The sequence below is a fragment of the Saccharopolyspora sp. NPDC003752 genome, from assembly GCF_053605825.1.
The window spans coordinates 1-57,671 of sequence record NZ_JBSGJZ010000038.1; the positions used below are offsets into that span (position 1 = coordinate 1).

The 57,671-nt window shown below is 71.4% G+C and carries 48 protein-coding genes (1 of these 48 running past the window's edge); 19 read left to right on the forward strand and 29 right to left on the reverse strand.

Annotated features, from left to right (window positions below; translation table 11 throughout):
- Window positions 1–267: 267 nt before the first annotated feature.
- On the reverse strand, window positions 268–675 hold the full coding sequence (locus ACWEV3_RS34220; protein ID WP_452617858.1) for an HAD-IA family hydrolase: 408 nt from the start codon (window positions 673–675) through the stop codon (window positions 268–270).
- A gap of 114 nt (window positions 676–789) precedes the next feature.
- Here ACWEV3_RS34220 and ACWEV3_RS34225 point away from each other — a divergent pair, with 114 nt between their 5' ends.
- Entirely contained in the window at window positions 790–1,146 is a 357-nt protein-coding gene (locus tag ACWEV3_RS34225; protein ID WP_452617859.1) for an Rv3235 family protein, read from the forward strand.
- On the opposite strand, the gene secA is transcribed toward ACWEV3_RS34225, so the two are convergent.
- From secA to ACWEV3_RS34260, 7 genes are all read right to left on the reverse strand, one after another.
- Window positions 1,147–4,023 (reverse strand): preprotein translocase subunit SecA, encoded by a 2,877-nt coding sequence (gene secA, locus ACWEV3_RS34230; protein WP_452617860.1) that lies wholly within the window; start codon window positions 4,021–4,023, stop codon window positions 1,147–1,149.
- A gap of 188 nt (window positions 4,024–4,211) precedes the next feature.
- Window positions 4,212–4,886, reverse strand: coding sequence for a ribosome hibernation-promoting factor, HPF/YfiA family (hpf, locus tag ACWEV3_RS34235; RefSeq protein ID WP_452617861.1), 675 nt, complete (start codon window positions 4,884–4,886; stop codon window positions 4,212–4,214).
- Window positions 4,887–5,306: 420 nt separating this feature from the next.
- Window positions 5,307–5,993: a ComF family protein gene (locus tag ACWEV3_RS34240; protein ID WP_452617862.1), complete on the reverse strand. Its 687-nt coding sequence runs from the start codon at window positions 5,991–5,993 to the stop codon at window positions 5,307–5,309.
- Window positions 5,994–6,051: 58 nt separating this feature from the next.
- The gene (locus tag ACWEV3_RS34245; RefSeq protein WP_452617863.1) at window positions 6,052–7,767 is read right to left on the reverse strand and encodes an LpqB family beta-propeller domain-containing protein; all 1,716 of its coding nucleotides are present in this window, start codon (window positions 7,765–7,767) and stop codon (window positions 6,052–6,054) included.
- Entirely contained in the window at window positions 7,764–9,485 is a 1,722-nt protein-coding gene (gene mtrB, locus ACWEV3_RS34250) for an MtrAB system histidine kinase MtrB (RefSeq protein WP_452617864.1), read from the reverse strand. The genes ACWEV3_RS34245 and mtrB overlap by 4 nt, the downstream gene beginning before the upstream one ends.
- 304 nt (window positions 9,486–9,789) lie before the next feature.
- Entirely contained in the window at window positions 9,790–10,467 is a 678-nt protein-coding gene (mtrA, locus tag ACWEV3_RS34255) for an MtrAB system response regulator MtrA (RefSeq protein WP_093160527.1), read from the reverse strand.
- A 248-nt stretch (window positions 10,468–10,715) separates the two neighbouring features.
- Window positions 10,716–11,363 (reverse strand): dTMP kinase, encoded by a 648-nt coding sequence (locus ACWEV3_RS34260; RefSeq protein ID WP_452617865.1) that lies wholly within the window; start codon window positions 11,361–11,363, stop codon window positions 10,716–10,718.
- 109 nt (window positions 11,364–11,472) lie between these two features.
- Between ACWEV3_RS34260 and ACWEV3_RS34265 the strand changes: the two genes are divergently transcribed.
- The gene (locus ACWEV3_RS34265) at window positions 11,473–11,946 is read left to right on the forward strand and encodes an OsmC family protein (protein ID WP_452617866.1); all 474 of its coding nucleotides are present in this window, start codon (window positions 11,473–11,475) and stop codon (window positions 11,944–11,946) included.
- A gap of 106 nt (window positions 11,947–12,052) precedes the next feature.
- Here ACWEV3_RS34265 and ahcY read toward each other — a convergent pair whose 3' ends face one another.
- Window positions 12,053–13,516 carry an adenosylhomocysteinase gene (ahcY, locus tag ACWEV3_RS34270; protein ID WP_452617867.1) on the reverse strand — a complete coding sequence of 488 codons (1,464 nt, stop codon included), beginning with the start codon at window positions 13,514–13,516 and terminating at the stop codon, window positions 12,053–12,055.
- A 407-nt stretch (window positions 13,517–13,923) separates the two neighbouring features.
- On the opposite strand from ahcY, the gene ACWEV3_RS34275 reads away from it, so the two are divergent.
- Entirely contained in the window at window positions 13,924–16,596 is a 2,673-nt protein-coding gene (locus ACWEV3_RS34275; protein ID WP_452617868.1) for a hypothetical protein, read from the forward strand.
- Window positions 16,597–16,980: 384 nt separating this feature from the next.
- Here ACWEV3_RS34275 and ACWEV3_RS34280 read toward each other — a convergent pair whose 3' ends face one another.
- The 7 genes from ACWEV3_RS34280 to ACWEV3_RS34310 form a co-directional block, all read right to left on the reverse strand.
- Window positions 16,981–18,519 (reverse strand): amino acid permease, encoded by a 1,539-nt coding sequence (locus ACWEV3_RS34280; protein WP_452617869.1) that lies wholly within the window; start codon window positions 18,517–18,519, stop codon window positions 16,981–16,983.
- 260 nt (window positions 18,520–18,779) lie between these two features.
- Window positions 18,780–19,703 (reverse strand): cation diffusion facilitator family transporter, encoded by a 924-nt coding sequence (locus tag ACWEV3_RS34285; RefSeq protein WP_452617870.1) that lies wholly within the window; start codon window positions 19,701–19,703, stop codon window positions 18,780–18,782.
- A gap of 109 nt (window positions 19,704–19,812) precedes the next feature.
- On the reverse strand, window positions 19,813–21,057 hold the full coding sequence (gene manA / locus ACWEV3_RS34290) for a mannose-6-phosphate isomerase, class I (RefSeq protein WP_452617872.1): 1,245 nt from the start codon (window positions 21,055–21,057) through the stop codon (window positions 19,813–19,815).
- A gap of 106 nt (window positions 21,058–21,163) precedes the next feature.
- Complete coding sequence (locus tag ACWEV3_RS34295; protein WP_452617873.1) at window positions 21,164–22,243, reverse strand: hypothetical protein; 1,080 nt, start codon at window positions 22,241–22,243, stop codon at window positions 21,164–21,166.
- A 5-nt stretch (window positions 22,244–22,248) separates the two neighbouring features.
- On the reverse strand, window positions 22,249–22,464 hold the full coding sequence (locus tag ACWEV3_RS34300) for a Trm112 family protein (protein WP_093267122.1): 216 nt from the start codon (window positions 22,462–22,464) through the stop codon (window positions 22,249–22,251).
- A 70-nt stretch (window positions 22,465–22,534) separates the two neighbouring features.
- Window positions 22,535–23,884, reverse strand: coding sequence for a phosphomannomutase/phosphoglucomutase (locus tag ACWEV3_RS34305; protein ID WP_452617874.1), 1,350 nt, complete (start codon window positions 23,882–23,884; stop codon window positions 22,535–22,537).
- A gap of 103 nt (window positions 23,885–23,987) precedes the next feature.
- Window positions 23,988–24,350, reverse strand: a complete 363-nt coding sequence (locus tag ACWEV3_RS34310; protein ID WP_452617875.1) for a DUF3499 domain-containing protein — start codon at window positions 24,348–24,350, stop codon at window positions 23,988–23,990.
- Between the two features lie 262 nt (window positions 24,351–24,612).
- Here ACWEV3_RS34310 and ACWEV3_RS34315 point away from each other — a divergent pair, with 262 nt between their 5' ends.
- Window positions 24,613–25,086 carry a metallopeptidase family protein gene (locus ACWEV3_RS34315; RefSeq protein WP_177226553.1) on the forward strand — a complete coding sequence of 158 codons (474 nt, stop codon included), beginning with the start codon at window positions 24,613–24,615 and terminating at the stop codon, window positions 25,084–25,086.
- A gap of 215 nt (window positions 25,087–25,301) precedes the next feature.
- Here ACWEV3_RS34315 and pdxR read toward each other — a convergent pair whose 3' ends face one another.
- Window positions 25,302–26,720, reverse strand: a complete 1,419-nt coding sequence (pdxR, locus tag ACWEV3_RS34320; RefSeq protein WP_452617876.1) for a MocR-like pyridoxine biosynthesis transcription factor PdxR — start codon at window positions 26,718–26,720, stop codon at window positions 25,302–25,304.
- 47 nt (window positions 26,721–26,767) lie between these two features.
- Here pdxR and ACWEV3_RS34325 point away from each other — a divergent pair, with 47 nt between their 5' ends.
- On the forward strand, window positions 26,768–27,238 hold the full coding sequence (locus ACWEV3_RS34325; protein WP_452617877.1) for a carboxymuconolactone decarboxylase family protein: 471 nt from the start codon (window positions 26,768–26,770) through the stop codon (window positions 27,236–27,238).
- A gap of 69 nt (window positions 27,239–27,307) precedes the next feature.
- Here the strand turns inward: ACWEV3_RS34325 and ACWEV3_RS34330 are convergent, their stop codons facing one another.
- Window positions 27,308–30,379: a glycosyltransferase gene (locus ACWEV3_RS34330; protein WP_452617878.1), complete on the reverse strand. Its 3,072-nt coding sequence runs from the start codon at window positions 30,377–30,379 to the stop codon at window positions 27,308–27,310.
- A gap of 109 nt (window positions 30,380–30,488) precedes the next feature.
- Window positions 30,489–30,719 carry a WhiB family transcriptional regulator gene (locus ACWEV3_RS34335; protein WP_165968123.1) on the reverse strand — a complete coding sequence of 77 codons (231 nt, stop codon included), beginning with the start codon at window positions 30,717–30,719 and terminating at the stop codon, window positions 30,489–30,491.
- Window positions 30,720–31,286: 567 nt separating this feature from the next.
- On the opposite strand from ACWEV3_RS34335, the gene ACWEV3_RS34340 reads away from it, so the two are divergent.
- The 4 genes from ACWEV3_RS34340 to ACWEV3_RS34355 all read left to right on the forward strand — a co-directional run bounded on the left by ACWEV3_RS34340 (window position 31,287) and on the right by ACWEV3_RS34355 (window position 34,993).
- Window positions 31,287–32,045 (forward strand): site-2 protease family protein, encoded by a 759-nt coding sequence (locus ACWEV3_RS34340; RefSeq protein WP_452617879.1) that lies wholly within the window; start codon window positions 31,287–31,289, stop codon window positions 32,043–32,045.
- A 70-nt stretch (window positions 32,046–32,115) separates the two neighbouring features.
- The gene (gene cofD / locus ACWEV3_RS34345) at window positions 32,116–33,108 is read left to right on the forward strand and encodes a 2-phospho-L-lactate transferase (protein WP_452617880.1); all 993 of its coding nucleotides are present in this window, start codon (window positions 32,116–32,118) and stop codon (window positions 33,106–33,108) included.
- Window positions 33,105–34,448, forward strand: a complete 1,344-nt coding sequence (locus ACWEV3_RS34350; RefSeq protein WP_452617881.1) for a coenzyme F420-0:L-glutamate ligase — start codon at window positions 33,105–33,107, stop codon at window positions 34,446–34,448. The genes cofD and ACWEV3_RS34350 overlap by 4 nt, the downstream gene beginning before the upstream one ends.
- Window positions 34,445–34,993, forward strand: coding sequence for an NUDIX hydrolase (locus tag ACWEV3_RS34355; protein WP_452617882.1), 549 nt, complete (start codon window positions 34,445–34,447; stop codon window positions 34,991–34,993). Before ACWEV3_RS34350 ends, ACWEV3_RS34355 begins: the two co-directional genes overlap by 4 nt.
- Here the strand turns inward: ACWEV3_RS34355 and ACWEV3_RS34360 are convergent, their stop codons facing one another.
- From ACWEV3_RS34360 to ACWEV3_RS34375, 4 genes are read right to left on the reverse strand one after another with little or no spacing between them, the layout of a single operon-like run.
- A complete protein-coding gene (locus ACWEV3_RS34360; protein ID WP_452617883.1) occupies window positions 34,994–35,392 on the reverse strand; it encodes a type II toxin-antitoxin system VapC family toxin in 399 nt (132 codons plus the stop codon).
- Entirely contained in the window at window positions 35,389–35,646 is a 258-nt protein-coding gene (locus tag ACWEV3_RS34365; RefSeq protein ID WP_452617884.1) for a FitA-like ribbon-helix-helix domain-containing protein, read from the reverse strand. Before ACWEV3_RS34365 ends, ACWEV3_RS34360 begins: the two co-directional genes overlap by 4 nt.
- 40 nt (window positions 35,647–35,686) lie before the next feature.
- Entirely contained in the window at window positions 35,687–36,598 is a 912-nt protein-coding gene (locus ACWEV3_RS34370; RefSeq protein ID WP_452617885.1) for a DNA-3-methyladenine glycosylase family protein, read from the reverse strand.
- A gap of 22 nt (window positions 36,599–36,620) precedes the next feature.
- Window positions 36,621–37,718 (reverse strand): sugar phosphate nucleotidyltransferase, encoded by a 1,098-nt coding sequence (locus tag ACWEV3_RS34375; protein WP_452617886.1) that lies wholly within the window; start codon window positions 37,716–37,718, stop codon window positions 36,621–36,623.
- Between the two features lie 171 nt (window positions 37,719–37,889).
- Between ACWEV3_RS34375 and ACWEV3_RS34380 the strand changes: the two genes are divergently transcribed.
- Window positions 37,890–38,237 (forward strand): hypothetical protein, encoded by a 348-nt coding sequence (locus ACWEV3_RS34380; RefSeq protein WP_358580968.1) that lies wholly within the window; start codon window positions 37,890–37,892, stop codon window positions 38,235–38,237.
- Window positions 38,238–38,287: 50 nt separating this feature from the next.
- Here the strand turns inward: ACWEV3_RS34380 and ACWEV3_RS34385 are convergent, their stop codons facing one another.
- From ACWEV3_RS34385 to ACWEV3_RS34395, 3 genes are all read right to left on the reverse strand, one after another.
- A complete protein-coding gene (locus tag ACWEV3_RS34385) occupies window positions 38,288–39,148 on the reverse strand; it encodes a glycosyltransferase family 2 protein (protein ID WP_452617887.1) in 861 nt (286 codons plus the stop codon).
- A gap of 156 nt (window positions 39,149–39,304) precedes the next feature.
- Window positions 39,305–40,435, reverse strand: a complete 1,131-nt coding sequence (locus tag ACWEV3_RS34390; protein ID WP_452617921.1) for a glycosyltransferase family 4 protein — start codon at window positions 40,433–40,435, stop codon at window positions 39,305–39,307.
- Window positions 40,436–40,538: 103 nt separating this feature from the next.
- Entirely contained in the window at window positions 40,539–41,660 is a 1,122-nt protein-coding gene (locus ACWEV3_RS34395) for a glycosyltransferase family 4 protein (protein WP_452617888.1), read from the reverse strand.
- A gap of 220 nt (window positions 41,661–41,880) precedes the next feature.
- Here ACWEV3_RS34395 and ACWEV3_RS34400 point away from each other — a divergent pair, with 220 nt between their 5' ends.
- From ACWEV3_RS34400 to ACWEV3_RS34415, 4 genes are all read left to right on the forward strand, one after another.
- Complete coding sequence (locus ACWEV3_RS34400) at window positions 41,881–42,828, forward strand: glycosyltransferase family 2 protein (protein WP_452617890.1); 948 nt, start codon at window positions 41,881–41,883, stop codon at window positions 42,826–42,828.
- 287 nt (window positions 42,829–43,115) lie between these two features.
- Window positions 43,116–45,623, forward strand: a complete 2,508-nt coding sequence (locus ACWEV3_RS34405) for a glycosyltransferase (protein ID WP_452617891.1) — start codon at window positions 43,116–43,118, stop codon at window positions 45,621–45,623.
- Entirely contained in the window at window positions 45,613–46,662 is a 1,050-nt protein-coding gene (locus ACWEV3_RS34410; RefSeq protein ID WP_452617892.1) for a glycosyltransferase family 4 protein, read from the forward strand. Before ACWEV3_RS34405 ends, ACWEV3_RS34410 begins: the two co-directional genes overlap by 11 nt.
- 224 nt (window positions 46,663–46,886) lie before the next feature.
- Complete coding sequence (locus ACWEV3_RS34415) at window positions 46,887–47,456, forward strand: hypothetical protein (RefSeq protein WP_452617893.1); 570 nt, start codon at window positions 46,887–46,889, stop codon at window positions 47,454–47,456.
- A 171-nt stretch (window positions 47,457–47,627) separates the two neighbouring features.
- Here the strand turns inward: ACWEV3_RS34415 and rfbD are convergent, their stop codons facing one another.
- Both rfbD and rfbB read right to left on the reverse strand, forming a co-directional pair.
- Window positions 47,628–48,545 (reverse strand): dTDP-4-dehydrorhamnose reductase, encoded by a 918-nt coding sequence (gene rfbD / locus ACWEV3_RS34420; protein ID WP_452617894.1) that lies wholly within the window; start codon window positions 48,543–48,545, stop codon window positions 47,628–47,630.
- Window positions 48,542–49,531 (reverse strand): dTDP-glucose 4,6-dehydratase, encoded by a 990-nt coding sequence (gene rfbB / locus ACWEV3_RS34425; RefSeq protein WP_452617895.1) that lies wholly within the window; start codon window positions 49,529–49,531, stop codon window positions 48,542–48,544. Before rfbB ends, rfbD begins: the two co-directional genes overlap by 4 nt.
- A gap of 536 nt (window positions 49,532–50,067) precedes the next feature.
- On the opposite strand from rfbB, the gene ACWEV3_RS34430 reads away from it, so the two are divergent.
- The 5 genes from ACWEV3_RS34430 to ACWEV3_RS34450 all read left to right on the forward strand — a co-directional run bounded on the left by ACWEV3_RS34430 (window position 50,068) and on the right by ACWEV3_RS34450 (window position 57,431).
- Window positions 50,068–51,504, forward strand: coding sequence for an LCP family protein (locus ACWEV3_RS34430; RefSeq protein ID WP_452617896.1), 1,437 nt, complete (start codon window positions 50,068–50,070; stop codon window positions 51,502–51,504).
- Window positions 51,505–51,624: 120 nt separating this feature from the next.
- Window positions 51,625–52,806, forward strand: a complete 1,182-nt coding sequence (locus tag ACWEV3_RS34435) for an LCP family protein (RefSeq protein ID WP_452617897.1) — start codon at window positions 51,625–51,627, stop codon at window positions 52,804–52,806.
- A 194-nt stretch (window positions 52,807–53,000) separates the two neighbouring features.
- A complete protein-coding gene (locus ACWEV3_RS34440) occupies window positions 53,001–53,978 on the forward strand; it encodes an SDR family NAD(P)-dependent oxidoreductase (protein WP_452617898.1) in 978 nt (325 codons plus the stop codon).
- 29 nt (window positions 53,979–54,007) lie between these two features.
- A complete protein-coding gene (locus tag ACWEV3_RS34445; protein ID WP_452617899.1) occupies window positions 54,008–56,590 on the forward strand; it encodes an AAA family ATPase in 2,583 nt (860 codons plus the stop codon).
- 130 nt (window positions 56,591–56,720) lie between these two features.
- Entirely contained in the window at window positions 56,721–57,431 is a 711-nt protein-coding gene (locus tag ACWEV3_RS34450) for a TIGR03089 family protein (protein WP_452617900.1), read from the forward strand.
- 133 nt (window positions 57,432–57,564) lie between these two features.
- On the opposite strand, the gene ACWEV3_RS34455 is transcribed toward ACWEV3_RS34450, so the two are convergent.
- Window positions 57,565–57,671, reverse strand: the 3' portion of a protein-coding gene (locus tag ACWEV3_RS34455; RefSeq protein ID WP_452617901.1) for a DoxX family protein. It continues 319 nt past the right edge of the window; only the last 107 of its 426 coding nucleotides appear in the window; its start codon lies off the right edge, out of view — the gene reads right to left on this strand; the stop codon is at window positions 57,565–57,567.

Below are 57,671 nucleotides of genomic sequence, written 5' to 3' on the forward strand. Positions count from 1 at the left end.
AACCAAAACAGTCCGCTGTTGAGTTCTCAAAGAACACACCCACACCATCACCCAACCCCTAAACCAGGGATCGAAGCTCCGGGGAGCATTTCCTCTTCACTACCTTTTCGGCTCGCCCACTCTACCACCCGAAGGCAGGAGCTTGGTTCGCGACCCGTGTCAGGCTCGGCCCGGTTTTCCCGGCCCGTGTCGCTCTGACTTGGATAAAGTTACACACCCCCGAAACACCCCCTGCAACCACCCCCCCTTAAACATCAAAACACCAGGTCAAGAGCTGTTTTCGAGGCCGAAGAGGGTGGCCAGCTCGGTGACCGTCGAATCGACGTCGCGGTGGTGGACTCCGACCATGCCCGCCTCGACCGCGCCGGCCACGTTCCGGCGGAGGTCGTCGACGAAGACGCACTGCCGCGGTTCCAGCCCCAGCCGGCGCGCGGTCAGCCGGTAGATCTCGACGCTCGGCTTGGCGACGCCGACCGCCCCGGACAGCACGACGGTGTCGAACAGCTCGGCCAGGCCCGGGTCGGCGAGGCCGTTGGCGTTGGACACCAGGGCGGTTCCGATCCCGGCCCGGCGGATGCGCCGCGCGACGTCCAGCAGCGGCGGTACGCCGGACGGCTCGTCGCCCGGATCGTCGAGCACCCCGGCGTAGTCCAGCAGCAGTCCCTTCAGATCCACGAGCCGCACGGTAGCTCACACGATCGGGGCGTTCCGGGTCCGAAGGTGACCGGATCCGGACCGCAAGTTCCTCAGTTAAGCGGGAGTCCAGTCCGCCGACCGCCTGGAGACGCCATGACCGCAGTGCTGTCGATCGAAACGACGCCGGCCGAGGCGGTGGCGGACAGCAGCGCCTCCGCCATCGCGGGGTTCATCGGCGAGCAGGTCTTCGACGTGCTCGCCGGGCGCCGGGCCTTGCACGAGGTGCGCGAGCACCTCGTGCCACAAGTGGCCGGGCTGCTGCTCACCACCCGGCTGCACGCAGCACAAAGCCCGGACTACCGGCTGCGATCCGTCCACGCCTGCCTGGTCACCGACTGCGCGGTGGAGGCCTGCATGATCGTCGGGACGCGCTACCGGGTCCGGGCCCTGGTGCTGCGCCTGGAACAGGACAACGCGCACTGGGTGTGCACGCTGCTGTCCCTGGTCTGATCAGCGCTTCTTGTTCTTCTTCGCGTCAGCTCGAGCGGCGGCCCGGCGCTCGCGGCGGGTGCCGCTGCGCGACTCCGGCCCCTGGTCGCCGTCGCTGCTGGTCTCCACGTCACCGGTCTCGTTCGGCCCGGAGTAGCTCAGGCCCCGCTGCGTCGGCGAGTCGAGTCCCTTGCCGCGCAACGCGGACGGGACCTGCTCGCCGTCTGCCGCGGTGGGCAGCTGGCTCAACGCGGGGCCGGCGGATGCCGGCCGGGCGCGCTTGGGCCGCGGTTGCGGCGCGGGCTGGGCCGTCGGCTGCGGGGTCTGGGGCACGTCCGGCGTGCCGCTGCCGACCTGGCTCACCGACACCGGCATGGCCGGCGCTTCCGGCTCGGGCTGCGGCTCGGCCGCCTCGACCTGGACGTTGAACAGGAATCCGACGGACTCCTCCTTGAGCGCCTCCAGCATCGCCCCGAACATGTCGAAGCCCTCGCGGCGGTACTCGATCAGCGGGTCGCGCTGCGCCATTGCCCGCAGCCCGATGCCCTCCTTGAGGTAGTCCATCTCGTAGAGGTGCTCGCGCCACTTGCGGTCCAGGACGCTGAGCACCACGCGGCGCTCCAGCTCCCGCATCGCGCCCTGGCCGACCTTGCCGTCGACCTCGGCCTCGCGCTTGGCGTACGCGGCGCGCGCGTCCTCCAGGATGAGCTCCAGCAGGCGCTCCTTGGACAGGTCCTCCTCGTCGTCGACGAGGGCTTCCCAGCTGATCGACATCGGGTAGAGGGTCTTCAGCGCGGTCCAGAGCTTCTCGAAGTCCCAGTCCTCGGCGTAACCCTCGGCGGTCTCCGCGTCGACGTAGGCCGTCACCACATCCGTGAGCATGTGCATGACCTGCTCGTGCAGGTCTTCGCCGGCCAGCACGCGGTGCCGCTCGTCGTAGATGACGGTCCGCTGCTGGTTCATGACCTCGTCGTACTTGAGGACGTTCTTGCGGATCTCCATGTTCTGCTGCTCGACCTGGGTCTGCGCGCTGCGGATGGCGCGGCTGACCATCTTGTGCTCGATCGGCACGTCGTCGGGCACCTTGAGCCGGGTCATCACGGTCTCGACCATCGCGGCGTTGAAGCGCCGCATCAGCTCGTCGCCCAGCGAGAGGTAGAACCGGGACTCGCCCGGGTCGCCCTGGCGGCCGGAGCGGCCGCGCAGCTGGTTGTCGATGCGGCGGGACTCGTGGCGCTCGGTGCCCAGCACGTAGAGTCCGCCGACCTCGCGGATCTCCTCGCCCTCGGCCTTGGCCTGCGCCGTGATCTTCTCGACGACCGCGGGCCACTCGGCCTCGTACTGCTCGCGGTTCTCCACCGGGTCCAGGCCGCGGCTGCGCAGTTCGGCGTCGGCGAGGTGGTCGATGTTGCCGCCGAGCACGATGTCGGTACCGCGACCGGCCATGTTGGTGGCGACCGTGACCGCGCCCTTGCGACCCGCCTCGGCGATGATCGCGGCCTCCCGCGCGTGGTTCTTCGCGTTCAGCACGTTGTGCGGGATGCCCTTTTTGGTGAGCAGCTTCGACAGGTACTCGGAGCGCTCCACGCTGGTCGTGCCGACCAGGACCGGCTGGCCGCGCTGGTACCGCTCTTCGATGTCCTCGGCGACCGCCTCGAACTTCGCCGGCTCGGTCTTGTACACCAGGTCGGGCTGGTCGGCGCGGGCCATCGGCTTGTTCGTCGGGATCGGCACCACACCGAGCTTGTAGGTGGTGTGGAACTCGGCCGCCTCGGTCTCGGCGGTACCGGTCATGCCGGCCAGCTTGTCGTAGAGGCGGAAGTAGTTCTGCAGCGTGATCGTGGCCAGCGTCTGGTTCTCGGCCTTGATCTCGACGCCTTCCTTGGCCTCGATCGCCTGGTGCATGCCCTCGTTGTAGCGGCGCCCGGCCAGGATGCGGCCGGTGAACTCGTCGACGATCAGCACCTCGCCGTCGCGGACGATGTAGTCCTTGTCGCGCTTGTAGAGCTCCTTGGCCTTCAGCGCGTTGTTGAGGTAGCCGACCAGCGGGGTGTTGGCCGCCTCGTAGAGGTTTTCGATGCCGAGCTGGTCCTCGATGAGGGTGACGCCGTCTTCGGTGACGCCGACGGTGCGCTTGCGCTCGTCCACCTCGTAGTGCTGGTCGCGCTTGAGCATCGGCGCGAGCCTGGCGAACTCCTGGTACCAGCGGGAGGACTGGTCGGCGGGGCCGGAGATGATCAGCGGCGTCCGGGCTTCGTCGATCAGGATGGAGTCGACCTCGTCGACGACGGCGAAGTAGTGCCCGCGCTGCACGCAGTCGGAGAGGCTCCAGGCCATGTTGTCGCGCAGGTAGTCGAAGCCGAATTCGTTGTTCGTGCCGTAGGTGATGTCCGCGGCGTAGGCCTTGCGCCGCTGCTCCGGCGTCATGTCGGCCAGGATCGCGCCGACCTCCAGGCCCAGGAAGCGGTGCACGCGGCCCATCCACTCGGCGTCGCGGCGGGCCAGGTAGTCGTTGGTCGTGACGACGTGCACGCCCTTGCCGGTGATCGCGTTGAGGTAGGCGGGCAGCACGCAGGTCAGGGTCTTGCCCTCACCGGTCTTCATCTCGGAGATGTTGCCGAGGTGCAGCGACGCACCACCCATCAGCTGCACGTCGAAGTGCCGCTGGCCCAGGGTGCGCTTGGCGCCCTCGCGGGCCACCGCGAACGCTTCGGGCAGCAGTTCGTCGAGGGACTCGCCGTCGGAGTGGCGGCGTTTGAACTCGTCGGTCTTGCCCCGCAGCTCGGCGTCGGACAGCGCGACGATGTCCTTTTCAAGCTCGTTGATGTGCGCCGCGATGTTGCGCAGACGCTTGAGCATCTTGCCCTCGCCGGCGCGGAGCAGTCGGGACAGGACCATCCGGTCGACCTCACTAGCTGATCGTGACGCGTCCGTCACGGACGCTTTGCGGTCATCGTATTAGAGCTGGTAGTGGGGACCCGCCATCCGGTGCAGGTCCGGGTGGCGGACCCCCACACGCGACTGTCCCCCGCGAACCACGGTACGCGGGGGACAGCCGTTCGGGTCGGCGTTGGCGCAGACTCGCCCTATAGCGCGTCAGCCAACCTGATCACTCCGTAGTCGAATCCCTTCCTCCGGTAGACCACGCTGGGCCTACCGCTGTCCGCATCGGAGAAGAGGTAGAAGTCGTGTCCGACCAGTTCCATCTCGTAGAGGGCCTGGTCAACCGTCATCGGCTCGGCCGGGTGGTCCTTCTCGCGGACGACGCGGCCTGGTTCGTCGTACCCGTTTTCCGCGGCCATCCGCTGGCCCGGGACCTGGGCGGCGTACTCGTCGACCTCCAGCGGCGCTTCCAGTAGCGCGGTCCGGCCTTCGGCCACGGCCTGGCCCATCGCGACGGGCCGGTCCGCCATCGCTGCGGTCGCCTGTGCCACGGATGTCGGGTTGTGCTGCCCGTAGTGCACCTTTCTACGGTCGTGCATGCGCCGGAGCCTGCTCTCCAGCTTGGTCGTGGCGGCATCGAGTGCGGCGTAGAAATCGCCTGCGCAAGCCTCGGCCCGCACGGGCGAGCCCTTGCCCATCAGCGTGATCTCGACTCGCTGGCAATTCTTGGCCTGACGGGGATTGCGCTCGTGGAACAGTTCCACGTCCGCCCGGATTGCCTTCTTGTTGTACCGCTCAAGCCGGGTCAACTTCGCATTGACGTGCTCCCGGTAGTGCGCGGGAACTTCGACGTTGCGACCCTTGACGACGATATCCATTCACGACCTCCGTTCCTTGCGTGCCGTAGGCGAGGTGTGCACGGCGGCGCCGGCTAGAAGGCGATCAGCTCACTTCCGGCGCCAGGGACATGGGGTTTCGCTCCTTCCCTCCCGCCTGGGTTGGCTGGATTGAGTGGCACGTTAGCTCGGTTTACCGATTTGTGACACCCCCCTTGTCGGGCGAAGTCAAGCGGCCACCGAGAGTGATTGCTGCCACCGTTCGAAGCAGGCCGCGGGCGCGGGCGTGCCCCACCCCAGGCGCCCCATCGGCCTCGTTTTTCACCCGATCGGGGGCTACGTGCCGTAGCTCCGCGCCGGGCCGCCGGAGGGCCGGGTCCTGCCTGCTCATAACTGGAAAACGAGTGGACGGCAGGTGAAGTTCCCGCGTCTGTTCGGGTAATGGCAATCCACCCGAATGCTTCAGGCGGCCGTCGCGGTCAGGCCGAGCACCGCGGCGACCTCGATGCCTGCGGTTCCGAGGACGGCCAAGCAGCTCGCGACCGTCGCGCCGGTGGTGATGACGTCGTCGATCAGCGCGACTTGCGCCGCCTGCGGCGGAAAACGACTCGTCCGGACGAGCACTCGGCCGGACAGGTTGCGCACTCGTTCGGCCGCATCCAGCCCGGCCGAATCCGCCGCGCCGCGCGCGGTCACCAGGCAGTCCGCGACGGCCGCCGGATGACCCGCGTCGGTCAGCCCGGCCGCGGCGCGGTGCGCGATGCGGGACATGTGCGCGCCGCCCCTTCGGCGGGAGGCGATCGTCCGGGACGGCGCCGGCACCAGGTACCAGGCCGGATCGAGCCGGTGCTCGGCGGTGATCGCACGCAGGCCGATCGCGATGTGGCGGGCCAGCGGCTCGGCGAGATGGCGGCGGCCGGACTCCTTGTAGGCGAGCACCGCTCGCCGGGCGGCGCCCCGGTACCGGCCGAGCGCGTACACCGGCGGGACGGCTTCGAGCAGCGGACGCTCGACTAGGCGGAGCCCGCCGAGCTCGCGCGCGCAGTCCCGGCACCACGCCACACCCGCCGCGTCGCAGCCCGCGCAGCGCAGCGGCAGCATCAGGTCGACCAAGCCGGAAAGCCCCGCACCGAACCAGGAAACGCGCACCGGCCGATGGTGCCGCAGATCGGCGCCCCGACTCACCGACGCGTGTCGGGTTCGGCGGTCAGCCCGGGAAGAACGGGATCGAGCCGCCGCCGATCGAGCCCTGGACCAGGGACCAGACGTCGTCGGTCTCCCGGGACTCCCAGATCCCGCTGCGGTCGCTGACGACCACCCGGCCGCGGTTGGCGACCGTGACCGCCTTCAACGGCTGGCCGAGGTTCGCCGCGGTGAACGGGACCCACTGGAACCCGTCGACCGTCACCTCGAAGACCGGCGTGATGTTGCTGTCGCTGATCGCCACCAGCGAGTCGTCCTTCAGCCAATCGACCCCGGTGATCCGAACCCCCGGCGCAGGCAGCGTGATCGGCCGCTGCAGCACCACCTGACCGTCCTGATCGGACACTCCGGCGACCACGAGGCGGCCGCCGACCACCGCCGCCACCCGGGTTCCGTCGCGGGACAACCGCAGATCGCTGATCGGTCCGTCGGCGGTCAGCTGCCCGGCGTCGACCTGGCGCGACACCCAGCTGTTCCCGGTATCCAGCGCGCGGACCACGTTGCGACCGTCCACCACGGTCCACACCTCGGACCTCCCGCGCCAGGTGGGTTTGCTCATGTCGGCGCCCCGCACCGGGAGTTCGGGCAGCGGCGCGCCGTAGCGGCCAACCCGCAGCTCGACGCCGACGCCACCGGCGACGCGCGTGACCGCCGCGAGATGGCTGCCGTCGAGCGACTGGCCCGCCCGGAGCACGTCGTACTCGCCCGATCCGGCCGGGCCCTGGATCGGCTGCGCGGTGTCGAGGGTGAGCAGCCGCTCGTCCACCACCACCAATCCCGGCAGGTCCGGGCGGGCGGTGTTGTTGGTCTCGTAGGAGCCGAGGTCGGTCGGCCGCAGGTCCTTCCCGTCCGGCAGCAGCGGCGCGCCCTCCACCTTCAGCCGGACCCGCGCGTTGTTGACGCTCTGCAAGGTGAACACCACCTGCGCGGCGATCAGCTGGCGGTCCTCCCGCGGGAGGGCGCCGAGATCGCTGAGGTTCACCTCCAGCGCGCCGTCCCCGGGGTCGGCCGGGTTGGTCTTCGGGTGCACGCCGGGCGGGATGGCGGTGCGCATGGCCGACTCCAGCCCCGCGGACGGGCCGCTGGTCAGCAGGTCGATGACCTGCCTGGGCAGGGTGCTCGCCGGTTGCGACACCACGTACCGCACGTCCGGGACGATGCCGGTCGAATCGTGGTCCAGGAAGTAGATCGGGACGGCCTGGTAGACGGTGCTGAACGAGCCCTTGCTGGCGACGATCTCGGGCAGCGGCGTCGCGATGCGCCACTCCCCGTCCGCCTGCAGCTCCACCCGCACCTGGGCCTGGTACTCGCCGACTTCGGGGACGAAGGACGAGTCCGGCAGCAGCCGCCCCACCTTGTCGGCCTGCACGGTGACCATCTGCACGCCATCGGGTAGCGGAGTGGGCTGCGTCGCCGGGATCGTGTCGACGTTGTCCACGATGAGCAGGCCCGGCGCCGGAGTCCAGCTCCGGCGTGCGGCCGGGGTGAGGTGCTGTCGCGCGGACTCGTGGTTGCTCTCCGGGGCGGCGGACGCGTTGACGAAACTCCGCACCAGTGCGAGCGGGTCGGCGCCGTCCGGCGGCGGGGGCACGGGCGCGGTCGCGTTGCTCTCGTCGACCGCCCGGATCGCCCTCGGATCCGAACTCTCCGGGATCGATGCGCACGCCGACACCGACAGCAGCACCACCAGCAGCACCACCACCCGACGCACGCCCATCATTCGTCCTCCCAGGAGTGTTCGGACAACCGAGCCGGCCCGCGGTCGCGGAAGTCCGGATCGCCGGCCTCGCCGTCCGTCGGCGGGTCGACGCTGGCCGCTAGCAGCGCTTCCGGTGCCGCGATCCGGCGGATGCCCGGCATCGGCAGCGGGCTGGTGTCGAACGCCTCGCCCGGCCGCCGGGGCAGGGTGAGGCGGAAGCACGAGCCCTCGCCGGGTTCGCCCCACGCGTCCAGCCCACCGCCGTGCAACCGGGCGTCCTCAAGGCTGATCGACAGCCCGAGGCCGGTGCCGCCGGTGCGCCGGTTCCTGGACGGGTCGGCCCGCCAGAACCGGGTGAACACCAGCTCGGCCTCGCCCGAGCGCAGGCCGACGCCGTAGTCCCGGACGGTCACCGCGACTGCCTGCTCGTTGCCGCCGAAGCGGATCTCGACCGGCCCGCCCTCGGCGTGGTCGATGGCGTTGGCCACCAGGTTCCGCATGATCCGCTCCACCCGGCGGGCGTCGGCGACGATGGAGAGCTCGCCCCCGGACGGGGCGATCAGCCGCAGCTCCACACCGCTCGTGTCGGCGATGGGGCGCAGCGCCTCCACGGAGCGGTCCACGATCTCGGTGAGGTCCAGCTGCTCGGCCGCCAGATCGGCGACGCCGGCATCGAGCCGGGAGATCTCCAGCAGGTCTGCCAGCAGCAGCTCGAACCGGTCGAGCTCGTCGACGAGCAGCTCGGTCGACCGGGACAGGCCGGGCGGGAACTGCTCCCGGGAGGCGTGCAGCACGTCGGCGGCCATCCGCACGGTGGTCAGCGGGGTGCGCAGCTCGTGGGAGACGTCCGAGGTGAACCGGCGCTGCAGCTGGCCGAACTCCTCCAGCTGCGTGATCTGCTGCTTGAGGCTGTCGGCCATCTCGTTGAACGACTCCGCCAGCCGGGCCACGTCGTCCTCGCCGATCACCCGCATCCGCTTGTCCAGGTCGCCTTCGGCCAGCTGCTCGGCGATCTGCGCGGCCTGCCGCACCGGGCGCACCACCTGGCGCGTCACCAGGTTCGTGATGGCGCCCACCATCACCAGCAGCACCAGCCCGCCGAGCAGGAGGGTCTGCTGCAGGACTTCGAGGGTGTTCTGCTCGGCGGTCAGCGGGAACAGCAGGTAGACCTGGAGCTGCCGGGTCGCGGTGCTCACCGGCGTCCCCACCGCCAGCATCGTGACGGAGGTGCCCTTCTCCCGATGTGCGGTGGTGATCTTGGTGGCCAGCTGGCCGCGTTCGACGAACTGGCGCAGGTCGGACGGCACGTCGTCGATCGGGCCGGCGGCCGGCTGCTGCGACCGTTCGCCCGGCGCGCGCCCGTCGACCAGCACCGGCTCGAACGCGCCGGCCACCGTCTCGGTGGTGGACTGCCCGGAGGACGTCGTCGTCAGCCTGTTCAGCGCGGCCTGCAGCTGTTCGGTGACGTTGTCCGCGTTCGGGTCGACCGCGGTCAGCTCGCGCTCCAGGATCGGCAAGCTGACCTCGACCTGCGATATCGCGGCGGTTTCCTTCGTGGACAGCAGCTGCGACGTGATCTGCCACTGCAGCATCATGCCCAGCGCGAAGACCACGGCCATCGACAGCGCGAGGGTGCTGACCACGACGCGCAGCTGCATCGACCGCCGCCACAGCGCTTCGAAGCGGCGCCAGCGGCTGCGGACCTCCTCGCGGACACGACTGATCAGCCGCTGAACCAAGCGGCCTCGACGCGTCCACACCCTCACGGCAACCGTCCCCCGGGCCACTCCGCCACTACGACCCGGCTAGCAACTGTGTCAAAGGCTCGGCCGACCGCCCACACCGGTGCCCCGACCGGTGCGCAGTTCCGGATCATCGCGCCCACCGGCAGTCCGGTGCCGGCGGCGCGGTCATTTCCTCTTGTTCCACACCCGCAACTCGCGCCGCGCGCAGGCGAGAATCGCGATCCCGGGCCGGATCCGAAGTTCCGGACCGGACGAATGGGCGCCCGCTCGCGAGCGGGCGCCCATTTCGGTCAGGACATCACGGGGGGCCGGCCTTGTAACCGACGCCGCGGACCGTCAGCACCACCTCGGGGCGCTCCGGGTCGCGCTCCACCTTGGAGCGCAGGCGCTGGACGTGCACGTTGACCAGGCGGGTGTCGGCGGCGTGCCGGTAGCCCCACACCTGCTCCAGCAGGACCTCGCGGGTGAACACCTGGCGGGGCTTGCGGGCCAGCGCCACCAGCAGGTCGAACTCCAGCGGCGTCAACGCGATCGGCTGGCCGTCGCGGGTCACCTCGTGGCCGGGCACGTCGATGGTCACGTCGCCGATGGTGAGCACCTCGGCCGGCTCGGCGTCGGTCCGGCGCAGCCGGGCCCGCAGCCGGGCGACCAGCTCTTTCGGCTTGAACGGCTTGACCACGTAGTCGTCGGCACCGGACTCCAGGCCCAGCACCACGTCGACCGTGTCGCTCTTGGCGGTCAGCATCACGATCGGCACGACGGACTCGGTGCGGATGGCCTTGCAGACGTCGATGCCGTTCATCCCGGGCAGCATCAGGTCCAGCAGGACCAGGTCCGGCTTGAGCTCGCGCAAGGCAGGCAGCGCCTTGGTGCCGTCGCTGACGACGGCCGTCTCGAAGCCCTCACCTCGGAGCACGATGGTCAGCATTTCGGCCAGGGCCGGATCGTCGTCCACCACGAGCACGCGTGCCTTCATGGCCAACATGGTTGCACTTGTCGCCCCGCCGCCGTGCATCCACCCGCTGATCGTCGCCGCAGGTCGCGACGGGACAACCGAATCGGCCCAGCGAATACCGCCGAATGGAGCATCCATTCCAGTGGTTTCGCGCACCGATCCGGTTCGACGCCGCGTGCCGATCGACTCACGTTGCGTAGCAACGGCTTGGGCCGCCTGGGCGAGTGTGCACTTCGGACAGTGCGGGTGTTCGCCGCGCGGCCGAACGCTTACCGCGCGAGGACGTGCTGGTCGACGAGCGCGCCGAAGTCCACGTGGTTCACGCCGTCCACCACGACCCACGGCGACCACCAGTCCTCCGCCGCGAGCTGCTCGTAGACCTTGCCGCAACGCTGCTGCAGCGGGGCATCGGACTCGAAGTTGTCCCGCTGGCGGTCCACTTCGGTCCGCTCCCGGTGCTCGGCACGGGCGGCCGCCACCTCCGACGGCACCTGCAGCAGGATCTGCAGATCCGGCTTCGGCAGCGCGAAGCGCGTCACCTCCAACTCGCGGACCCAGGCGACGAAGTCGCCGTGGCTGTCCTGGTGGAGCCGGGCGGCGCCGTAGGCGGCGTTCGAGGCGACGTAGCGGTCGAGGAGGACGACGTCGTACGCGCGGAGGTCCGCGCGCAGCGCGTCCGCCGCGGCGCGGCGGTCGAGCGCGTAGAGGACGGCCATGCCGTGGACGGAGTCGCCGAGGTCGCCGTGGCGACCGCGGAGCGCTTCCGCGACGAGCTCGGCGTGGACGTCGTCGGCGTAGCGCGGGAACGCCGAGCGGGCCACGGAGTGGCCGCGGGCGGTCAGTTCCGCCGCGATGCCGTTGGCGAGCGTGCGCTTGCCCGCGCCGTCCAGTCCCTCGATGACGATTAGTCGACCCACGCCGTCGACGGTAGTCCAGCCGCCACACCCCCCTCCGGACACCCTCATCCGATCGGCCCGGCGCGTGAATTCGCTTTCGCAGCAACCCGTTCTGCTGTATACAATCGGTATGCCAAAGACTCACTCGTACCGTGCGACCGTGACCTGGACCGGCAACACCGGCAGCGGCACCGCTTCGTACCGCGACTACAGCCGTGAGCACGTCGTGGACATCGATGGCAAGCCGCAGCTGACCGCATCGGCCGATCCCGCCTTCCGCGGCGACCCCGGCCTCCACAACCCGGAAGACCTCCTGGTCACGTCGCTGTCCGAGTGCCACATGCTGTGGTATCTCGGGCTGTGCAGCACCTCCGGCATCGTCGTCACCGCGTACCGCGACGACGCGAGCGGCACCATGGTGGAAGACCCCGCCACCGGCGGGCACTTCACCGAGGTCGTGCTCCGCCCGCAGGTGACGATCACCGACCCGGCCATGCTGCCGACCGCCGAGAAGCTGCACGAAGAGGCGCACCGCAAGTGCTACATCGCCAACTCGGTCAACTTCCCGGTCCGCCACGAACCGGAGATCCACATCGCGCAGTGACGAGCCGGCCGGCGTCGGCGCAGGACCACGGGCAGGGCGGGCCGCGGGTCGGCGATCCGCGGCCCGCCCGGACACCTGAGGTTCCGCCGCCCGGGCACGCAGGGCTTCAGTACCGGTAGTGGTCCGGCTTGTAGGGACCCTCCACGTCGACGTCGATGTACTCGGCCTGCTCCTTGGAGAGCTTCGTCAGCTCGCCGCCGAGGGCCGCCACGTGGATGCGGGCGACCTTCTCGTCGAGGATCTTGGGCAACCGGTAGACCTCGTTGTCGTACTCCTCGTGCTTGGTGAACAGCTCGATCTGGGCGATCGTCTGGTTGGCGAACGACGCCGACATCACGAAGCTCGGATGCCCGGTGGCGTTGCCCAGGTTCAGCAGGCGCCCCTCGGACAGCACGATGATCGACCGGCCGTTGTCGAACACCCACTCATCGACCTGCGGCTTGATCCGCACCCGGCGCGCATCAGCGGCGCGGCGCAGGCCGGCCATGTCGATCTCGTCGTCGAAGTGGCCGACGTTGCCGAGGATCACCTGGTGCTTCATCCGCCGCATGTGGTCGACGGTGACGATGTCCTTGTTCCCCGTCGTGGTGATCACGATGTCGGCCTGGTCGATGACGCTCTCCAACCGGGCCACCTGGTACCCGTCCAGCATCGCCTGCAGCGCGTTGATCGGATCGATTTCGGTGATGATCACGCGGGCGCGCTGGCCTCGCAGCGACTCCGCCGCGCCCTTGCCGACGTCGCCGTAGCCGCACACCACCGCGACCTTGCCGCCCACGAGCACATCGGTGCCCCGGTTGATGCCGTCGATCAGCGAGTGCCGGATGCCGTACTTGTTGTCGAACTTCGACTTGGTCACCGAGTCGTTGACGTTGATCGCCGGGAACAGCAGCTCGCCGCGCGCGGCGAGCCGGTACAGGCGGTTGACGCCGGTCGTGGTCTCCTCGGTGACGCCCCGGACGCCCGCCGCCGCGCGGGTCCACTTGGTGGGGTCGGCGGCCAGCGACGCGCGCAACGAGTCCAAGAGCACCTTGAGCTCTTCCGGGTCGTCGTCCGCCGGATTCGGCACCACCCCGGCCGCCTCGCACCGCGCACCTTCGTGGACCAGCAGGGTCGCGTCGCCGCCGTCGTCCAGGATCATGTTCGGCCCCTGGTCGCCGGGCCAGGTCAGCATCCGCTCGGTGCACCACCAGTACTCCGCCGGGGTCTCGCCCTTCCACGCGAACACGGGGACGCCCCCAGGTTCATCCGGAGTCCCGTGCGGGCCGACCACCACAGCGGCGGCCGCCGCGTCGTCGGTGGAGAAGATGTTGCAGGAGGCCCAGCGCACCTCGGCACCCAGCGACATCAGGGTCTCGATCAGCACGGCGGTCTGCACCGTCATGTGCAGGGAACCCGAGATGCGCGCGCCCTTCAGCGGATGCACCTCGGCGTACTCCCGGCGCAGCGCCATCAGGCCGGGCATCTCGTGCTCGGCCAACCGGATCTGGTTCCGGCCGTCGGCGGCCGGCGCCAGATCCGCGACGGCGAATTCGACACCGCCGCGGGTCTGCAGCTTCTCGACACTCATCCTTCGCCCCCTCGGGAAGATGCGTGCTGGTCAGGGCACGGGTTCGGCAGCCGACCCCGCACCGAGACTACCGTCGGTATTCGATCGATCACTCGTGGCGATAACATCTGGCCGGTGTCGCGCTAGCGCCGCTCCGCGCCGGCCCAGCGCGGCCCAGCCGCTGGTCCGCGCTGCACTCCGGCTTCGCCGCTCGCCGACCACGCTGGCCGCGGTCGCCGTGCTTCGCAGATCCCCGTCGGCCACGAGAGGCACCACTGCCGGAAAAGCACCGGGAAACCTGCGAGGAATGCGGGACATGGGGCGCCCCGGACGATCACAATCGGAGGGGCAGAGCTCGCCAGATGTCGATCAGCAGTGGAGAATCGCCACCGGCGTTTCGACGATCAACAACCGCACGGGAGGATCCAGTGCAGATACCCGGGCCCGACACCCGCGTCGTCGAGCTGCGGGTACACGGCATCCTCGGCACCACCGGCGACGAGCTGACCGATTCGGTCGCCTCGGTGGACGTCGCCGGCGACGGCATCGGACGCATCATGCGCCCGGCCGACCGACTTCGCCGACCGGTTCCCGGACCGATGCTGTCGGCCGGGGACCGCTCGGTGCCCCGCATCGTCGAAGGCTACGTCTGGGGCGGCATGACCTCCGGCGGCCTGGCCAAGGCCACCTGGGCCCTGCTGTTCCCGTTCGCGCTGGCCAACATGGCGCACTGGATGCTGCCGCCGGCCCGGACCGGCAACCCGATCAGCACCGCGCTCTCGTCCGTGCTGCGCGCGCTGCTCCGGATTTCGGCCCTGCTGCTGACGATGCTGCTCGTCGCGCAGCTGACCGTGGTCACCCTGGACCTGGTCGCCGCGCAATGCCTCCGACCTGGCGTGCAGTGCATGGACTTCGTCCCGGGCGCCATCCGGAGCATTGACATCCTGCGTGCCTCGGCCGCTCTGCTGCCCGTTGCTCTCGTGATCCTCCTCATGCATTGCCTGTCCACTGTGTCCTGGCAGGTCTCGGCGCCGAAGACCGACAAACCGCAGCACTCGTCGCGGGCACCGATGCTGCCCGGCGCGAACGTCGTCGCGGACCCGGACACGCCGGTGCTGCGCACCCTGCACGTCATCGCGGCACTGTCCACTGTGGCGCTTCTCGCGCTCGGCGGACCGTTCGCGATCAGCGCCGATCCGCGCTGGCTGATCGCTGCGGCATTGCTCGTCTTCTCCCTGGTGGGAACCGTCGTGCTCGACGACCCGGCCGGAATGCGCCCCGACGGCAAGGAAAAGGCGCTGCGGATCACGCTCGGCCGCACTCCGCGTCGCGCGCTGATGACCGTTGCCGCGTTACTGCTGTGCACGGTCGCCCTCTTCCCCGGGCAGCTGACCGGCCCGCTGCCGGGCTCGGGCGACACGATCGACGCGATCACCGGTGCATTGGTGATCACATGCCTCGCGGTGGCCGTCCTGCTCGCGCCAGCCGCACTGCTCGCCCGCCCCGGCTGGAAGACCTGCCCGCCCCGGCTCCGCCCCTGGATCGGCGGCTGGATGACCGCCCCCGTGCTGATGCTCGCCTGCATGCTCGGCAACGGGTTCGGCGCGGGACTCGGCCTGAGCGTGGCCCGGGCGCTGGGCGCCTCGCAGGAGCCAGGCGACCCGGTGCTCATGCTGCCCACCGCCTACGACGACGTGACGATCTTCTGGGGCACGACGGCTGTGCTGCTGCTCGCCGCCGGGATCATCGGCACCCCGTGGATGCTGCTGAAGCGGTGGCGTGCTGGACGCCGCGATGGCGACGGCGCGGACAGCTCCGTGGGCACCGACGACTCGATTCCCGACGAGGTCGCCTTGCTGCACGCCGGGCGGCCCGCGGACCAGCGCGCCGCAGCCAACGCCTGGAAGTGGGCGGACCTGCAGCGCCGCTACTCACATCTCGTCCTCCTCGTGATCGCTGGGGTGCTGGCCGTCAGCACCGCGTTGACCCTGATGGCTCGGGTCGCCGAACTGCCCGGCTTCACCTGGCTGATCGGGGTCGGGGTCGCCGCGCTCGCGACGCTCGCCGTAGGTCTGCTTCGGATGGTGTACCTGGCCGCCACCAAGCGGGACACCGCCCGCTACCTCGGCGTGCTCTGCGACCTGGCGCTGTTCTGGCCTCGCGAAGCGCACCCCGTGGTGCCGCCGTGCTACGCGCTGAAGGTGATCCCCGAGCTCGCCGCCCGCGCCACCGAGCACCTCGCCGACCCGAACACGCGCGTCGTCCTCGTCGGGCACAGCCAGGGCAGCCTGCTCGCCGCCGTCGCGACCGCCCGGCTGCTGGAATCCCTCCCGGAGGCCGACCGCGAACGGGTCGGCCTGGTCACCGCGGGCTCCCAGCTCCAGTGGGCCTACCCGCGGGCGTTCCCCGGCGTGGTGCCCCACGCTTCGCTGCGCGACCTGGTCGGCGCGCTCGGCGGCCGCTGGCGCTCGCTGTGCCGCGGCACCGATCCGATCGGCGGCGCCGTAACGACCTGGAACCGGCAGGTCTACGACGGCATGCTGATCGGGGTCGGGCTGCGCGCCGACGGCACCGAGGGTCCGCTGCCCGCCGCCACCCGCGGCCCCACCGGCGCCCTGGTGCTCGGCGGCGACCACTGGCTCCCCGACCCGCAGCGCGGCCCGTTCTCGTGCCGGCGCTGGGTGCCCGGCGTGCTCGGGCACACCGACTACAGCGGCGACCCGGAGTGGGACCGCGCCGTCGCGATGGCCGCGGGCCTGGAGTCCCCGGTTCGCGGCGCCGCGCTCCCGTTGCAGCCGCAGACCCCGACCCCGGCTCAGGTCCCGGCCACGGCGAGCGCGCCGAAGACGCCTCACCTGACGGCGCAGGGCGGCGACGGCGGATCCCTCACCGAGACCATCGAGGGGCTGACCCGCCCGAAGACCGACGCCGACGAGCCCGAAACCGCCCAGAACGACGAGCCGGAGCGGATCACGGCGGCGCCGCGACAGCAGGATTCGAAGCCCCGGCCGGAGCCTTCGGTGCTTCCGGAGATCACCGAGCCCCGCGGGCGCAGCGCCCCGTGGGAGCGCGGCATGGCGCTGCGCGCTTCTGAGCGCTGAGCAACGGCACGTGACCACCCGCCCGGCAGCCCTGCGGCGTACCAAAGCGGCATGGCGTGCTCCACGCGTGCGCCAAGCGAGGACCTCCGGCGCGGCGGAGGCGCTCCGGAAGATCGCGCCTCGCCGACGAGGCTGGCGGGCACGAACGCCGTAGGCAAGGGCCCGCCCTCGATCCTCGCATTCCTGCCTCCGCGAGCCCTGCTGCTGCGGCATCCGGAGTGATGGCTGTTCCTGATTTGAGCTGTTCTCCGTGTCATGCCTCCATGATCCGGAGCCGGACGGCGGAGATCATCACTCAGCCAGGTGAACATTTGTTCGAATCGCAGGCGAAAAAGCGGCGCCGCCCTCCGAGGGCGGCGCCGCTTCGATCGGTCAGCCAGTCGGCTAGTCCTTGGAGCCCCCGTCCTGGGGCACCGCACCGCCTGCGGCCACCTCACCGGCCTGGCGCTGGGCCAGCCGCGAGTGCTTGCGGCCGTACAGGAAGTAGATCACGACACCGGCGACCATCCAGACCACGAACCGGACCCAGGTCAGGGCGGTCAGGTTCAGCATCAGCCAGAAGCAGGCCAGGATCGCCAGGATCGGCACCAGCGGCACCAGCGGGGCCCGGAAGCCGCGCGGCAGATCGGGCCGGGTCCTGCGGAGCACGATCACGCCGAGCGAGACGAGCACGAAGGCGAACAGCGTGCCGACGTTGACCATCTCTTCCAGCTTGTCCGCCGGGAAGAAACCGGACGCGACGACCACGACCGCGCCGACCAGGATGGTGGCCCGGACCGGGGTGCCGTGCTTCGGGTCGGTCTTGGCCAGGCCGCGCGGCACCAGGCCGTCGCGGGACATCGCGAACAGCACGCGGGTCTGCCCCAGCAACAGCACCATGACGACCGTGGTCAGGCCGGCCAGGGCGCCGACCGAGATGATCGCCGCCGCCCAGTTCACGCCGTGCTGGGCGAAGGCCGTGGCCAGCGTGGAACGGCTGCCGTCCTCGGCGGTCGCGAGGTCGGTGTAGGGCACCATGCCGGTGACGACCAGCGCGACCGCGACGTAGAGCACGGTGACGATCGCGAGGCTGCCGAGGATGCCGCGGGGCGCCATCTTCTGCGGGTTCTTGGTCTCCTCCGCCGTGGTGGCCACGATGTCGAAGCCGATGAAGGCGAAGAACACCAGCGATGCCGCGGCCAGCAGGCCGAAGACGCCGTACGTGCTGGTCTCACCGCCGAGGATCAGCGACAGCAGCGACTGCTCCAGCTTCGGGCCTTCCTCGGCGGCGGTCTGCGCCGGCGGGATGAACGGGCTGTAGTTGGCCGCGTTCACGTAGGCCAGGCCGACCACGATGACCAGCAGCACCACGGCCACCTTGATCAGCGTGATCACCAGGCTGACGCGGGCCGACAGCTTCGTGCCGAGGGCCAGCAGGGTGCACAGCACCACCGTGAGCAGCACGGCACCCCAGTCGAACTGCAGCGGGCCCAGCGGCAGGACCGTGGGCACCTCCAGGCCGATCAGCTTGAGCACCTGCTCCAGGTAGATCGACCAGCCCTTGGCCACCGCGGCCGCCGCGACGGCGAACTCCAGGATCAGGTCCCAGCCGATGATCCAGGCGATGAACTCGCCGAACGTCGCGTACGAGTAGGTGTACGCGCTGCCCGCGACCGGAACGGTGGAGGCGAACTCGGCGTAGCACAGCGCCGCCAGCCCGCAGGCGATCGCGGCGAGCACGAACGCCAGCGACACCGAGGGGCCGGTGACGTCACCGGCGGTTCGCGCGGCGAGCGTGAAGATGCCCGCACCGATGACCACGGAAACCCCGAAGACGATCAGGTCCCAGGTTCCGAGGTTCTTTCGCAGCTTGGTGTCCGGTTCGTCGGTATCCAAGATGGATTGTTCGACCGATTTGGTTCGCCACAGCCCAGTGCCTGGCACTGTCGCCTCCCTCATTGAGCCCAAATGGTGGGTCCGCACCCTAACGCGGCAGTATCTCGATCGAAACCAGCTGACTTGAGCCCGCCACCCGTTTCGTTAACTCCTTGTAATGCAAACACGCCCTGGTCTTACCCCCGGAAGCAGGATGTCTGCCCGTTTCACCTACGTACGGTGATCGATCGGGAACCCCTCGACGTCACACAGGCACATGATGTCGGGGATCCCGGTCCGGGGCAGCACCTGGCTCGTCGACGCGGCGGTCACGCGGTCGCGGCGCGGCCCCGCTCCAGGTCCGGTTCGAGGTAGATCAGCCGGGCCGCGGGCACCTTCGCCCGGACCCGCGCCTCGGCGCCGTCGATCTCGGCCGCCACCTCGGCCACCGACAGCGACGGGGCGAGACCGATCTTGGCGGCGATCAGCAGCTCCTCCGGGCCGAGGTACTGGGTCCGGATGTGGATCACCTTCTCCACCCGCTCGGCCTCCAGCTGGCCCACGATCTCGTCGAGCACGTCGCGGGTCGCGCCCTCGCCGATGAGCAGGCTCTTGGTCTCGACGATCAGCACGATCGCGATCGCCCCCAGCAGCACGCCGATGCACGCGGTACCGATTCCGTCCCAGACCGGGTCGCCGGTCAGCGCGGTGAGGCCGACGCCGCCGAGCGCGAGCACCAGGCCGATCAGCGCGCCGAAGTCCTCCAGCAGCACCACCGGCAGCTCCGGGGTCTTGGCCTGCCGGATGAACTGCCACCAGGTCAGCTCGCCCTTGATCGCCTTCGATTCCCGGATCGCGGTGATGAAGCTGAAGGTCTCCAGGCCGATCGCGATCAGCAGGATGACCACCGCCACCCACGCCGAGTGCAGCGGCTCGGGGTGCTGGATCTTGTGGATGCCCTCGTAGAGCGCGAACACCGAACCCAGGCTGAACAGCAGCAGCGCGACGACGAACGAGTAGAAGTAGCGGTCCCGGCCGTACCCGAAGGGGTGTTCCGGGGTGGGCTTGCGCTGCGAGGTCTTCTGCCCGAGCAGCAGCAGTCCCTGGTTCGAGGTGTCGGCGACCGAGTGCACCGCTTCCGCCAGCATCGACGAGGAACCGGTGAACAGGAACCCGCCGAACTTGGCCACGGCGATGCCCGCGTTCGCGGCCAGCGCGGCCAGGATGGCCTTGGTTCCGCCTCCTGCTGACACGATGTATCTCCCGATTCGGTGTGCGGGGAGGCCGGTGCCCGGCCCGATGACGGGAGAAATCTACCCGCTGGCCCCGCGCCGGGGGATCAGGTCCGCGGAACCGGCGACCTCAGAACACGCCCGCGGCGGCGCGGAAGACCTGCGCGCTGCCGTCGGCGTCGAGCTCGACCGGGTGCACCTCCACCGCCGGGTCGGATGCCGCCAGCCACACCGAGTGGCCGCGTTCCAGCACCAGCTCGCGCGGCAGCGACCCGTTGCCGTTGGTCAGCCGGACGCGTCCCCTGGTGCACAGGAGTATCTGCGGCCCGGGCGAGTCCAGCCGGACCGCGCCGCCCTCGGCCGGCGTCCAGTCCAGCCTGGACAGTTCGAACTCGTCGGCCGGCGTCCGGTAGGCGGTCAGGTTGGCGTCCAGCGACTCGCCCTTGAGCACCCGCATGTCGCCGCAGGCGAAGTCGAGGACCCGCAGCAGCTCGGGCACGTCGACGTGCTTGGGCGTCAGGCCGCAGCGCAGGATGTTGTCGGAGTTGGCCAGGATCTCGATGCCGGTGCCGTGCAGGTAGGCGTGCAGGTTCCCGGCGGGCAGGAAGATCGCTTCGCCGGGCTGGAGCACGATCCGGTTCAGCAGCAGGCTGGCCAGCACTCCGGCGTCGTTCGGGTACGCCTCGCCGAGTTCGAGCACCGTCCGGCACTCCAGCCCGAACTCGCCGTGCTCCCGCACGTGGGCCACGCAGGCTTCCAGCAGGTCCGGCAGCACCTCGCGCAGGTAGTGCTCGGGGAGCGTGATCCAGGTGGTGAACAGGGCGCGCAGGCCGTCGGCATCGGGTTGCGCGGCCAGCAGTTCGCGGTGGGCGCGCAGGCTCGGGACGGCGAGCTCGTCGAGCAGGCGCACGGTCCGCTGCGCGTCGCGGAACCCGGCCAGCGCGTGGAACTCGGTCAGCGCGCAGATCAGCTCGGGCTTCGCGGTGGGGTCTGGGTAGTTGCGGTTGGGGGCGTTGCGGGCGATACCCGCTCGCTCCTCCTGCTGGAAGCCCTCTGCCGCCTGCGCCGCGGACGGATGCGCCTGCAGGCTCAGCGGCTCGTCGGCCGCCAGCACCTTGAGCAGGAACGGCAACCGGCCACCCCAGCGGTCCACGCACGCCGGGCCGAGGTGGTGCGCCGGATCGCTGTCCAGCAGGGACAGCAGCGACACCTCTTCCCCGCCGGACCGGACCACCCGCGACGGGTCACCCGGGTGGGCGCCCATCCACAGCTCGGCTTCGGGGTGCGGCGTGGGAACGGGCCGACCGAGCAGATCAGCAATAGCGGTACGCGAGCCCCACGCATAGGGGCGCACCGCGTTCCGCAGTAGCTCCACAGTCGATTCTCGCTTCCTCGTCCTAGCGTCTGCTCGTGCCCGACGCCCAGCACAGCACACCGCGCCGGACCGGCGGGCGGCATCGGGGCATCCCCTGAACTTTCCCTCAGTGAACCGCCATCGCCGGCCAGCCGGGCCCGTTCAAGGTTCCGGCGGCCAGCCCCAGGTACACGGCGGCCAGGTCGAACCGGGCGGCCAGTGCCGCGGACCGCAGCACGGCGTCGTCGCCCACCGACTCGCCGGGCGTGACCAGGTCCGCGCTGGGCAGGTCCCGCGTCGCGGCTCGTTCGAATGCCTCCCCCCGCGCGTCGTACCGCGCGCTGACCAGGAACACGCGCAGCAGCGCGCCCGGGTTGTCCTCGGGGTCGGCGAACAGATCCGCCTCGGAGCCGACCGCGGCGGCGGCGCGGTGCAGCGCCCGCTCGGTGGCCGCCTGCGGGTAGTCGGCGACGCCGCAGGCCACGCCTGCGTGGCAGCCGAGCGCGAACGCGCCGTGCGCCGCCACTGCCGTCGACACCGGGTCGAGGCCCCAGAGCAGCGGGGCGCGGTCGGCGAGCCGCAGGGCCAGCGACTTCGCGGGGTTGACCAGGGATTCGTGGCTCGGGTGCGCGCGTTCGGCTTCCCGGTCCAGCACGCCGGCCAGGCTCTCGGCGTCGAAGTGGAGCAGGCCGAGGGCGCCGAGCATGCTGAGCCCGGCCGCGAAGACGTGTGCGAACGACAGCGCCGGTGGCACCGGTATGCGCGGCGGGAGCAGCTTGGCGCGGCCTGCACCGGCGGCCGCGACCGGGCCGTCGGCCGGGGCGGCGAGCACGACCGACGCACCGCGACGGCAGGCCACCGAGACCGACTCGGCCAGCGCCGCGTCGCCGACGTCGTCGGTGTGCGCGAAGACGACGTCCAGCGCGCCGACCCACGCCGGGACCGATTCGGCGATCACCAGCGGGACCGGGCATCGCGGCCCGGCCAGGGCCGCCAGCAGGCTGCAGACGCCCGGGCCGACGCCGGGGCGCGCCAGCAGCACCACGGCGCGCGGGCGCCCGTCGGCGAGCTCGGCCAGGTCCGCTTCGCTCGCCCTCTCCACCGCGGCCCGGACCTGCGCCCCGGAGAGCGCGGCGAGCCGCAGCAGGCCGCCGGAATCCACATCGGCCAGCCTGGCCGGGTCGTCGAAGAGACTGTCGTCCAGCACGAACGTCACCCCTCCCCGGCCGCGCCAGGGGCCGGCCCCCCGACCGCCTCGTCCAGCAGGAGCACCGGAATTCCGTCCCGGACCGGGAAACCACGGCCGCAGGAGGTGCAGGTCAGGTAGTCGGCCTGCGCGTCATCGCCGAGCCCCGGCCGCAACGGCGCGTGCTCCGGGCACGGGCATGCCAGGATCTCCAACAGCTGTGGTTGCAGGTCAACGGCCACTTTTCCTCCCAAACTCACCCGCGCCGACCTCGCGGGCACGCACTCCTGCCATCGCGGCGACGCCGGGTCGTCATCCTCGGACGACTGCCAGCACCTCATCGCGCAGCGCGGCCATCGCGTCAGTGTCCCTTGCCTCCACGTTGAGCCGGAGCAGCGGTTCGGTGTTGGACGGGCGAATGTTGAACCAGGAGCCGTCCGCCAGCTCCACGGTAAGCCCGTCGAGCTCGTCCACACGAGCGCCATTGCGGTCACCGAAGGCCTCGGCCACGGCGCGCATCCGGTCCTGCTGGTCGTCGACCGTGGAGTTGATCTCGCCGGAGGCGGCGTACCGCGAGTAGTCGGTCATCAGCTCCGAAAGCGGCTGGTCCTGGCCGCCGAGCGCGGCGAGCACGTGCAGCGCGGCGAGCATGCCGGAGTCGGCGCGCCAGAAGTCGCGGAAGTAGTAGTGCGCGGAGTGCTCGCCGCCGAAGATCGCCCCGGTCTCGGCCATCGTCTGCTTGATGAACGAATGCCCGACGCGGGTGCGCACCGGCTTGCCGCCGTGCCCGGCGACGATCTCGGGCACGGCCTTGGAGGTGATCAGGTTGTGGATGATCGTCCCGCCGGGCTCCTTGGCCAGCTCGCGCACCGCGACCAGCGCGGTGATCGCGCTCGGCGAGACCGGTTCGGCGCGCTCGTCGACCACGAAGCAGCGGTCGGCGTCGCCGTCGAAGGCCAGCCCGGCGTCGGCTCCGACCTCGCGGACCTTGGCCTGCAGGTCGACCAGGTTCGCCGAGTCGAGCGGGTTGGCCTCGTGGTTGGGGAAGGTGCCGTCCAGCTCGAAGTACATCGGCACCAGCTCGATCGGCAGGCCGTCGAAGACGGTCGGCACCGTGTGCCCGCCCATCCCGTTGCCGGCGTCGACCACGACCTTCAGCGGGCGGATGCCTCTGATGTCGACCAGTTCGCGCAGGAAGGCGGCGTATTCGTCGACGAGGTCGCGATGGGTGGTGGCGCCCTTGGCGCCCAGGAACTCCGGCACGCCGTGCGCGACCAGCTCCTGGATCTCGGACAGGCCGCTGTCCTGGCCGACCGGGGCGGCCCCGGCGCGGCACAACTTGATGCCGTTGTAGCGGGCCGGGTTGTGGCTGGCGGTGAACATCGCGCCGGGCAGGTCGAGCCGCCCCGAGGCGAAGTACAGCATGTCGGTGCTGGCCAGCCCAATGTTGATCACATCGACACCCTGGCCGGTGACGCCTTCGGCGAACGCCGCGGCCAGTCCCGGCGAGGATTCCCGCATGTCGTGTCCGATGACCACCGCCGGACCACCCACGAGCCGGGTGAAGGCGGCGCCGATCTCCCGCACCACGTCGGCGTCCAGGCCGTCACCGACCACCCCGCGGATGTCGTAGGCCTTGACGATCCCCGACAGGTCCCGCACGCTGCACCCTCCCCGTTCCGCGTCCGACGACGTGGCTCGAAGCCTACCGGCGATCGAGGGCGCGGTGGCGCCAGCTCGACGCACGCGAGCTGTTCGTCACGATCTATTCACCGTCGATCGGATCGGGCAGGGCGCGCAGATGTCCGCGCCGGCTACCACCCGGGGCGAGGCCCTGGACCTCGACCGGCCGATCCGGCCGACCTGCTTCCCGCACGGCCTCCGCTAACGCGGTCAGGTCGTCGTCGGAAGGTTCCGGTGGCGCGAATTCGCCTTCGTGCCGCACGACCTCCCAGCCTTTCGGCACGGTGAGCCGCAGCGCGTGCGCTTCGCACAGGTCGTAGCTGTGCGGTTCGGCGTAGGTGGCGAGCGGGCCGACGACCGCGGTGGAGTCCGCGTAGGCATAAGTGAGCGTGGCGACGGCCGGGTTGGTACACCCGGTCCGCGAGCAACGCCTCACGCTCCGCACGACACGCACGATAGCGCCCTCCCTCCGGCGCGCGGCGCAGGCACGCGGAAACCGCTCGCGACAGCCCGCGCGAGCACCGGTTTCCGGCAGTCAGCTCTGCGCGAACAGCCGGCGGCACGGTGGTCGATTTGCGTGGGTTGTCCAGTCTTCGGAGCCTGGCGGCGATCGACGTCGCGCACGGTCCTGGGCATGGCGGGTGGCGGAACGCGAATCCTCCCGACGCTTGTCCCGACCTTGACCGCCGAAGGCGTACCCTCGGCCCGTGGTGACCGCACGTGGATCTCGGCGTCGAAGCCGCTTCCGCCGGGACCGGCGGGGCCGTGGCCTGCGCGGACCGCTGTACCCGTCCTCGGTTCCGGTATCGCGCAGCCGTTCGCAGCGGTTCGACGCGCTGGTGCTGGAGGCGCTCGAACCGATCGAACAGCGCTGGCACGCCGAGCTGACCCAGCTCGACGTGGCTGTCGACGAGGTACCCGAGATCACCAGCACCACCCCGGAGAAGCTGGTCTGGGACGACGACGTGGTGGTGGACGCCAACGTGCCGCTGGCCCGGCTCGTCCCGGCGGGCGTGGACCGGCGCGGCCTGCCGACCCGGGCGCGCATCGTGCTGTACCGGCGGCCGCTGGAAGCGCGGGCCCGCGACGGCACGGACATGGCGGACCTGCTGCACGACGTGCTCGTCGAGCAGGTCGCGACCTACCTCGGGCTGGATCCCGACGTCATCGAAGGCCAGTGATTCGCTTGTTGCAAACTCGTCCTGCGTGGCGGTGCAAGTAGCGGGACCTCAGGCGCCTTCTCGCTGTGGGATCCCCGACACACGTATGACCAATACGACGCGTCGGGGCTGTCCTCGCGAGAAGACCCCTGAGAACCCGCGGCGGTGCACGTTGCATAGGCGAGCTAAGCGGCTGCGCCGCTTCAAAGACAAAGGGCCGCCCTACCGCATCCCACTCACGACCGCACTTCGCTCAACGCATCCGCCAGCGCGTCCAGCGCCGAGGCGTACGCGTGTTCGGGCGGCGTGGCGTAGCCGACGACCAGCCCGTCCATCGCGGGCATCGCGGCGTCCGGGTGGCGGAAGCCGGCGAGCCCGTCCAGGGCGAGGCCCCGCCGGGCCGCGGCCGCGACAGCGGAGCGCTCGGAGCCCGGGGGCAGGCGGAGCACGGCGTGCAAGCCTGCGGCGACGCCGGTCGCGGTGACGTGCGGAGCACGTTCGAGGAGCCTCGCGACGAGCTGGTCTCGGCGGCGGCGGTAGCGCTGGCGCATGCGGCGGACGTGGCGGTCGTAGTGCCCGGAGTCGACGAAGTCGGCGAGGGTGAGCTGGTCGAGGACGCTGGCCCAGGCCTCCCGTTCGCCCTTGACCGCCAGCACGTCGTCGACCAGGTGCTCGGGCAGCACCATCCAGCCGAGCCGAACCGCCGGCGACAAGCTCTTGCTGACCGAGCCGACGTACAGCACGCGGTCCGGGTCCAGGCCCTGCACCGCGCCCACCGGTTCGCGGTCGTAGCGGAACTCGCCGTCGTAGTCGTCCTCCAGGACCAGCCCGTCACGGGCCCTGGCCCAGTCGACGACGGCGGCGCGTCTGGCCGGATGCAGCGGGCCGCCGGTCGGGAACTGGTGCGCGGGCGTCAGCAGCACCGCGCGCACTCCCTTGCGGGACGGCAGTTCGTCGACGCGGGGCCCGTACTCGTCGAGCTCGAGCGGGATGGTCTTGATCGACGCCTGGTGCAGCAGTTCGCGGTGGAAGGCGAGGCCGTAGGACTCCACGGCGAGCGGTCCGCGCAGGACACCGGGGCACAGCAGGCGTAGCGCGTGCGCGAAGCCGGAGCAGATCACGATCTGGTCCGGTCGCGCCCGCACGCCGCGGACCCGCGAGAGGTAGTCGGCGAGCGCTCGCCGCAGCTCGGGCCTGCCTTGCGGGTCACCGGGGCCGAAGGCCTCGTTCGGCGCGGCGTTGATGGCTCGCCGGGCCGAGGCCAGCCAGGCGGTGCGCGGGAACGATGCGGCGTCCGGCTGGCCCTGCCGCAGGTTGTGGACCGGCTCGGCGACACTTCGCGCCTCTTTCGGAGCACGGGTTGGTTTGCGCGGTTCGGCGCGCTGCGCGACGCGGGTGCCGGAGCCCTGCCGGGCGGTCAGCCAGCCCTCCGCGATGAGCTCGGCGTAGGCGGCGGCGACGGTGTTGCGGGCGAGGCCCAAGTCCGCGGCCAGCGAGCGGTACGGCGGCAGCCGCGTGCCCGGCGCCAGCCGCCCGGACCGGATCGCGTCCCGCAAGGCACCCATGAGCACCGACCGGCGACTGCCCGGACCCGACAGGTCCAGGTGCAGGTCGCTGCCCGTCCGCTCGGCCGAATTGACCCAAGAATCTGACACGTGAATGCACTCTACGACCGGTCGATTCGCGCCATAGCGTGGAGCGCATGACGAACGACGAAACGAAGCGACTCGACTTCGCGAAGTCCGCGCCGAAGGCGTTCAAGGCCCTGATCGGGTTCGACACCGCGGCGCGGGAGGGCCTCGACCCCGCGCTGGTCGAGCTCGTCCAGATCCGCGCCTCTCAGCTCAACGGCTGCGCGTACTGCCTGCACATGCACACCACGGACGCCCGCAAGGCCGGGGAGAGCGAAGAGCGGCTGCACATGGTGCAGGTGTGGCGGGAGGCGCGCGGCTTCTTCACCGAGGCGGAGCTGACCGCGCTGGAGCTGACCGAGGCCGTCACGCTGGTGTCCCAGGGCGGCGTGCCGGCCGACGTCTACGCCCGCGCCGCGGAGCACTTCGCGGAGCCGGAGCTGGCCCGGCTGCTCGCGCTGATCTTCACCATCAACACCTGGAACCGCATCGCGCTCAGCACGGCGAAGGTCCCGGGCACCGACGAGCGCACCGCCGCCTGACGATCCGGACCGGTTTTTCCCAATTCTCGGGCGCAATTGGGAAGAACCCGCACCGGGCGGCGCTGCGGCTCAGGTGCTCCTGGGCTTCGCGCGGCGGCGTTCGGGGAAAGCCGCGACGAGGGCGAACAGGACGAACGCCAACTGCACGCCGAGGAACGCGGTGCGCGGCACCTCCGTGTAGCCGACCTGGACCTCGGCGGCGTTCTCCGGCAGCGGGATCGCCACCTGGTGGCCCCAGGCCGTGGCCAGCGGGAACGTCCGGCCGTCGATCCTGGCGTACCAGCCGGGCTCGTTCTCCGCGCCGAGGACCAGCGCCCGGCCGGCACCGCCCTCGGACATCCGGACCGTGAACAGCGGCAGCCCGGCGGCCACCTGCAACGGCCTCGCCTCCGGTGTCGGCGCGGGCTCGGTGCGCGCCTGCCGCGCGAGGTCCGGCCCGAGCAGCTCCACCGGGCTGTTCGGCAGCAGCAGCCGCAGGACGCGGCGCCCGTCGGGCAGCCGCCCGTGCTCGGCGACCAGCCCCGCAGCGACTGCAGGCAGCCGGGAATCGTCCGGTACCGCGATGAAACCGACGCCGCGGGCCGCCGACGCCGCGAGCGCGGCGCGCGTCCGCGCGGGATCGCCGGACTGCAGGTCGTCGTCGACCCGGCGGAGCCAGTCGACGGCCGTGCCGACCGGCGCGAGGTCATCGTCGCCGAAGCGGGGCACGGTGCCGTCCACGAGCCGCGCGGGTTGCGGCCCGGGGTCGAGGACCAGCAGCGAACCGGGCAGATCCGCCGCGATGGTCGACTGGGCTCGCAGCGGCCCGCCGACCGTCGCGAACGCGGCACCGGTCGTCAGCCCCAGCAGGCCGACCACCAGCGCCGGCAGCAGGATCTTGCCGGACACGCGCGGTTTCCGCGCCACCAGCACGATCCACCCGCACCCGGCCGCGGCGATCACCAGCGGTCCGCCGGTCCAGCCGGTCGTGCTCGGGCCGCCGGTGATCGGTTCGGCGGCGAGGTTGTCCACCATCGCGGCCAGCGCCCAGCCGAAGACCGCGACGGCCGCGCCCGGCAACATCCGCGGAGACCAAGCGGTGACCAGCGCGGCGACCGCAGCGAGCGCGAACAACGCGCCGACCAGGCTCGCCGGCGACCCATCAGGGCTCAGCGCCAGCAGCCAGGCACCCGCCGGGGTCTCGGTGATCCGCGCACCTAGGCCGTGCAACAACATCTGCGGGTGGTGCAGGAGCACCGCGGGCCACGGCAGCAGGCACGCGACGGACAGCAGCGCCACCGCGACCAGCCCGGCCACCCGGCGCCGATCGCGCGAACCCGCGCTCGGCAGCACGACGAAGGCGATCAGGGTCAGCACGATGAACGCGATGTGCAGCAGCGGCGCGAAGGCGCCCAGCACCGCGAGGCCCAGCGCGGTCAGGCACGCCGTTCCCAACCACTTCCCGCCGGACTGCCCGAGCACCGAGACGATCCCGGCCAGCAGCAGCGGAACCAGGATGTGCGCGACCACGACGTCCAACCGGCCCTGCCCGGCGGAAAGCGAAGCCGCCGGTAGCAAGGCGTAAGCACCGGCCGCGACGGCTCGCCGCAGACGCGACACCGGGAGGGCGCGCGTCGCGAGGTAACCGCTGAGGCCCGCCAGCGGAGCGCCGAACAGCAGCAGCACCGACGCCACCACCGACGGTCCACCTAGGACGGTGCCGAGCAGCGCGAGCACCAGCAGCGACGGGGAAGCCGGCGTGCCGGTGCCGCCGTTGACCGGGTGCCAGGCCGCCAGGTAGTCGCGCCACGTCGTCGCCAGATCGGCCACCGGCAGCATCCGGCCGCCTTGCAGACCGGCCCCGAAGCGGTCGGCGATCAGTCCATTGGTGACGAGGGCGAACAGCACCAGCAACGCAGTCAGCACCACGGGCGGCGTCAGCACCAGTTCGCGCAGCACCCGCCAGCGGTCGACCGGCACGATCAGCAGGTCCCGCCGGATCGCGTCCCGCTTCAACGGCGACGGCTTCGGCGCCCCGACGTCCGGCACCGGCACCACGACCAGCCCCGACCGGCTCGGCTTGTCGGGCCGCGGCGCTTCGGGATCGGCCTTGATGAGCCAGCCCGTCGGCTCCCGCCCCAAGGCCAGATCGCGCCGCACCCGCTCCCGGACCAGGCCCTCGAACGACGTGCGCGCCCAGTTCCGCAACCGCGCCGGCCGGCTCGTGAACAGCCCCCGGACGCCATGCCGGACCGGGATCGTCGCAGCGCGCGAAGCCCGGCCGGCCAGCAGTTTCAACCGCCCGCCGAGCAAATCTCGCAGCACCGCGAACTCGGCGCCCGCCTCGCTCCACCGCCGCAGCGCCGCGAAGCCGCACATCCGCAGCAATGCCAGGCAGAACAGCCGCGGGAGGCCCAGCAGGAACGCCCACACCGGCGCGTTCACCAAGAACGTGCGAACCCGATCGGCCCGCTCCCCCGCTCGGGGGCCGCGCTTCGCGGCCGCATGCCGCATCCGCGCCCCGGGAACCCACCGGACGCCGTGCCCGTCCAGGTTGATCCGCCAACCCAGGTCGACGTCCGCGCTGCCGCCGAGATCCGCGTCGAAACCGCCGAGCTGCTCGAAGACATCCCGCCGCACCAAGGCACCGGCCGTGGTCACCGCCAGCACGCCGGACGAGGAGGGCGTTTCGCCGACGAGTTCCGGGTCCAGTTCGGACGGTCCGATGCCGGTCCGCCGGTGCCCGGCGGCATCCGTGCTCAGGCCCGCGTCCACCACCAGCCGGGGATCCGCCCAGTCCAACCCGAGCGGGCCGAGCAGCGCCGCAGCCGAATCCTCCTCGGCGGCGCGCAGCAAGCGCTCCAGGCATTCCGGCTCGGGTGCGGAATCGTCGTGCAGCAGCCACAACCAGCGCCCCGGATCGGCCCACTGCTTGGTCGCGTGCGCCAGGGCTTCCGCGACGGCGGCGCCGAACAGGGTGTCGCGCGGCATCGTGAGCACGTCGTCGACGACTCGGTTCGCACGCGCCCGCGCCAGGAGTTCTGCGGTGCGGTCCGCCGAACCGGTGTCGACGGCCACCACGTGCCGCGGCTTCTCCGTCAGGTCGCCCAGCGCTGCGAGAACCTCCGGCAGCCACGAATCGCCGTCGTGACAGACCAACACCGCCAGCACCGGCGCGACCAAAATGCCCTCCCGCTAACCTGATCCACTACCGCTGAACGGTAATGCACCAGGAGCGGAAGAAAACCCCCTCGAAACGAACTGCGGCCGATCAGACCGCGCGGCGCTTGAGCTTGCGGCGCTCCCGTTCGGACAGCCCGCCCCAGATGCCGAAGCGCTCGTCGTGCTGCAACGCGTACTCCAGGCATTCGGAGCGCACCTCGCAGCCCGCGCAGATGCGCTTCGCCTCCCGCGTCGAGCCGCCCTTCTCCGGGAAGAACGCCTCCGGGTCGGTCTGGGCGCACAGCGCGCGCTCCTGCCATTCCTGTTCGTCGTCGCCCATCTCGAACAGCTCGGCCAGGACGTCGAGTTCCGCCGCGGTGGCGTCCCCACGCTCCGCGAGGCGGCTATCTCCTGATTCCCACATCGTTTGGTTTCCCCCGATTTCTCCCGTTCCCGCCGGCCCTCCCCAGGGCCGGAACAGGACGCACTCCTGATCGCAGGTCGCCCGGCCCCCGTCGGCCGGGAGCCCCGCGCTTCGACGGCGGCGGCGCCGTCGCCGATCGACCGCACCGCCCGCCTCTCACCGCGCGCGGCACTTCGATCGACCCGTGCCCGACCGGGTCTCCCGTACCCGGTCGGCCGCCGCCTGCGACCATCCAACCGGTTTCCACCCGAGGAACGATCATTTCAGCGACGAATGACACTGCTGTGATTACACCCGTGTAGCTCCTTGCGGTCAAGCGGAGACCTTCCGTAGGGGGACAACCCCCGCAGGCCGCCCGATGGGCGCGTTCGGCGCATCGCCGGTACTCCGCGCGCAGCACCGGCAGGCCCCATGATCATGGATACCACCGCGCGGCCACCCGTGCCGGGGACGGCCCGCGAGTCGTTCGTGGACACTGGGGGCGTGAGCAAATCCGCGGTTCGAGTGAGTCCCTTGTTCCTCGGCCTGGTCGGGCTGACCGTGCTGGGCGGCGTGCTCGCCACGCTCGAGAACAACGCCGCCCGGGTCGGCGGTGTGGTGCTGATCGTGCTCGGCGGCTGGGCGACTTCGTTGTGCCTGCACGAGTTCGGGCACGCGATCACCGCGTTCCGCGGCGGCGACTGGTCGGTGCGCGCCAAGGGCTACCTGACGCTGGATCCCCGGCACTACACCGACCCCGTCCTGAGCATCGTGCTGCCGCTGATCTTCGTGGCGCTCGGCGGCATCCCGCTGCCGGGCGGCGCGGTGTGGATCAACCACCACGCGCTGCGGTCCCGGCGCACCGAGTCGATGGTGTCGCTGGCCGGGCCGCTGATGAACCTGGTGCTGGGCCTGCTGATCAGCGCCGCCGTCGCGGTCGTGCCGATGCCGACCGGGCTGGCGGCCGGGCTGTCCTACCTGGCCTTCCTGCAGGTGATCGCGTTCGTGCTGAACATCCTGCCGATCCCCGGCCTGGACGGGTACGGCGCGATCGAGCCGTGGCTGTCCGGCCCGGCGCGGCGGTTCGGCGAGAAGGCGCGGCCGTGGGCGCCGCTGGTGCTGTTCCTGCTGCTGATCGGGGTGCCGTTCGTCGGCCAGGCGTTCTTCGGGCTCGCGTACTTCGTCTTCGACCTCGTCGGCGGCGACACGCTGCACAGCTACCTGGGGCAGAGCATGTTCCGCAGCATCTTCGGTTTCCTGTGATGCGTCCGCCTGCTGGACCGTCACCAGGTTCACGCCCGGGCGCGCGGGCAGGCGTGCGAGGATCGGGGCCGTGAAGGTCGTAGTTCTGGTCGGCGGAGTCGGCGGCGCGCGTTTCCTGCTCGGGGTCAAAGCGGCGTTGGGACTGCCCGCGATCGGCGAACCGCAGCAGCAGTCCGAGCACGAGGTCACCGCGGTGGTCAACGTGGGCGACGACGTGTGGATGCACGGGTTGCGGGTCTGCCCCGACCTCGACACCTGCATGTACACCCTCGGCGACGGCATCGACACCGAGAAGGGGTGGGGCCGGGTCGACGAGACCTGGTCGGTCAAGGAGGAGCTGGCGGCCTACGGCGCCGAACCGACCTGGTTCGGGCTCGGCGACCGCGACATCGCCACCCACCTGGTGCGGTCCCGGATGCTGCGCGCGGGCTACTCGCTGTCGGCGGTGACCGAGGCGCTGTGCGACCGGTGGCGCCCGGGCGTGCGGCTGCTGCCGGTCACCGACGAACGGGTCGAGACGCACGTCGCGATCGACGATCCGGAGCACGGCGACCAGCGGGCGGTGCACTTCCAGGAGTGGTGGGTGCGGTACCGCGCGGAGCCGAAGGCGCACGCGATCGTGCCGGTGGGCGCGGACGAGGCGAAGCCGACGCCGGCCGTGCTGGACGCGATCGAGCAGGCCGACGTGGTGCTGCTGGCGCCGTCGAACCCGGTGGTCAGCATCGGGACGCTGCTCGCGGTGCCGGGCTTCCGCGCCGCGCTGCGGAAGACGTCCGCGCCCGTCGTGGGGTTGTCGCCGATCGTCGGCGGCCGGCCGCTGCGCGGCATGGCGGACGCCTGCCTGACCGCGATCGGGGTGGACAGCACCGCCGAGGCGGTCGGCCGGCACTACGGCTCGCGGCAGGACGCCGAGGGCATCCTGGACGGCTGGTTGGTGCACACCGGCGACAGTGCCGAGGTGCCCGGGGTGCGGGTTCGCGCCGTGCCGCTGCTGATGTCCGATGTGGACGCCACCGCCGCGATGGCGCAGGCGGCCTTCGACCTGGCCCGGGAGGGGCGATGAAGGATCACGCGGCCGCGGGCGGGTTGCAGCTGTTCGCGGTGGGCGGGCTGCCCGAGTTCGGCCCGGGCGACGACCTGGCCGCGTCGATCGCGGCGGCCGCGCCCTGGCTCAGCGACGGCGATGTCGTGGTCGTCACCAGCAAGGTGGTGTCGAAGGTCGAGGGCCGCATGGTGACCACGCCGCGCGACCCGGAGCTGCGGGAGAAGCTGCGCCGCGAGCTGGTGCTGGCCGAGGCCACCCACGTGCTGGCGCGCCGCGAGCGGTTCATGATCACCCAGAACAAGCTGGGCATCGTGCAGGCGGCCTCGGGCGTCGACGCCTCGAACGTGGCGCTGGACCAGATCGCGCTGCTGCCGGACGACCCGGACGCTTCCGCGCGCAAGCTGCGGGCCGGGCTCGCCGAGCGGCTCGGCGTGCAGGTCGCCGTGGTGGTGACCGACACGATGGGCCGCGCCTGGCGGGTCGGCCAGACCGACGTGGCGATCGGCTCCGCCGGCCTGCGGGTGCTGCACCGCTACGCGGGCGCCACCGATTCGCAGGGCAACGAGCTGGCGGTGACCGAGGTCGCGGTGGCCGACGAGATCGCCGGGGCGGCCGACCTGGTCAAGGGCAAGCTGGGCTCGGTTCCGGTCGCCGTGGTGCGCGGGCTGACGACCGCCGACGACGGGTCGACCGCCCGCGACCTGACGCGGCCCGTCGAGGAAGACCTGTTCCGGATGGGCACCGCCGAGGCGCTGGCGCAGGGCCGCCGCGAGGCGGTGCTGATGCGCCGCTCGGTGCGGGCGTTCGCGAACGGCCCGGTCGACGCCGACGCGGTGCGCCGCGCGGTCGGCGCCGCGCTGACCGCTCCCGCGCCGCACCACACCCGGCCGGTCCGGTTCGTCTGGCTGCGCGATCGTCCACTTCGGACGAAGCTGCTGGACGCGATGCGCTCCGCCTGGCTGACCGACCTGCGCGCCGACGGGCTCTCCGAGGAGGCCGCGCAGCGCCGGGTCGGCCGCGGCGACCTGCTCTACGCCGCGCCGGAACTGGTGCTGCCGTTCCTGGTCCGCGAGGGCGCGCACGACTACCCCGACGAGCTGCGCGCCGACGCGGAGCGGCAGATGTTCACCGTCGCGGGCGGCGCCGCGGTGCAGGGGCTGCTGGTGGCGTTGGCGGCCGAGGAGCTCGGCTCGTGCTGGGTGTCCTCGACGATGTTCTGCCCGGAGGTCGTCCGGTCGGCACTGGACCTGCCCGACTCGTGGGAGCCGCTGGGCGCGGTGGCGGTCGGCCATCCCGCGGAAGCGGGCGGCGGGCCACGGGAACCGCGGGAGCTCGACGGCGGATTGGTGGAGCTGTGAGCGGGCCGCACGCGGACGCGCTGCGCGTCCTCGGCGATTGGCGACCGGCCGATCCGCAGCAGGACGCATTGCGCCACGCCTTCCTGACCTTGCTGGACGCCCGCGGGGACGCCTGCCTCCGGGCCTGCGAGCCGGGCCACGTGACCGCGTCGGCCGTGCTGCTCGACGCGGCGGGCGAGAACGTGCTGCTCACGCTGCACCCCCGGGTGGGGATGTGGTTGCAGCTCGGCGGCCACTGCGAGCCGGCGGACACGTCGCTGGCGGGGGCCGCGCTGCGCGAGGCGACCGAGGAGTCCGGTGTGGACGGTCTGGTCGTGGACCCGGAGCCGGTGCACCTGGACGTGCACCCGATCACCTGCTCGCTGGGCAAGCCGACCCGCCACTTCGACGTGCGCTTCATCGTGCGGGCCCCGGAAGGAGCCGAGCCGGCCCGCAGCGACGAGTCCCTGGACCTGCGCTGGTGGCCGCTGAACGCCCTCCCCGAAGGCTCCGACATCGGCCCCCTGATGGCCGCCGCCCGCGCCCGCGGGTCTCACTTCCAGTGATCACTGAACAAGCCTGATTTCACAGCGAATCCCGGGGGCCCTGGCCAAGCGCTTATCACCTGTGACAAGCGGAAGTTCATGCACTTCAGCGACCGCCACGTATGCGGCATCGTAGGCCGACAGGTTGTGCCGCAGTTCCCAGATCCGGTTCCGCACCGCAGCAGTGAACTTCAGTTCCTGCACGTAGGCGACGTTCCAGCGCTCAAGGACATCGGCGGCATGGCCCTGATCAATCTTGCCGCCGACGACCAAACCTCTGAGAACATTGAGCATTTCAACAGGCTGATGCGGGGGAGCCGCCCAGCTCGTGTGCGCCCCGAGCAGTTTCCTGACCTGAGGGCCGCTGTGATTGGCTCCCAGGAAGAAGGAGACGAGTGTCGAGGTGTCGACAACGATCATGCAACACCCGCCTGATCGCCTGAGCCAGGCGCCTCACCACGCGCAGCGCTGACGGCCGTCACGATCTCGTCCATGCTGAGCAGGCCGCCACCCACTGGCTCCATCTCAGCCAGCTCCGCGTTGCGCGAGAATCGCGCCTCTCTTTCCAGCACCGACAGCAAGAAACCCTGTAAGGACTGACCACTCCGTTTAGCGGCGCGAGCAAGCAGGTCTCGGACATCTTCGGGCACATTACGAATCGTCAGAACAGTCATGCATGCATAATAGCTGCATTTTGCAGTCGCGGCCAGCGCGTCACATGGTGCGGTAGTTGCGGACCGGCATTCTCGGGGCGTAGCGGGGGCGTTGGACGCCCGCCGCGCCCAGGTAGCGGACCGCTCGGTGGCGGTGGCCCTCGTACGGGGCCAGGGCTTCGAGCATTCCCTCGTCGTCCAGGGGGCGGCCGACCAGGGCCGTGCCGACGATCGTCGGCAGGTGGAAGTCTCCGACGCTGACCGCGTCCGGGTCGCCCCAGGCGCGCTGCGCGACCTCGGCCGCCGTCCACGGGCCGATGCCGGGCACCTTCTGCAGCAGTTCCCGTCCCTCGACGCCGCGCAGCTCGACCGCCCGTTCCAGCCTTCCGGCCACCGATGCGGCGGCGAGCAGCGTGCGGCGACGGGCTCCGTCGATGCCCGCCCGATGCCACTCCCAGTCCCGGATCTGGCGCAGCTGCAACGGATCCGGTGCCGCCCAGAGCCCGTCGACCGGTCCCGGAGCGCGGCTGCCGAAGCGCCGGCAGAGCTCCCGCCAGGACCGCCACGCCTCCCGGTTGGTGACCTTCTGCTCCAGCACCGCGGCGACCAGGACGTCCCAGACCCGGCCCGATGCGCACAACCGCACGCCCCGCGATGCGCGCCGACCGCGCTCCACGACGTCGTGCACCGCGACGAAACCGCTGTCGTCGTCGGAAGCGCCGAGCAGGTCCGGCACGTTGTCCAGCACGAAGCTCGCACCCTGCCCCCACGCCGTCGCGGTCACGGTTCCGGCGTGATCCTTCTGCAACCGCAGCGTCGTCGGGCCGACCTGGGTCGTGGTTGCCCACCACACCTCGCCCGAGGCGTCCACGCGCGTGGTCGGATCGCCGTTCCCCCGGCGCAACGGGGCCAGCACCCGCGGCAGGTCCAGCGGATGCGGCGGGCGCCAGGTCCGGGTCAGGGCATCGCTCATGGTCCCCCGACCGTACGCCGGCTCAGTCCGCGGAGAAGCGGACGCCGCCGGCCGGCAGCTCGACGCCGGGCCAGACCCGCGCCCCGCCCAGCAGCTCGCAGTCGGCACCGATCCGCGCGCCGTCACCGATGATCGCGTCGCGCAGCACGGCACCCGCGCCGATCGTCGCGTCGTTGCCGATCACGCACCGCTCGACCACCGCGTTCGGCTCGATGCGCACGCCTTCGAAGAGCACCGATTCCGCAACGCGCGCACCGGATTCCACGGTGCTGCCCGCGCCGATCGCGCTGCCCCCGCAGACTTCCGCGTCGGCGGCGATCTCCGCGCCGTGCAGCACCAGCGCTTCGCCGCGCTCGCCCGGCAGCGCGTTCGACGGGGCCACGCCGAGGACCAGGTCCGCGGAAGCCCGGACGAACGCCTCCGGGGTTCCCATGTCCAGCCAGTACGAGGTGTCGACGTGGCCCTGCACGCGCGCGCCGGACGCGAGCAGTTCCGGGAACGTCTCGCGCTCCACCGACACCGGCCGACCAGCCGGGATCGTGTCGATCACCTCGCGGCGGAACACGTAGCAACCCGCGTTGATCTGGTCGACCGGCGGGTTCTCGGTCTTCTCCAGGAACGCCGTGACCCGCCCGTCCGCGTCGGTGGGCACGCAGCCGAAGCGGCGCGGATCGGCGACCTTGACCAGGTGCAGCGTCACATCCGCCGCGGCGCTGCGGTGCGTTTCCAACAGGTCCGTGAGATCCACGCCGGAGAGGATGTCTCCGTTGAACACCAGCACGTCGTCGGCGCTGAGCCGGTCCGCGACGTTGCGGATCGCGCCCGCGGTGTCCAGCGGCTCCGGCTCGACGACGTACTCCAGTCGCAGGCCGAGTTCGGATCCGTCACCGAAGTGCTCGGCGAACACCTCCGCCTTGTAGGACGTGCCGAGCACCACGTGCTCGATGCCGGCAGCCCGGATCCGGGACAGCAGGTGGCTCAGGAACGGGACTCCGGCGGTCGGCAGCATCGGCTTGGGCGCCGACAGGGTCAGAGGCCGCAGCCGCACGCCCCGACCACCTACCAGCACGACCGCTTCCGCCGTCGGCGACGCGGCCGGGTCCTGCGCATCCGCGGACATCGGCGTTGATCCTCCTCTACCTGATGCACTTCAGTGACGAAAACCCATTGGGGGGAATACTCTGGCAGGGGCAACGGCATAATGAGCACTGGGCTCGCCCGCAGCGGCCGCGCCCAGTCCGACGTCCGCCAACGCGGACCACCGACTGCGAACGACTGAGAGGGCATCCCCATGGACCCGCGCCTCCGAGCCGACGAAGCACTTGCTCGCGCGCGGGCACGCGGCGCGTTCGTCGTCACCCCCGACAATGCCACCTCGCCGATGGATGCCGCGAGCACCGTGCGCATCCCGCGCGAGGTCGTCAGCCAGGCCGACCCGGCGGACACCACGCAGGTGCTGCCCGGCGGTCACCCCCGGCAGCAGCCGCAGCGGCAGGAGCCCCAGCACGGCGGCTGGCCGACCGAGGATTACGAGCAGGGCCAGCAGAATCTGCCGCCGAACCCGTACCACGCGCAGCGCGCCCCGCACGAGTTCGGGCCGCTGGGTTCGCAGGCCGGCCAGCACTACCACCAGCACTAGGGCTGTTCTGCACGCGGCGTCAGCCGGTTGAAGTGCGGGACTCACAGTCGTCAGCGGGCCGCGATGCGGGCGCGCGCGGTCAGCGCCACGCGCAGGGCGAGGCGCAGCGGCGCCCAGGCCGGCCCCGGGTAGCGGTCGGCAAGGTAGCGGTAGGCGCTGCGGTGGTGCTCGACGAGCATCCGCTTGGAGGCGCCCGCAGTGGAGTGCCCGCCGATGTGCATGATCTCCGCGCTCGGCACGTAGACGTTCAGCCAGCCCTTCTTCCCGAGCCGGTCGCCGAGGTCGACGTCTTCGAAGTACATGAAGTAGCGCGGGTCGAAGCCGTCGATGGAGTCGAAGGCCTCGCGGCGCAGCAGCAGGCAGGAGCCGGACAGCCAACCGGCGGGCCGCTCGGTGATCGTCGTCTCGGACTGGTGGTAGGCGCGGGACCACGGGTTCTTCGGCCAGATCTTGGCGAACACCGCGTGCCCGGCGCCGCGGCCGATCGACGGCAGCAGCCGCGCCGACGGGTAGACCTCGCCGGTCGGCTCCTTGATCAGCGGGCCGAACGATCCGCCGCGCGGCCAGCGCTTCGCCGCGTCCAGCAGTTCGTCGAGCGAGCCCGGCTGCCACTCCAGGTCCGGGTTGGCGATCACGACCCAGCCGAATTCGTCGCCGAGCTCGGCGACGCCGCGGTTGGCCGCGCCGCCGTAGCCGAGGTTGCCACCGGTCGGCACGAAGTCGACGTTCGCCCGCTCCGCGGCTGCCCGTTCGGGCACGCCGTCGGTCGAGGTGTTGTCGGCGAGGATCACCCGGACCGAGCGCTCCGTCGCCTTGGCCAAGGTGTCGAGGAACTGCTCCAGGGTCTCGCCCGGGGAGTAGGTCACGGTGACAACGGCGACTTCATCGCCGTAGGTGCGAGCGTCGGTCACACCGATACATTCTGCCGAACGGCGCAGACCGGACGGCCACCCGACCGCAGTTCCCCGCGAGCACGCCGACGGAGACTCCGTTTCCACTGGTCAGGCCCCGCGAGCACGTTGTGTCGCGATAGCAGCGCAAAACGCTCACGAGCAGGCGGAACCGATCTAACGGGTCCTGGTGTGGATGTGGTGGGCCCTGGCGAATGCCTCTCGGTGCTGCGTCGCGCAGGCCGCCCAGGTGAACTCCTTCGCCCGGCGATGGGCCGCCGCGGCGAGCGCGGCACGGCGGGCCGGGTCGTCCAGCAGCTCGGTCAGGCCGTTGGCGATCTCGCCCGCCCCCACCCCGCAGTAGGCGACGGCGTCGCCGCCGACCTCCGGGAGGCTCAGCCGCCGCGTGGTGAGCACCGCGGCGCCGCAGGCCATCGCCTCCAGCACGGGTAAGCCGAAGCCCTCGCCGATGCTCGGGTAGGCGACCAGGTGCGCGCCGCCGAGGAACCCGGCGAGCTGGTCGAACGGCAGGTAACCGGCCCGGATCACCCGGATCCGGTGCGGCACGGCCTCCAGCGCCCGTTCCACGCGGGTGTCCCAACCCGGCTGACCGGCCAGCACCAGCGCGGGCGAGTCGGCGCGGCCCTGGCAGGCGATCGTGAAGCCGCGGATCAGCGCGGGCACGTTCTTGCGCGGCTCCAGCGCGCCGAGGAAGGCGACGTAGGGCTGGTCGTGCAGGCTCAGCCGGTCGCGCACCTCCTGGATCTCCTCCGGGGTCGGCGGGTGGAACCGGTCCGGGTCGACGCCGTGGTACATGACCGGCATCCGGGCGCGGTCGGCGCCGACGGATCGGGCCAGCTCGGCCGCGGTCGCCTTGCTCGGCACGATGCACAGCGTCGCGCGGCGCAGCGCGGTGCGCGTCCACGCGCGGAAGAACCTGGCCTTGACCGGCGAGTGCACCGCGGGGTTGGTGAAGAACGTCGCATCGTGCAGCGTGACCACCGATGCGGCCGGGTTGGCCAGCGGGGTCGTGTAGTGCGGCGAGTGCAGCACGTCGACCCCGAGCCGGCGCACCAGCAGCGGCAGGGTCGTCTGCTCCCAGGTCAGGCGGGCCGTGCGGGTGGCGACGGCCTCGGTGGCGGGCACCACGTCGGTGCGCGGGGCGATGGCCGCGTACAGCTCCGCGTCGCGGGGCTGGCAGGCGACCGTGAGCCGGGCACCGTCCGCGTCCAGGGCAGCCAGCAGGGAGTCGACGTATCGGCCGACGCCGCCTCGATCCGCTGGTACTGCGGTGGCGTCGATGAGGATGTGCGGCTCGCCTCTGTGCACCAGAGCAGATTACGGTGCGGATGGGTGAACCTGCGCCGAGTCGGCGAAAATGTGTTCTGCCCTGCTCTGCCCGGTGAAGGTCCTAGTCGGCGCCGCCGGGATCCCCAGATCGGGTGACGATGTCGAGGTGCTGCCGCCAGACCTGCCGCGCCGCTCGTGACCAGGTGAAATCCGCGACCCGTCGAGAACCCGCGGCGATCAGCCCGGCCCGCCACTCGGGGTCGTCGACGACCGCGCGCAGGGCGGCGGCGAGCGCAGCCGGGTCGGCTCGCGGCACCGTCACACCCGCCCCGCCCGCGACCTCCACGAGCGCAGGTGCGTCGGAGTGCACGATCGGCACACCGAGCGCCATCGCTTCGACGAGCGGGAGGCCGAAGCCTTCCGCGAGGCTCGGCGCGGCCAGCGCCGTCGCGTTCCGCAGCAGCGCCGCGAGTTCGGCGTCGGACACCGACTCCAAAACCCGCACATCTTCCGCTCCGCAGTCGGCGGCGATCCGCAGCACGTCGACATCGCCCCAGCCACGGCGGCCGACGATCAGCAGCGGCACATCCGGCGCCGCGGGCTCGGCCATCGCCCGCACCAGGTGTTCGTAGCCCTTGCGCGGCTCGATCGTGCCTATCGCCAGCACGTACCGCTCGGGCAGCGCCAGCCGGGCGGCGATGGCCGGGTCGGGTTCGGCCAGCAACGACGGCGTGACGCCTTCGCCGATGACCTCCAGCCTCGCGTTGACCGGGACTCGCTCCGCGAGGTCCGCCGCCACGACGGCCGTCGGCACTACCAGCGCGTCGGCGTGCCGCGCGGCCCGGGCGATCGCCCGCCGGTGCCAGGAAACACCGCGCGGCGTCAGGGTTTCCGGATGCGTCCACGGAACCGTGTCGTGCACCGTCACCACCAGGCCCCGCCCGCGCTTCGCGGGCGGCGCGAGCGGCGTCATGGCGTGCACCGAGTCACCGCCCGGCCAGAACGGGACGCCGCGTTCCCAGGCCGCGATCAGCGCGCGCCGCGGCAGCGGCAGCATCCGAGGCCCGAGCACGCCGGGCACCCGTGCGGCCTCGGGATCACCGCCGCGGCTGATCACGCTGCTCAGCTCCCACCCGCTCGGCGCGGTTCCGGCCATCGCGCGCAGCAGTTCCCGCGTGTAGCGGCCGGTTCCGCCGGGAACCGGCGCGAGCAGCTGCTCGGCGATCGTGACTAGCTCGGGCACCCGCCCAGCTTCCCACGCCGCCGCGGCGCCGGAGTCCCATCGCGGGCGGGGCGCAGCTTCGCGAGGAGTCGCACCGGTCCGGGGCGATGAGACCCGCGACGGTCCGTAGCTTCTGCACATCACTCCGTGAGTGGCCGGACGGTTTCGCGAGAACTCGGCCATCGCGAAATTGCGCCACCAGCGGCGGGCACCGGATCGCTGGTGCGTAACGTCTTCGGGCGTGACGGCGTCGGAACGGGTGCGCAGCACCGTTGTCGTGGTGACCTGGCGGGGACGGGACCACATCGAGGCGTGCCTGGACGCGCTGGCGGCCCAGGAGCGTCCACATCGGACACTTGTGGTCGACAACGCCTCCGACGACGGCACGGCCGGCCTGATCGCCGCCCACCCGTCGGCGCCGGAGGTCCTGCGGCTACGCCGCAACACCGGCTACGCCGGCGGGATCGCCGCTGCGCTCGACCGAATCCACACTCCTTACGTCGCGTGGCTCAACGACGACGCTGCGCCAGCCTCCGGCTGGCTCGCGGCGCTCGAAGCCGCGCTCGACGCGGACGGCTCCGCCGCCGCAGCGTCCTCCGTGCTCCGCACGCCGGACGGCCGGGTGCAGTCCGCCGGCGTGCGCCTCACGGCCGACGGCCACGGCGCTGACGCGCCTGATGCCTCCGGTGGCGTGTTCGGCTTCTGCGGCGGGGCGGCGCTGTTGCGCACCGCGCACCTCCGTTCCGCCGGCGGTGTTCCGGCTCACTTCTTCTGCTATTACGAGGACACCGACACTGCGTGGCGGCTGCGCCTCGCGGGGCACCGGATCGTCCCGGCGGCCGATGCCACCGCCTCGCACCTGCACGGTGCGACGACGCTGCCGGGTTCGGCGCTGTTCCACCGCTGGAACGAGCGGAATCGCCTGCTCACCCTGCTTCGCTGCGCTCCCGCTCCGGTCGCGGCGCGGGAGCTCGCCCGCTTCGCGGCGATCACTCTCGCCCTGCCGTTGCGCCGGGCGACCGGGGCTCGTTCCGTTCCCGACGCGGCGAACTTCCGCGCCGCCTTGCGGCTCCGCGTGCTGGCCGAGGTCGCGGCCGGTCTACCGGCGGCGCTCCGCGCCCGGCGACAGATCGGCCGTGCGGCGCGGGTTCCGCGGCGCGAGGTCTGGAACACCTGGGCAGGAGCCTGAACCCGGCACCGTCACCAGCCGACGAGCGAACGGCCCGTTCACCTCGCTAGACGGAGTCAACAGGCCGCTCACACCACCCAACACGCCGACCCGCGCCGACACGCCCCGGCATGTCCTGATCCCACCACAGCTGCGATCCAAACCGTCCTGCGAGCGCTACGTGCGAGGCGAGCGGTCCGTTCACCTCGTGAGGCGGGTCGCTCCGCCCCGGGCGGCCAGGTGTCGGGATGGCCGCGTTTTCCGAACACCCCGCAGGCTGCGCCGGGGGATGGTGCACGCTTTAGGGCGTGGCTGAATTGTCCGACAGCACCCTGCCCGTCGTGTCGGTGATCGTGGTCAACTACCGCGGCGCGGACGACACCATCACCTGCCTGCGCGCGCTCCGCGACGAGCTCGACTACCCGGCCGACCGGCTGGAGGTGATCTGCGTCGACAACGCCTCCGGCGACGGCAGCGCCGAGCGGATCCGCGCCGCCGCTCCGGAGGTGCGGCTGATCGAGTCGGACACCAACCGCGGGTTCGCCGGCGGGTGCAACCTCGCCGCCCGCAGCGCCACCGGCCAGGTGCTGGCCTTCCTCAACAACGACGCCAAACCGGATCGCGCCTGGGTGCGCGCGGCCGTCGCGGTGCTGCGGTCGGAGCCGACGGTGGGCGCGGTCGCCAGCAAGGTCCTGGACTGGGAGGGCCGCCACATCGACTTCGTCGACGGCGGGCTGACCTGGTTCGGGATGGGCTACAAGCGCCACGCGGGCGAGGTCGACGACGGCTCGCACGACGCGGCCCACGACGTGCTGTTCGGCACCGGTTCGGCGCTGTTCGTGCGGGCCGAGCTGTTCGCCGCGCTCGACGGCTTCGACGAGCGCTTCTTCATGTTCTACGAGGACGTCGACCTCGGCTGGCGGCTGAACTTGCGCGGCTGGCGGGTCCGCTACGAACCGGGTTCGCTGACGTTCCACCGCCACCACGCCTCGATGGCCGAGGTCTCCTCGGCCCGCGAGCACTACCTGCTGGAGCGCAACGCGCTCGCCGCGCTGTACAAGAACGTCTCCGACGAGACCCTGGCCAAGGCGCTGCCCGCCGCGATGGCGCTGGCCGTGCGTCGGGCCACCGCGCGCGGCGAGATCGACCCGACCCAGCTGGAGATCACCCGGCGCGGCGACAGCGAGGACGACAGCCCGGTCCCGATCGACCGGTCCGCGCTGGCCGGGATGCTGGCGATCGACCAGTTCGTCGAGCTCCTGCCGTCGCTGAAGGAGTCCCGCGAGGAGGAGCAGCGGGCGCGGGTGCGCACCGACGCCGACCTGGTTCCGTTGATGCGCAAGGCGATGGAGCCCGCCTACCCGCTGCCGCGCTATCTCGCCGCGCACGACGCGCTGGTCGAGGCGTTCGGGCTGGACGAGCTCTTCGGCCGCCCCCGGAAGGTCGTGGTGATCACCGGCGACGCGGTCACCGAGCGGATGGCCGGCCCGGCGATCCGCGCGTGGCACATGGCCGAGGTGCTCTCCGCGGAGCACGAGGTGCGGCTGGTCAGCGTCAACGCGCTGGTCAGCCCGCCGGAGTCCCGCTTCGCCGTGGTCGCGGCGAAACCGCGCGAGCTCGGCGCCCACGTCGACTGGGCGGACGTCGTGGTGCTGCAGGGCCACGTGCTGGAGATGGTGCCGGCGCTCAAGAACGTCGAGTCCACCAAGATCGTGATCTGCGACGTCTACGACCCGATGCACCTGGAACTGCTGGAGCAGGGCCGCGACACCGACGACGAGCGCCGCGCGAAGGACCTGGCCGGGGTCACCAAGGTGCTCAACACCCAGCTGCAGCGCGGCGACTTCTTCCTCTGCGCCTCGGAACGGCAGCGGCACTTCTGGCTGGGCCACCTCGCATCGCTGGGCCGGTTGACCCCCGGCCTGTACGACAACGACCCCACCGTCCGCTCGCTGCTGTCGGTCGTGCCGTTCGGCCTGCCGTCGGTGGCGCCGCGCCGCACCGGCCCGGCGATCAAGGGCAACCGGCCCGGCATCGCCGCCGAGGACAAGGTCGTGCTGTGGGCGGGCGGCGTCTACAGCTGGTTCGACCCGCTGACGCTGCTGCACGCGGTGCACCGGCTTTCCCACCAGCACAACGACGTCCGGCTGTTCTTCCTCGGCATGAAGCACCCGAACCCGGACGTGCCGGAGATGGGCATGGCCGGGCAGACCCGCGGCCTGGCCCGCCGGCTCGGGCTGACCGACAAGTTCGTGTTCTTCAACGAGACGTGGGTGCCCTACGGCGAGCGGCAGAACTACCTGCTCGACGCGGATTGCGGCGTCACCACGCACTTCGAGCACGTGGAGACGACGTTCGCCTTCCGCACCCGCGTGCTGGACTACCTGTGGTCCGGGCTGCCGGTGGTGACCACCGACGGCGACTCGTTCGCCGACCTGGTGCGCGAGGAGGGCATCGGCGTCGTGGTCCCGGCCGAAGATCCGGACGCGCTGGCCGCGGCGCTGGAGAAGGTGCTCTACGACGAGGAGTTCGCCGCCGAGTGCCGCCGCCGCATCGCCCCGGTCCGCGAGCGGTTCACCTGGGAGTCCGTGCTGGCGCCGCTGACCGAGTTCTGCCGCGACCCGCGCCCGGCCGCCGACCGGCTGAAGGCGAGCGCGCCGCTCGTGCGCAGCCCGCAGCTGAACCGCGTCGAGACGGCGCGCCGCGACATCGCGCTGCTGCGCGAGTACCTCGACGCGGGCGGCCCGCTGGAGGTCGCGAAGCGGGCGACCGGGCGGCTCCGGCGGCTCGCCGGCGAGCGGTTCCGTGGGCGCTGACCTGCGCGTCCTGCTGGACGGCACGCCGCTGCTCGGTCGGCGCACCGGAATCGGGCGCTACACCGCGTCCCTGGTCGGCGAGCTCGCGGCCCTGGTGGACGTTCGGCTGATCGGGTTCACCACCCGGGGCTGGCGGGAGCTGCGTTCGCTGGCACCGGACGGAACGCGCGCGGTAGGGCCGCCGATTCCGGCGCGGGTGCTGCGGAAGCTCTGGCAGCGCGGCGCTTTCCCGCCCGTCGAACTGCTCGGCGGGTCGGCGCAGGTGGTGCACGGAACGAACTTCGTGCTGCCGCCATCGATCCGGGCGGGCGGCGTCGTGACGGTGCACGACCTGGCGTTCCTGGACGATCCGTCGCTGGCCGAACCCGACTTGCCCGATCTCGTGCGGAGTTCCGCGCGGCGGGCGCGGGTGGTGTGCACGCCGACAGCCGCGGTGGCCGACGCCGTCAGCGCCCGGCTCGACGTGCCTCGGGAGAGGGTCCTGGTGACTCCGCTCGGCGTCGATCCCGAGTGGTTCTCCGCGGCGCCCATGGATTCCGAGTTGGAAGTCCACTATGGACTTCCGTCGGAGTACCTGCTGTTCGTCGGCGCCGAAGGTCCCCGCAAGGGGCTTCCGACGCTGCTCGAAGCCCACGGCCCAGACCTGCCCCCACTGGTCATCGCGGGCCCCGGAGAGCCGGGCAGCCGGGGCGGCGTGATCCGCACCGGTTACCTCCCCGACGAGCACCTGCGCCGCCTGGTCGCCGGCGCCGCCGCGCTCGTATTGCCTTCGCGCGATGAGGGATTCGGCCTGCCGGCGCTGGAAGCCATGGCCTGCGGAACGCCGGTGGTGTGCTCGGACATCCCGGCCCTCCGCGAAGTCACGGCGGGCCAAGCGATCCTCGCGCCCCACGGCGACCCGGCGGCCCTCGGCGAAGCCCTGCACCGAGCCCTGACCAACCCGCCGAACGCGGAAAACGCCCGCACCCGAGCCAAAACCTTCACCTGGCGGGCCTGCGCGGAAACCACGATCACGGCCTACCAACGCGCAACGACCTGAACACACCCCGAAAAAGCGTCAGGCCAGGCTCCCGGTAATGCCCCGGGTCACCTGGCCTTCCTTCCGTCTCCCCCGCGGGATCAGGCGCCGCCATCATGCCCGCCGCGAAGGCTGTCGAGCTCCCAATTCTGCCTAAAATTGGGAAAACCACCGCATCAGGCGATCACCAGAAGGTCCCGTATCGCTCGAAAGAGAATTCGACCGGCCCGTTACCGTGATCCCTCGTGCCTGTTGCATACGGCGACGAGTCCTTCCGGGAACATCCGGAGCACGGCTTCTACGTGCTCACAGGCGTCCTCTTTGAACCCCCAACCCTTGCCGATGCTTGTGAAGCGTTGTTAGCACTCCGCGGCAAGCACCGAAAGCTCCATTGGTACGACATGGGCCCCGTCGAGCAATTGCGCATAGTCAAGAAGCTGGCCGATCTCGACGGAATGCATGTCGTCGTCATCGGCTCTCCCGTACCTATCCAGAAGCAGGAAAGGGCTCGCGCCAAGTGCCTGACGAGCCTCGTCGTCGAGCTACACGGTTTCGGGGTTGACACTCTGCTGCTCGAGGCCCGGTCTGCGAACCTCAACCGACGCGACGTGCGAACCGTGACCGCAGCCAGGCAAAGCCTTCTCCCGACAAGGGCACGATTTCACGTCGATCATTGTTCGGGCGCTGTCGAGCCCCTTCTTTGGGCCGCTGACGCCATCGCAGGCATTTGCCGCGCCGCACGTCTCGGTCGCTCCGAGTACCGCGACATGCTGGCCGATCACGTGTACGACGTAGAGATCGACACGGGCTGCTGAAGCTAGAAAGACGTCAGGCCAGGCTCCCAGTAATACCCCGGGTCACCTGGCCTTCCTTCCTCGCCCCCACGGGGCTCGGCAGTGCCCATTATGCACGTCGTCCCGGCCTCGCACCAGCCGTTATGGGGCTGGAACGGCCTTTCGGGGTCGGCTTCACCGGCTCAGGTGACGTCACCTTCCCCTGAGGGCCTCGCCGTCCGCTTCGAAGGCCGCCGCCAGGGCTTCTCGCCAGGGGCGCATCGGGGTCAGGCCCGCTTCTCGCCAGGCCGCGTCGGACAGGACCGAGTAGGCCGGCCGCGGCGCCGGGAGCGGGAAGTCCGCCGTCGTGCACGGGTTCACCCGGTTCTCGTCCGCACCCAGTTCCGCGAAGATCGCCCGGGCGAACTCGAACCAGCTCGCCTGGCCGGAATTGGTGCAGTGCAACACCTTCTGCTTCGGATCCCGGCGCTCGGCGACCTGCCCGGCCAGTTCCAGCAGGCCGTTCGCCAGGTCCGCCGCCCAGGTCGGCGAGCCGATCTGATCGTCCACAACGGACAGCGAGTCCCGCTCGCCGGACAGGCGGATCATCGTCTTCACGAAGTTCCCGCCGCGCGCGCCGTACACCCACGCCGTGCGCACCACCCAGGCCCGCGCGCCGGATTCCAGCACCGCCTGCTCGCCTTCGAGCTTCGTGCGCCCGTACACCGAGCGCGGCCCGGTCGGGTCCGCCGGCTCGTACGGCCGGGTCCCGTCGCCCGGGAACACGTAATCCGTCGACACGTGCAGCAGCGGCAGGCCGCTGGCCCGGCAGGCCTTCGCCAGGTCGGCGGCGCCTCCGGCGTTGATCCGGGCCGCGCGATCCGGGTCGGACTCGGCCGCGTCCACTCCCGTGTAGGCCGCGGCGTTGATCACCACTGGTTCCAGTTCGGCGTCCTTCGCCGCCTCCGCGAACGCCCCCACCGCGTCGGCGATCTCCTCGGCGTCGGTGATGTCCAGCTCCTTGGAGCCGGGCGCGTGCACCAGCGCGCCGGGCCGCGCGGCGAGGATGCGGGCCAGCTCCGAGCCGAGCTGGCCGCGGCCGCCCGGGACCAGCACGGCGAGGCGGCTCACTTCGCCGCCTCCGCGCGGGCCTTCAGCGGCTCCCACCAGTCGCGGTTCTCCTGGTACCAGCGAACCGTCTCGCGCAGTCCGGTCTCGAAGTCGACCTGCGGCCGGTACCCCAGTTCCTGGACGATCTTGCCGTGGTCCACCGAGTAACGGCGGTCGTGGCCCTTGCGGTCCACCACCGGCCGCACCATCGACCAGTCCACGCCGAGTTCGGCCAGCAGCCGCTCGGTCAGTTCCTTGTTGGTCAGCTCGGTGCCGCCGCCGATGTTGTAGATCTCGCCCGGCCGCCCGGATTCGGCCACCAGCTGGATTCCCCGGCAGTGGTCGCCGACGTGCAGCCAGTCGCGCACGTTGAGCCCGTCGCCGTAGAGCGGCACCTGGGCGCCGTCCATCAGGTTCGTGATGAACAGCGGCAGCACCTTCTCCGGGAACTGGTAGGGCCCGTAGTTGTTGGAGCAGCGGGTGATGCACACCGGCAGGCCGTGCGTGCGGTGGTAGGCGCGGGCCAGCAGGTCCGAGCCCGCCTTCGCCGCCGAGTACGGCGAATTCGGCTCCAGCGCGTGGTCCTCGGGCCAGGAGCCTTCGTCGATGGAGCCGTAGACCTCGTCGGTGGACACGTGCACGAACTTGCCGACCCCGGCGTCGAGCGCGGCCTGCAGCAGCACGTTCGTGCCGACGACGTTGGTGAGCACGAAGGCGTCCGAGCCGGTGATCGACCGGTCCACGTGGGTTTCGGCGGCGAAGTGCACGACCACGTCCACGTCGGTGATCAGGCCGCCGACCAGCTCGCGATCGCAGATGTCGCCGCGGACGAACTTCAGCCGCGGGTTGTCCGCTACCGGCGCCAGGTTCGCCTCGTTGCCCGCGTAGGTGAGTTTGTCGAGCACGATCACATCGGCATCGGAGAACGCGGGATACGCGCCGCTGAGGAGCTGCCGAACGTAGTGCGAGCCGATGAAGCCGGCCCCACCGGTGACCAGAATCCGCATTGCGCCCTTCCTCGCCGGGTTTGCCGCGGCCCGCAGCGGGCCCGCGTCCGCAGTCTGGCATGACACGGCGCGCTACGACGCAGGTTCCCGCGTTACTCAGCGTCACAAAGGCGTCTAACCCTTATGAGGGATGTCACCCCTGTTACTGGGAGCTGCCCACCCGCCCCAGGTTCACCGCTAGCCTGCAACCGGAACACGAGCAAAATCACTTCGCCAACATGTAACGCTCGCCGACAGGCCAAGGAGGATTCGGCGTGGAGGACCGGCCGAGGTGGCCAGGTGGCCCGCAGGGCCAGCCCGGTAGATCCGTGCCGCCCCGCGGCCCTGGTGGACAGGGCCGGCCGGCGTCCGGCGGCACCCCGTCGGGCGGGCGGCGCGGTGGCGCTGCCCCGCCGCCCGGCGGCCCCGGCCGCAGGCCAGCGCAGAGTGACGCCCGGCGCCGCTCGTCCCCCCGTTCGGGTCACGAGGAGGTCCCCCCGGAAGGCGACGTCTGGCAGCGGCGGCGCAACCACCGGGGCGCGCGGAACTTCGGCCGGGTGCTGTTCGCGCTGCTGTCCGTGCTGGTGCTGAGCACCACCGGGTTCGGCTGGGCCATGTTCCGGCCCGGGGCCGGCGGCACCTCCACCGCCGATGTCATCGGCAAGGGCTTGAGCGCCCCGGACGGCGCCACCGACATCCTGCTGATCGGCAACGACAGCCGCAACGACGCCTTCGGCAATCCGCTGCCCGACAACGTGCTTCGCGAGCTGCGCACCAGCTACGACGGCGGTGACCTCACCGACGCGATGATCCTGGTCCGCATCCCCAACGGCGGGCAGAGCGCCAGCGCTATCTCCTTCCCCCGCGACACCCTCGTCGACGTCGGTCTCGGGGAGGGCAAGACCAAGCTCACCGAGACGATGAACCGCGGCAAGCACGCCGAGATGGCGAAGCTGAAGAAGGAAGGCGTCACCGACCCGAAGGAGCTGGAGGAGAAGTCCCGGCTGGCCGGCAAGCAGCTGCTGCTGAAGACCATCGAGGACATCACCGGCGTCAGCATCGACCACTACGCCGAGGTCAACCTGCTCGGCTTCTACGACGTCACCAACGCCATCGGCGGCGTCGAGGTCTGCCTGCTCGAGGACACCAAGGACAAGGACTCCGGCGCGGACTTCCACGCGGGCAGGCAGACGATCCAGGGCGCCGACGCGCTGGCCTTCGTCCGCCAGCGGAAGGGCCTGATCAACGAGCTCGACCGCGGCAGGCGCCAGCAGGTCTTCGTGTCCGCGCTCGCCCGCAAGGTCATGTCCACCGGCACGCTGACCAACCCGGCGAAGCTGACCGAACTGGTCAACGCCATCCAGAAGTCGGTCATCCTCGACCCCGCGCTGGCCAACGACGTGCTCGGCTTCGCCCAGCAGATGCAGGGCATCGCGGGCGGGAACGTGCAGTTCTTCACCGCCCCGGTGCACCTCGTCGGCTCGTCCGGCTCGGAGGACGTCACGATCAAGATCCCGGAGGTCCGGCAGTTCGCCGCGGATCTGCTGCTGTCGCCGACCGAACGGCAGCAGAAGCAGGTCGCGATGCAGGCCCGGGCCGCGACCTCGGTCAGCGTCTACAACGCCTCCGGGGTCAGCGGGTTGGCCGCGCGGGTGCTCGAAGAGATCACCGGGCAGGGCTTCAAGGCCGGCGGCAGCTCCAACGCCGACACCATGGACCGCTCTGTCATCTACTACGCGACCGGCGAGGAGGCCGCCGCGAAGCAGGTCTCGGACGCCCTCGGCGGCGTGCCGACGGAGGTGCGCTCCAGCGTCGAGGCCGGCAGCGTCGAGGTCTACCTGGGCAAGGACTACAAGGGCCCGGGCACGCAGAACTTCGCTCCTGCCCAGACCGTCCAGCTCGACAGGCTGAGCCAAGCCGGTCCGCTCCTGGCCCAGCCGGCGACCGACGACGTGCCCTCGATCACCGCGGACGACGTGCCCTGCATTCGATGACCGGCGTCACACCGGCGGGGTGAGTGCGTCTCACCACCGAGGTTAATCGCCGGGCTGGCCCTCACGGGTTCCCCTGGCGGTTAACCTTGGTCGTCGGCACGCAACGGTTGGGGGAACGACGTGGGCGAACCGGAACGGGAACCGGAGGCGGCGGAGTCGGTCGGCCCGCAGCGGGCCGGGATCCGCATCGCCGGCCGCAGCCTCCTCGCGCTGGTCTCGGCCGTCGTGCTCGCCCTCACCGCCATCGGCTGGATCGTGGTGGACCGGCTCAGCGACGTCAGCTCCGCCAAGGTGCTCGCGGACGCGCCGCCGGGGCCGCCCGCCGACGACGGCGCGACGGACGTGCTGCTGGTCGGTAGCGACAGCCGCACCGACGCGCAGGGCAATCCGCTCCCGGAAAGCGTGCTGAAGCAGCTGCGCACCGAGGCCATCGGCGGGCTGAACACCGACAGCCTCGTGGTGATCCGGATCCCGCACAACACCGCGCAGCCGACCGCGGTTTCCATCCCGCGCGACACCTACACCGACGTGCCGGGCGGCCGGCCGGAGAAGATCAACGCCGTCTACGGGCTGACCAAGAGCGCCGCCGCGGAGCGGCTGCGGGGCGGCGGCATGCCGGAGTCGGAGATCGAGCACGCCGCGCGGCTCGCCGGGCAGCGCGCGCTCGTGCAGACCGTGCAGGGCCTCACCGGGGTGCGCATCGACCACTACGCGGAGCTCAACCTGGTCGGGTTCTTCGAGCTCACCGAGGCCGTCGGCGGCGTCGACGTCTGCCTGCAGCAGGCCACCAGCGACAAGGACTCCGGCGCCGATTTCGCCGCCGGGCGGCACACCATCAGCGGCGGCGACGCGCTGGCGTTCGTCCGGCAGCGGCACGGCCTGCCACGCGGCGACCTGGACCGGATCGTGCGCCAGCAGGTGTTCATGGCCGGGCTGGCGAACAAGGTGCTGTCCACCGGCACCCTCACCGACCCGGGGATGATCAACGATCTGGTGCAGGCGACCCGCCGCGCGGTGGTGCTCGACGAGGGCTGGGATCCGCTGGGTTTCGTGCAGCAGATGCAGGAACTGGCCGCCGGGCGGGTCACGTTCGTGACGCTGCCGGTGTCCGACTCGGGCGCCCGCGACGACCGCGGGCAGTACATCATCAACGTGGATCCGGCGGCTGCGCAGGGCTTCTTCGAGAGACTGACCAACCCGGACCCGCCGCGCCTGGCCCCGGCGGCGCGACTGCGCCTGGACGGCACCGCGCACGCCCAGCAGCCGATCACCTCCGACGGCGGGATCCCCTGCGTCAACTGACCTCGGACCGCTTCGAACGCGGTGCGTAGTGGCGATTTCGCGCGAAATCGCCGCGCCCAGCAGACTCCCGGCCGGTCGCTGCGAGGAGCACGGCCCCGCGCCCGGGGACTGGTCGTTCTGACAGATGGCGGCGGCGGGCTCCGCCGGGAAGCTGGTGGCGACATCGCTTCCCGGAAAGGTCCAGCACCGGCATCATGACTGATTCCCCTGTCCCCGAAGAGGAAACCACCACCCGACCGGCGCGGCGGAGCCGCCGCGCGCTGCTCGGCATCGCCACCGCCGGAGCCGCGGTGGGCGCCGTCGGCACCGTGACCGGCGCGGCGCTGCCCGCCTACCTCGCCGGGCCCGCCACCCGGCCCGCTCCCGCCGCCGCGCCCAGCGGGCGGTTCGCAGGCAAGGCCGTGCTGATCACCGGCGGGACCTCCGGCATCGGGCGGGCGACCGCGCTGGCCTTCGCCGCCGAGGGTGCCCGGGTGTCGTTCTGCGGCCGGCGCACCGAGCTGGGCAGGCAGGTCGAGGCGGAGATCCGCGCGGCCGGGGGCGAGGCCGTCTACCTCCCCGCCGATGTGCGGATTCCCGAGCAGCTGCAGCACTTCGTCGACGAGACCGCGCGCCGCTTCGGCGGACTGGACATCGCCTTCAACAACGCCGGCATCACGAAAACCGCGCCGCTGCACGAGATGCGGCCGGAGGACTTCGACGACGTGCACCTGACCAACGAGCGCGGCGTCTTCCTGTCGATCAAGTACGAGGTGCCGCACCTGCTCGCCCGCGGTGGCGGCGTGATCATCTGCACCTCGTCCGGTTCGACGCGGCCGGGCGGAACCGCTTACACCGCGAGCAAACGCGCGATCGAGGGCATCGTGCAGGCCGCGTCGCTGGACTACGGCACGCGGGGGATCCGGGTCAACGCGATCCTGCCCGGCACCACGGACACCGCGTTCGTCCGGCCGCCGGGCATCCCGGACGCGGTGTGGCCCGCGTTCCGGGACGCGTGGGGGCCGCTCAACGTCAGCGCCCTGGAGCGGATGGCCGCGCCGGAGGAGATCGCGCGGGCGGTGCTGGCGATGGCCGGCGACGACTTCGGCTACATGACGGGCTCGTCCGTCGAGGTCGGCGGCGGGCCGAGCCGGGGCGGCAAGATGCGGATGCCGCCCGGCATTCCGTCTTGACCGCTCGCCGCGGCTCCTAAGCTGGTGGCGTGATCGGCCGGGACGAGGAACTGCGCGTGGTGGGCGGCATCGCGACCGGAGGCGCGCTGGTGATCCGCGGCGAAGCCGGCATCGGCAAGAGCTCGCTGCTGGCCGAGGTCGTGTCCGGCGCGCCGGGCCGGGTGCTCCGTGCGAACGGGGTGGAATCCGAGGTCGAGATCGCGTTCAGCGGGCTGCACCAGCTCCTCCTCCCGGTGCTGGACGAGATCGGCGGGCTTCCCGAGCCGCAGGCGGATGCGCTGCGCCGGGCCCTGGGCACGAAATCCGGTGAGACGACGGATCGGCTGGTCTGCGCAGGAGTGCTGGGGCTGCTGAACCGGCTCGCCGAGCGGGCTCCGGTGCTGGTCGCCGTGGACGACGCGCATGACGTCGATCGCGCCTCGATGACCGCGCTGCTGTTCGCCGCGCGACGGCTGGCGGACCGGCCGATCGGCATGCTCTTCGCGGTGCGCGATCCCGCTCCGCGCGCGGTGGACAGCGCCGGGCTCGCCGAGCTGCGGCTTTCCGGGCTGGACGGCGAAAGCGCGGCGCGGCTGCTCGACGCGCTCGGCACGCCCGTCGACGGGCCGACCCGCGACCGGCTCGTCGCCGCCACCGCCGGGAACCCGCTCGCGCTCACCACGCTGGGGCGCAGCGCGGACCGGGACCGGCTGGCGCTCGACGGAGCCGTGCCGGTCGCCGCGGCGCTGCGAGCCGCGTTCACCGCCCAGCTCCAGGCGCTCCCGGCGGAGACGCAAGCGGCCCTGCTGATCGCCGCGGCCGACGACACCGGGTGCCTCGACCTGGTCGAAAGCCTCGGCGGCCCGCTCGATCCGGCGGAACGGGCCGGACTCATCGAGGTCTCCGGCGGCCGCCTGCGCTTCGCGCATCCGCTGGCCCGCGCGGCGACCTACTCGTCCGCGACCAGCAGCGAGATCGGCCGGGCGCACCGGCGGATCGCTGCCGCCCTGGCTGCCACCGATCCGCCTCGCGCTCGCTGGCACCGCTGCCTGGCGACGGCCGGGCCGGACGAGGCGCTCGCCGCCGAGCTCGAAACCGACGCGCACGACGCGGAGGCGCGCGGCGGTCTTGCCGCGACCGCTTCGGTTCTGCTGCACGCAGCGCGGTTGAGCCCGGCAGAGGCCGATCAGGAGCGCCGGACCGCGGCGGCTGCGCACGTCGCCTGGAAGTCCGGTCACGTCGGGCTGGCGCGCACGCTGCTGTCGCGGATCAGCGAGAACACCCCGACCCTGGTGCGCACCCGCGGCCTCGTCGAGCTCTACAGCAGCGATCAGGTCACCGCGCTGCACTTCCTGCGCCGCCACGCGCGGGCGGCCCAGCTGCCGGACCAAGCCGGGGAGCTGTTCTTCCTGGCCGCCGATGCGGCGCTGCACGCCGACCGGCTCGGCGACGCCCGCCGGCTGGCCCGGCAAGTGGCCGACCTGCCCGGGTTCCGGGACTACGGCCGGTGGCTCGCGGACGTGCTGGAGCTGCGGGTCGTCGACGCCGAGCCGTGGGAGGTGTTCGACGCCGCGCCCGAGCCGGTCCGCCGTTCGGGCGCGCACCGCTGGCTGCTGCCGATGCTGCTCAACCGGTTCGGCCGGGATCCTTGGGCGGCCAGGGAATTCGGTCTTGCCGCCCACGAGCAACTGCGCACCACGGGGATGCTGGCCATCTCGGCGATCGCGCTGCCGTGGCTGGTGGAGCTGGAGTTGCGGCTCGGGTTGTGGGCGGACGCCGCGGAGCACGCCGAGGAGGGCCTCCACCTGGCCCGCGACACCGGCCAGCGGCCGCGCGAGGCCGATTTCCTGTCCCAGCTCGCGCTGCTAGCAGCGTGGCGCGGTGATACCTCGGGCTGCCGACGGCACGCGCAACTCGCCCTGGAGCGCGCCATTCCGGTGCACAACAACCTCGCCGCCGCGCAGGCGACGTGGGCGTTGGCGGTGTCGGAGCTGGCATCCGGCGATGTCGAGCAGGCGAGCGACCGCTTGACCGCGCTGTCCGCGCCGGGCCTGCCGCAGGCCCACGAGCACATCGCCCGGCTGGCCGCCGCCGACGCCGTCGAAGCTCATGTCCGGGCGGGGCGCGTGGAGCGGGTCGTCGAGACCTCGATCGATCCGGCGAATCCGACGTGGTTGCAAGCGGTTCTGCACCGCTGCCGGGCGCTTGCCGGCGATTCGGAGAAGCACTACCGTCTGTCCACATCGGACGTCGATGACTTCCCGTTCGAGCGGGCCCGCGGCTCGCTCCTGCACGGCCAGTGGTTGCGCCGCGAACGGCGGCCCGCGGAAGCCCGCGCCGAGCTGCGTGTCGGCATCGACCTGTTCGAGAGTCTGGGGGCCCGGCAATGGGCGGAGCTGGCCCGCGGCGAGCTGCGCGCGTGCGGCGGGTCGGCGCCTCGCGGCGACGTCGCGGCGCTGACCGCGCAGGAGCGCGAGGTCGCCGTGCTCGCCGCCCGGGGGCTGAGCAACCGCGATATCGCCGCGCAGTTGTTCATCAGCCACCGAACTGTCGGATACCACCTGCACAAGGTGTTCCCGAAGCTCGGCATCGCCGGCCGGGGGCAGCTGCGCGGCTTCGACCTCGAACCGTGACCCGCCGCGGGTGCTACAGGGCGAGGCCAGCCCGCGAAGCCGCGTATTGGTCGTGCACGAACCTGGGACCGCAACTCCCGCAAGGGGCCGCCACCCGCACCGCCACGCAACCACCCCTTAGGCTCGCGGCATGAGCGTTACCCAGGCACTGCTCGGTCCGCTGCTGGCCGGCGGAGCGCCGAAACCGCTGATCACGCACTACGACGACGCCACCGGGGCGCGCATCGAGCTGTCCCGCGCGACCACCGCGAACTGGGCGGCCAAGACGGCGAACTGGCTGGTCGACGAGCTCGACCTGGAGCCGGGCGCGCCGGTGCTGGTGGCGCTGCCCGCGCACTGGCAGACCGTCGGGGTGCTGCTGGGCGCCTGGTGGTGCGGGGCGCACATCACCGACGACCCGCAGGGCGCCGAGGTCGCGTTCGTCCCGGCATCAGACCTGGACAGCGGCAAGGGCGCGCACACCATCGCCGCCGTGGGCCTGGACGCGCTCGGCGCGCCGGTACGCGGCCTGCCGGGCGGCGTCGCCGACTACGTGTCGGACATCCGCGTGCACGGCGACGACTTCAGCCCGCTCTCGCCGGTCGGCGGCGACGACCCGGCGCTGCTGGACCTGTCGGTCGAGGACCTGCTGGCCGAGGCCCGGCGGCGCGCCGAGGCCTTGCACATCGGCCGCGACGACCGCGTTCTGTCCACATTGGAATGGCAGCTGCCGGGCGGGGTCGTGGACGGCTTGCTCACCGTGCTGTCCGCGCGGGCGTCCCTGGTGCACTGCACCAATCCCGACCCGCAGAAGCTGGAGCAGCGCCGCGCCGACGAGCGCATCACCGTCGACCTGACCTAGAGACGGGTTGCGAACTCGTTCCGCACTGCGGTGCCGGTTGCCCAGGTGGGCCACGCCGCTTCTGATACGAAGATCGAAGCTCTCGGCGAAGGGCGCCTCCGGCCGCGATGACCGGAGGCGCCCTTCGCCTCGATCAGGCCGCGGCCTTCTCGCGGCTGGCCGCCGACTTGCCGGTGAACAGGCCGGTGAGCGTGAAGCGCGGGCCGCTGAAGCCGAGCGCGAGACTGGCAGCCGCGAGCA

Bases quoted from the DNA above. Each gene is read 5' to 3' on its own strand.
- ACWEV3_RS34225 (WP_452617859.1), top strand. From the start codon at position 790: ATGACCGCAGTGCTGTCGATCGAAACGACGCCGGCCGAGGCGGTGGCG.
- secA (WP_452617860.1), bottom strand. From the start codon at position 4,023: ATGGTCCTGTCCCGACTGCTCCGCGCCGGCGAGGGCAAGATGCTCAAG.
- hpf (WP_452617861.1), bottom strand. From the start codon at position 4,886: ATGGATATCGTCGTCAAGGGTCGCAACGTCGAAGTTCCCGCGCACTAC.
- ACWEV3_RS34245 (WP_452617863.1), bottom strand. From the start codon at position 7,767: ATGATGGGCGTGCGTCGGGTGGTGGTGCTGCTGGTGGTGCTGCTGTCG.
- mtrA (WP_093160527.1), bottom strand. From the start codon at position 10,467: ATGAAGGCACGCGTGCTCGTGGTGGACGACGATCCGGCCCTGGCCGAA.
- ACWEV3_RS34265 (WP_452617866.1), top strand. From the start codon at position 11,473: ATGCCAAAGACTCACTCGTACCGTGCGACCGTGACCTGGACCGGCAAC.
- ahcY (WP_452617867.1), bottom strand. From the start codon at position 13,516: ATGAGTGTCGAGAAGCTGCAGACCCGCGGCGGTGTCGAATTCGCCGTC.
- ACWEV3_RS34325 (WP_452617877.1), top strand. From the start codon at position 26,768: ATGACGAACGACGAAACGAAGCGACTCGACTTCGCGAAGTCCGCGCCG.
- ACWEV3_RS34335 (WP_165968123.1), bottom strand. From the start codon at position 30,719: ATGGGCGACGACGAACAGGAATGGCAGGAGCGCGCGCTGTGCGCCCAG.
- ACWEV3_RS34350 (WP_452617881.1), top strand. From the start codon at position 33,105: ATGAAGGATCACGCGGCCGCGGGCGGGTTGCAGCTGTTCGCGGTGGGC.
- ACWEV3_RS34360 (WP_452617883.1), bottom strand. From the start codon at position 35,392: ATGATCGTTGTCGACACCTCGACACTCGTCTCCTTCTTCCTGGGAGCC.
- ACWEV3_RS34365 (WP_452617884.1), bottom strand. From the start codon at position 35,646: ATGACTGTTCTGACGATTCGTAATGTGCCCGAAGATGTCCGAGACCTG.
- ACWEV3_RS34370 (WP_452617885.1), bottom strand. From the start codon at position 36,598: ATGAGCGATGCCCTGACCCGGACCTGGCGCCCGCCGCATCCGCTGGAC.
- ACWEV3_RS34375 (WP_452617886.1), bottom strand. From the start codon at position 37,718: ATGTCCGCGGATGCGCAGGACCCGGCCGCGTCGCCGACGGCGGAAGCG.
- ACWEV3_RS34380 (WP_358580968.1), top strand. From the start codon at position 37,890: ATGGACCCGCGCCTCCGAGCCGACGAAGCACTTGCTCGCGCGCGGGCA.
- rfbB (WP_452617895.1), bottom strand. From the start codon at position 49,531: ATGCGGATTCTGGTCACCGGTGGGGCCGGCTTCATCGGCTCGCACTAC.
- ACWEV3_RS34440 (WP_452617898.1), top strand. From the start codon at position 53,001: ATGACTGATTCCCCTGTCCCCGAAGAGGAAACCACCACCCGACCGGCG.
- ACWEV3_RS34450 (WP_452617900.1), top strand. From the start codon at position 56,721: ATGAGCGTTACCCAGGCACTGCTCGGTCCGCTGCTGGCCGGCGGAGCG.